49 protein-coding genes, 1 tRNA gene and 2 pseudogenes (2 of these 52 only partly in view) are annotated in these 57,671 nt (G+C 43.3%); 24 read left to right on the forward strand and 28 right to left on the reverse strand.

Annotated elements, in window-relative coordinates; translation table 11 throughout:
- A protein-coding gene (locus SHEWMR4_RS16705; RefSeq protein ID WP_011623933.1) for a GGDEF domain-containing protein crosses the window boundary here: on the forward strand, positions 1–273 show its final stretch. It extends 1,668 nt beyond the left edge of the window; only the last 273 of its 1,941 coding nucleotides appear in the window; its start codon lies off the left edge, out of view; the stop codon is at positions 271–273.
- A 1-nt stretch (position 274) separates the two neighbouring features.
- On the opposite strand, the gene SHEWMR4_RS16710 is transcribed toward SHEWMR4_RS16705, so the two are convergent.
- Positions 275–1,072, reverse strand: coding sequence for a substrate-binding periplasmic protein (locus SHEWMR4_RS16710; protein ID WP_011623934.1), 798 nt, complete (start codon positions 1,070–1,072; stop codon positions 275–277).
- A 164-nt stretch (positions 1,073–1,236) separates the two neighbouring features.
- On the opposite strand from SHEWMR4_RS16710, the gene queG reads away from it, so the two are divergent.
- Positions 1,237–2,418, forward strand: a complete 1,182-nt coding sequence (queG, locus tag SHEWMR4_RS16715; protein ID WP_011623935.1) for a tRNA epoxyqueuosine(34) reductase QueG — start codon at positions 1,237–1,239, stop codon at positions 2,416–2,418.
- Positions 2,419–2,435: 17 nt separating this feature from the next.
- On the opposite strand, the gene SHEWMR4_RS16720 is transcribed toward queG, so the two are convergent.
- Positions 2,436–3,215 carry a TOBE domain-containing protein gene (locus SHEWMR4_RS16720; protein ID WP_011623936.1) on the reverse strand — a complete coding sequence of 260 codons (780 nt, stop codon included), beginning with the start codon at positions 3,213–3,215 and terminating at the stop codon, positions 2,436–2,438.
- Positions 3,216–3,417: 202 nt separating this feature from the next.
- Here SHEWMR4_RS16720 and modA point away from each other — a divergent pair, with 202 nt between their 5' ends.
- The 6 genes from modA (at position 3,418) to SHEWMR4_RS16750 (ending at position 8,251) form a co-directional block, all read left to right on the forward strand.
- On the forward strand, positions 3,418–4,203 hold the full coding sequence (gene modA, locus SHEWMR4_RS16725; protein ID WP_011623937.1) for a molybdate ABC transporter substrate-binding protein: 786 nt from the start codon (positions 3,418–3,420) through the stop codon (positions 4,201–4,203).
- Positions 4,203–4,940: a molybdate ABC transporter permease subunit gene (modB, locus tag SHEWMR4_RS16730; protein WP_011623938.1), complete on the forward strand. Its 738-nt coding sequence runs from the start codon at positions 4,203–4,205 to the stop codon at positions 4,938–4,940. Before modA ends, modB begins: the two co-directional genes overlap by 1 nt.
- Positions 4,934–6,019 carry a molybdenum ABC transporter ATP-binding protein ModC gene (modC, locus tag SHEWMR4_RS16735; RefSeq protein ID WP_011623939.1) on the forward strand — a complete coding sequence of 362 codons (1,086 nt, stop codon included), beginning with the start codon at positions 4,934–4,936 and terminating at the stop codon, positions 6,017–6,019. The genes modB and modC overlap by 7 nt, the downstream gene beginning before the upstream one ends.
- Positions 6,020–6,242: 223 nt before the next feature.
- Complete coding sequence (locus SHEWMR4_RS16740) at positions 6,243–7,517, forward strand: tyrosine-type recombinase/integrase (protein ID WP_041409147.1); 1,275 nt, start codon at positions 6,243–6,245, stop codon at positions 7,515–7,517.
- A 64-nt stretch (positions 7,518–7,581) separates the two neighbouring features.
- Positions 7,582–7,914 carry a hypothetical protein gene (locus SHEWMR4_RS16745; RefSeq protein ID WP_011623941.1) on the forward strand — a complete coding sequence of 111 codons (333 nt, stop codon included), beginning with the start codon at positions 7,582–7,584 and terminating at the stop codon, positions 7,912–7,914.
- Between the two features lie 76 nt (positions 7,915–7,990).
- A complete protein-coding gene (locus SHEWMR4_RS16750) occupies positions 7,991–8,251 on the forward strand; it encodes a hypothetical protein (RefSeq protein WP_011623942.1) in 261 nt (86 codons plus the stop codon).
- A gap of 69 nt (positions 8,252–8,320) precedes the next feature.
- Here SHEWMR4_RS16750 and SHEWMR4_RS16755 read toward each other — a convergent pair whose 3' ends face one another.
- A complete protein-coding gene (locus SHEWMR4_RS16755; protein WP_011623943.1) occupies positions 8,321–8,557 on the reverse strand; it encodes a helix-turn-helix domain-containing protein in 237 nt (78 codons plus the stop codon).
- 286 nt (positions 8,558–8,843) lie between these two features.
- Between SHEWMR4_RS16755 and SHEWMR4_RS16760 the strand changes: the two genes are divergently transcribed.
- Positions 8,844–10,097 carry a DNA cytosine methyltransferase gene (locus tag SHEWMR4_RS16760; RefSeq protein ID WP_011623944.1) on the forward strand — a complete coding sequence of 418 codons (1,254 nt, stop codon included), beginning with the start codon at positions 8,844–8,846 and terminating at the stop codon, positions 10,095–10,097.
- Between the two features lie 35 nt (positions 10,098–10,132).
- On the opposite strand, the gene SHEWMR4_RS20835 is transcribed toward SHEWMR4_RS16760, so the two are convergent.
- From SHEWMR4_RS20835 to SHEWMR4_RS21275, 3 genes and pseudogenes are all read right to left on the reverse strand, one after another.
- Entirely contained in the window at positions 10,133–11,020 is an 888-nt protein-coding gene (locus tag SHEWMR4_RS20835; RefSeq protein WP_011623945.1) for an HNH endonuclease, read from the reverse strand.
- A 266-nt stretch (positions 11,021–11,286) separates the two neighbouring features.
- Positions 11,287–12,192: pseudogene (locus tag SHEWMR4_RS16770) on the reverse strand (IS3 family transposase); the annotation flags it as partial.
- A gap of 120 nt (positions 12,193–12,312) precedes the next feature.
- Positions 12,313–12,447 carry a transposase gene (locus SHEWMR4_RS21275; RefSeq protein ID WP_413540369.1) on the reverse strand — a complete coding sequence of 45 codons (135 nt, stop codon included), beginning with the start codon at positions 12,445–12,447 and terminating at the stop codon, positions 12,313–12,315.
- Positions 12,448–12,732: 285 nt separating this feature from the next.
- Here SHEWMR4_RS21275 and SHEWMR4_RS16775 point away from each other — a divergent pair, with 285 nt between their 5' ends.
- From SHEWMR4_RS16775 to SHEWMR4_RS16785, 3 genes are all read left to right on the forward strand, one after another.
- Positions 12,733–14,385 (forward strand): hypothetical protein, encoded by a 1,653-nt coding sequence (locus tag SHEWMR4_RS16775; RefSeq protein WP_011623947.1) that lies wholly within the window; start codon positions 12,733–12,735, stop codon positions 14,383–14,385.
- On the forward strand, positions 14,385–15,884 hold the full coding sequence (locus tag SHEWMR4_RS16780) for a hypothetical protein (protein ID WP_011623948.1): 1,500 nt from the start codon (positions 14,385–14,387) through the stop codon (positions 15,882–15,884). Before SHEWMR4_RS16775 ends, SHEWMR4_RS16780 begins: the two co-directional genes overlap by 1 nt.
- A gap of 248 nt (positions 15,885–16,132) precedes the next feature.
- Positions 16,133–17,767: an SEC-C metal-binding domain-containing protein gene (locus SHEWMR4_RS16785; RefSeq protein WP_011623949.1), complete on the forward strand. Its 1,635-nt coding sequence runs from the start codon at positions 16,133–16,135 to the stop codon at positions 17,765–17,767.
- 753 nt (positions 17,768–18,520) lie between these two features.
- Here the strand turns inward: SHEWMR4_RS16785 and SHEWMR4_RS16790 are convergent.
- The 8 genes and pseudogenes from SHEWMR4_RS16790 to SHEWMR4_RS16830 form a co-directional block, all read right to left on the reverse strand.
- Positions 18,521–23,584 carry a sacsin N-terminal ATP-binding-like domain-containing protein gene (locus SHEWMR4_RS16790; RefSeq protein WP_011623950.1) on the reverse strand — a complete coding sequence of 1,688 codons (5,064 nt, stop codon included), beginning with the start codon at positions 23,582–23,584 and terminating at the stop codon, positions 18,521–18,523.
- Positions 23,585–24,024: 440 nt separating this feature from the next.
- Complete coding sequence (locus SHEWMR4_RS16795; protein ID WP_011623951.1) at positions 24,025–25,281, reverse strand: Y-family DNA polymerase; 1,257 nt, start codon at positions 25,279–25,281, stop codon at positions 24,025–24,027.
- 7 nt (positions 25,282–25,288) lie between these two features.
- Positions 25,289–25,702: pseudogene (locus tag SHEWMR4_RS16800) on the reverse strand (LexA family protein).
- A gap of 443 nt (positions 25,703–26,145) precedes the next feature.
- A complete protein-coding gene (locus tag SHEWMR4_RS16810) occupies positions 26,146–26,622 on the reverse strand; it encodes a hypothetical protein (RefSeq protein WP_011623952.1) in 477 nt (158 codons plus the stop codon).
- A 17-nt stretch (positions 26,623–26,639) separates the two neighbouring features.
- A complete protein-coding gene (locus SHEWMR4_RS16815; protein WP_011623953.1) occupies positions 26,640–26,951 on the reverse strand; it encodes a hypothetical protein in 312 nt (103 codons plus the stop codon).
- 3 nt (positions 26,952–26,954) lie between these two features.
- Positions 26,955–27,269 carry a hypothetical protein gene (locus SHEWMR4_RS16820; RefSeq protein WP_041408869.1) on the reverse strand — a complete coding sequence of 105 codons (315 nt, stop codon included), beginning with the start codon at positions 27,267–27,269 and terminating at the stop codon, positions 26,955–26,957.
- A 99-nt stretch (positions 27,270–27,368) separates the two neighbouring features.
- Positions 27,369–28,574, reverse strand: a complete 1,206-nt coding sequence (locus SHEWMR4_RS16825) for a hypothetical protein (RefSeq protein ID WP_041408870.1) — start codon at positions 28,572–28,574, stop codon at positions 27,369–27,371.
- Positions 28,575–28,786: 212 nt separating this feature from the next.
- Positions 28,787–30,835, reverse strand: coding sequence for a DUF3987 domain-containing protein (locus tag SHEWMR4_RS16830; protein WP_041408872.1), 2,049 nt, complete (start codon positions 30,833–30,835; stop codon positions 28,787–28,789).
- Between the two features lie 432 nt (positions 30,836–31,267).
- Between SHEWMR4_RS16830 and SHEWMR4_RS16835 the strand changes: the two genes are divergently transcribed.
- From SHEWMR4_RS16835 to SHEWMR4_RS16860, 6 genes are all read left to right on the forward strand, one after another.
- On the forward strand, positions 31,268–31,972 hold the full coding sequence (locus SHEWMR4_RS16835) for a hypothetical protein (protein WP_011623957.1): 705 nt from the start codon (positions 31,268–31,270) through the stop codon (positions 31,970–31,972).
- 152 nt (positions 31,973–32,124) lie between these two features.
- A complete protein-coding gene (locus SHEWMR4_RS16840; protein WP_011623958.1) occupies positions 32,125–33,057 on the forward strand; it encodes a tyrosine-type recombinase/integrase in 933 nt (310 codons plus the stop codon).
- Positions 33,051–35,093, forward strand: coding sequence for an AAA family ATPase (locus SHEWMR4_RS16845; protein WP_011623959.1), 2,043 nt, complete (start codon positions 33,051–33,053; stop codon positions 35,091–35,093). Before SHEWMR4_RS16840 ends, SHEWMR4_RS16845 begins: the two co-directional genes overlap by 7 nt.
- 22 nt (positions 35,094–35,115) lie before the next feature.
- Entirely contained in the window at positions 35,116–35,604 is a 489-nt protein-coding gene (locus tag SHEWMR4_RS16850) for a hypothetical protein (RefSeq protein ID WP_011623960.1), read from the forward strand.
- Positions 35,605–35,685: 81 nt separating this feature from the next.
- Positions 35,686–36,090, forward strand: coding sequence for a DUF2787 family protein (locus SHEWMR4_RS16855; protein ID WP_011623961.1), 405 nt, complete (start codon positions 35,686–35,688; stop codon positions 36,088–36,090).
- Positions 36,091–36,219: 129 nt separating this feature from the next.
- Positions 36,220–36,552 (forward strand): YegP family protein, encoded by a 333-nt coding sequence (locus tag SHEWMR4_RS16860; RefSeq protein ID WP_011073636.1) that lies wholly within the window; start codon positions 36,220–36,222, stop codon positions 36,550–36,552.
- 131 nt (positions 36,553–36,683) lie between these two features.
- Here SHEWMR4_RS16860 and SHEWMR4_RS16865 read toward each other — a convergent pair.
- A tRNA-Leu gene (locus SHEWMR4_RS16865) sits at positions 36,684–36,770 on the reverse strand.
- 306 nt (positions 36,771–37,076) lie between these two features.
- Positions 37,077–38,666 carry a bacteriohemerythrin gene (locus tag SHEWMR4_RS16870; RefSeq protein WP_011623962.1) on the reverse strand — a complete coding sequence of 530 codons (1,590 nt, stop codon included), beginning with the start codon at positions 38,664–38,666 and terminating at the stop codon, positions 37,077–37,079.
- A gap of 316 nt (positions 38,667–38,982) precedes the next feature.
- On the opposite strand from SHEWMR4_RS16870, the gene SHEWMR4_RS16875 reads away from it, so the two are divergent.
- Positions 38,983–39,114 carry a DUF3149 domain-containing protein gene (locus SHEWMR4_RS16875; RefSeq protein WP_011715898.1) on the forward strand — a complete coding sequence of 44 codons (132 nt, stop codon included), beginning with the start codon at positions 38,983–38,985 and terminating at the stop codon, positions 39,112–39,114.
- Between the two features lie 113 nt (positions 39,115–39,227).
- On the opposite strand, the gene SHEWMR4_RS16880 is transcribed toward SHEWMR4_RS16875, so the two are convergent.
- Positions 39,228–39,839, reverse strand: coding sequence for a superinfection exclusion B family protein (locus SHEWMR4_RS16880; RefSeq protein ID WP_011623963.1), 612 nt, complete (start codon positions 39,837–39,839; stop codon positions 39,228–39,230).
- Between the two features lie 167 nt (positions 39,840–40,006).
- Here SHEWMR4_RS16880 and SHEWMR4_RS16885 point away from each other — a divergent pair, with 167 nt between their 5' ends.
- Positions 40,007–41,638: an ATP-binding protein gene (locus SHEWMR4_RS16885; RefSeq protein ID WP_011623964.1), complete on the forward strand. Its 1,632-nt coding sequence runs from the start codon at positions 40,007–40,009 to the stop codon at positions 41,636–41,638.
- Positions 41,639–41,780: 142 nt separating this feature from the next.
- Here SHEWMR4_RS16885 and tcdA read toward each other — a convergent pair whose 3' ends face one another.
- Positions 41,781–42,599, reverse strand: coding sequence for a tRNA cyclic N6-threonylcarbamoyladenosine(37) synthase TcdA (tcdA, locus tag SHEWMR4_RS16890; protein ID WP_011623965.1), 819 nt, complete (start codon positions 42,597–42,599; stop codon positions 41,781–41,783).
- Between the two features lie 417 nt (positions 42,600–43,016).
- On the opposite strand from tcdA, the gene SHEWMR4_RS16895 reads away from it, so the two are divergent.
- On the forward strand, positions 43,017–44,081 hold the full coding sequence (locus tag SHEWMR4_RS16895) for a porin (RefSeq protein WP_011623966.1): 1,065 nt from the start codon (positions 43,017–43,019) through the stop codon (positions 44,079–44,081).
- Positions 44,082–44,511: 430 nt separating this feature from the next.
- Positions 44,512–45,582: a porin gene (locus tag SHEWMR4_RS16900; protein WP_011623967.1), complete on the forward strand. Its 1,071-nt coding sequence runs from the start codon at positions 44,512–44,514 to the stop codon at positions 45,580–45,582.
- Positions 45,583–45,743: 161 nt separating this feature from the next.
- Here the strand turns inward: SHEWMR4_RS16900 and parC are convergent, their stop codons facing one another.
- From parC to nudF, 7 genes are read right to left on the reverse strand one after another with little or no spacing between them, the layout of a single operon-like run.
- A complete protein-coding gene (gene parC / locus SHEWMR4_RS16905) occupies positions 45,744–48,020 on the reverse strand; it encodes a DNA topoisomerase IV subunit A (protein WP_011623968.1) in 2,277 nt (758 codons plus the stop codon).
- The gene (locus tag SHEWMR4_RS16910; protein ID WP_011623969.1) at positions 48,013–49,188 is read right to left on the reverse strand and encodes a PQQ-dependent sugar dehydrogenase; all 1,176 of its coding nucleotides are present in this window, start codon (positions 49,186–49,188) and stop codon (positions 48,013–48,015) included. Before SHEWMR4_RS16910 ends, parC begins: the two co-directional genes overlap by 8 nt.
- Before the next feature lie 52 nt (positions 49,189–49,240).
- Positions 49,241–51,127: a DNA topoisomerase IV subunit B gene (gene parE / locus SHEWMR4_RS16915; protein ID WP_011623970.1), complete on the reverse strand. Its 1,887-nt coding sequence runs from the start codon at positions 51,125–51,127 to the stop codon at positions 49,241–49,243.
- Positions 51,128–51,183: 56 nt separating this feature from the next.
- Positions 51,184–51,759 carry a YqiA/YcfP family alpha/beta fold hydrolase gene (locus SHEWMR4_RS16920; protein WP_011623971.1) on the reverse strand — a complete coding sequence of 192 codons (576 nt, stop codon included), beginning with the start codon at positions 51,757–51,759 and terminating at the stop codon, positions 51,184–51,186.
- 26 nt (positions 51,760–51,785) lie between these two features.
- Positions 51,786–52,625, reverse strand: coding sequence for a 3',5'-cyclic-AMP phosphodiesterase (gene cpdA, locus SHEWMR4_RS16925; protein ID WP_011623972.1), 840 nt, complete (start codon positions 52,623–52,625; stop codon positions 51,786–51,788).
- Between the two features lie 15 nt (positions 52,626–52,640).
- Positions 52,641–53,081 carry a DUF1249 domain-containing protein gene (locus SHEWMR4_RS16930; protein ID WP_041408874.1) on the reverse strand — a complete coding sequence of 147 codons (441 nt, stop codon included), beginning with the start codon at positions 53,079–53,081 and terminating at the stop codon, positions 52,641–52,643.
- A 4-nt stretch (positions 53,082–53,085) separates the two neighbouring features.
- Positions 53,086–53,697 carry an ADP-ribose diphosphatase gene (gene nudF / locus SHEWMR4_RS16935; RefSeq protein WP_011623974.1) on the reverse strand — a complete coding sequence of 204 codons (612 nt, stop codon included), beginning with the start codon at positions 53,695–53,697 and terminating at the stop codon, positions 53,086–53,088.
- A gap of 243 nt (positions 53,698–53,940) precedes the next feature.
- Here nudF and tolC point away from each other — a divergent pair, with 243 nt between their 5' ends.
- A complete protein-coding gene (tolC, locus tag SHEWMR4_RS16940) occupies positions 53,941–55,248 on the forward strand; it encodes an outer membrane channel protein TolC (protein WP_011623975.1) in 1,308 nt (435 codons plus the stop codon).
- Positions 55,249–55,320: 72 nt separating this feature from the next.
- On the opposite strand, the gene SHEWMR4_RS16945 is transcribed toward tolC, so the two are convergent.
- From SHEWMR4_RS16945 to SHEWMR4_RS16955, 3 genes are read right to left on the reverse strand one after another with little or no spacing between them, the layout of a single operon-like run.
- On the reverse strand, positions 55,321–56,058 hold the full coding sequence (locus tag SHEWMR4_RS16945) for a TIGR04219 family outer membrane beta-barrel protein (RefSeq protein WP_041408875.1): 738 nt from the start codon (positions 56,056–56,058) through the stop codon (positions 55,321–55,323).
- Positions 56,059–56,060: 2 nt separating this feature from the next.
- Complete coding sequence (locus SHEWMR4_RS16950) at positions 56,061–57,029, reverse strand: DUF2333 family protein (protein WP_011623977.1); 969 nt, start codon at positions 57,027–57,029, stop codon at positions 56,061–56,063.
- An 11-nt stretch (positions 57,030–57,040) separates the two neighbouring features.
- Positions 57,041–57,523 (reverse strand): copper chaperone PCu(A)C, encoded by a 483-nt coding sequence (locus SHEWMR4_RS16955; RefSeq protein WP_011623978.1) that lies wholly within the window; start codon positions 57,521–57,523, stop codon positions 57,041–57,043.
- Positions 57,524–57,557: 34 nt separating this feature from the next.
- Between SHEWMR4_RS16955 and SHEWMR4_RS16960 the strand changes: the two genes are divergently transcribed.
- A protein-coding gene (locus SHEWMR4_RS16960) for an enoyl-CoA hydratase (protein WP_011623979.1) crosses the window boundary here: on the forward strand, positions 57,558–57,671 show its 5' portion. The gene runs 624 nt beyond the window's last position; only the first 114 of its 738 coding nucleotides appear in the window; its start codon is at positions 57,558–57,560; its stop codon lies beyond the right edge, outside the window.

A 57,671-nucleotide genomic window follows, 5' to 3' on the forward strand; every position in this document is an offset into this window, starting at 1 on the left:
GGTGAGGAATTTTTGATTTTATTACCCAATACTACCGCTGAACGCGTTTGGGAACTGGCCCATGAATTACAAAGCTTAATCAGCCGTTATGGCGCCATTAATTTACCGGAAGAGTTAAAACTGACTGTCAGTGCAGGGGTTGCCACCTTAAGTCCTGAGGCAAAGCCTCAAGATGATAGCTTTGCCCGTTTACTAAAACGAGCCGACAATGCCCTCTACGAAGCAAAAAACGCCGGAAGAAACTGCGTAAAAGCTGCAAAGGCTACCGACTAACTTAAGTATTTCGATGCCAAAAGATTTGATGCTCGAGGGGTGGCGGTAAGGCGCCAAACCATTTTTGATAGAGCCGAGCAAAGTCCCCCGACTCCTTGAATTTTTCCAACTCGGCTTGCCAACGCTGGACTGTGTCCGCAGACGTTCCTTTTGAGAAAGCCAGATAAAGATGGATTTCAGAGATAACATAAACGGGTTTGATATCCGATTCCTTCGCGCCGATATCTTGCAGTATATGCTTGACCGCCAAATCGGCCTGACACCAGAACCGCACCCGTGAAAACAACAACTGTTTTGCCGATTGCTGCGGAAAACTCGCCACTAATAACGCATCGATACCCTGCTGTTGCAGCAGCTGCGCGCCGATAGACTCCCGATAAACACCGACGATCCCCGCCGCACTCACTTCAGATAATTGATTGATGCTAATAGGATCGTCAGCTCTGGCGTAGAGGGTAATTTTACTGGTGGCAATGGGGCCAATAAAATCGAAATGGCTCTCCCGCTCATCGCTGATGGAAGTGGCGAACAGCAACACATTCGGTGCAGAATTAGCAATCGAGTAGGCCCGCGCCCAAGGTAAGACTTCGATTTTTTCCCTCAGCCCAAGGCGAGTTTGCAATTGATTGACCAACTCAACACCAAAACCAGTAGGCACACCCTCTTGCTCAAAACTCATTGGAGGCCAAGCCTCTGTCACTAAGCGCATGCGCTCCATTGCCGCCAAGCTAAGCCCAGAATAACCTAAGCTTATAAACAACAGCAGGCAGTAACAGTGTTTACTGAGGGTCGACCACATAGACAAGACCGAAGGGGAAAGTTACCACCAATCATAGATCTAATTTATATTTAGAAGAAAGCGAGAATTGCTGTTTGGCTTAAATCTGATGAGTACTAAACTCGTCCACCACAGCTTAAAACTGCTATCATAGAGCCATTCTTCTCAAGTCCAATGCCTTTTCCATGTCGACCACCGCAACCTCTCCCACCAATATTCCCGATGCCGCCACCCTATCCCGTCTCGCTTTACAAATTAAGCATTGGGGAAAGGCGCTCGGATTTGCCCAAATAGGGATTTGCGACACCGACTTAACTGCAGAAGAAGCTAAATTGCAGACTTGGTTAGATAAGGGGTATCACGGGGAAATGGGTTACATGGCCACACACGGTATGATGCGTGCCCGCCCCCACGAGTTGCACCCTGGCACAGTTCGAGTGATTTCGGCTCGGATGGATTATTTGCCGCCAGAGGCGGGGTTTGCCACTAACTTAGCCTCGCCGAATATGGGCTATATCTCGCGTTACGCAGGCGGCAGGGATTACCACAAACTCATCCGTGCCCGGTTAAAAAAGCTGGGCGATCAAATCAGTAGCGAGCTTGTCGCCTTGGGGTTCGATGCCGCCGACTTCAGGCCCTTTGTCGATTCGGCCCCAGTGCTGGAACGTCCACTCGCCGAAAAAGCTGGCATAGGTTGGACAGGTAAGCACTCACTTATCCTTAATCACGATGCGGGCAGTTGGTTCTTCCTTGGGGAATTGCTGATCAACCTGCCCTTACCCGTAGACATTCCAATCCAAGAAGACTGCAACACCTGCGTCGCCTGCATCACTTCCTGCCCGACAGACGCCATAGTCGAGCCTTATACCGTGGATGCACGGCGCTGTATTTCTTATCTGACAATCGAATTGCAGGGTGCCATTCCCGAGGAGTTTCGCCCCTTAATGGGAAATCGCATTTACGGTTGTGACGATTGTCAGTTGGTGTGCCCGGTCAATCGCGAGGCGCCGCTGACTCAGGAGAGTGATTTTCACATTCGGCCTAAACTCAAGCAGCCTGAACTGCTCACCTTATTTGCGTGGAGCGAAACCGAGTTTCTTAAACAGACCGAAGGCAGCGCCATTCGCCGTATTGGTCATCAGCGCTGGTTACGCAATATCGCCGTCGCCCTTGGCAATGCGCCGAGTTCGCCGCAAATCATCGCCGCCCTTGAGCAACGTAAAGCCCAAGCAGATATCGATGAAATGGTGAAAGAACATATCAATTGGGCCCTAGCGCGGCAACATGCGGGCGGCTCACAAGCCAATAACCGTAAAACGGAGCGACTGGTTCGGGTCATTCAAAAAGGCTTACCACGGGATGCCTAGCATTCTCGCTGCATGCCTTAATTCATACTGGCAACAATCACTTGTGTGGCATCAAAACAGGCAAAACAAGGCTCACCAACTTTGAGCGTTTGAATATCGGCCAGTGGCATCACCGAATAGATAATCTCTTTAGCGCCAATCTCTATCGCTAACTCAGCCTTATCGGCAAGTTCGGTCACACTCAGTAAGTGCCCACTGACGCAGTTTTGCCCAATGCTCTGGCTGGCATCACGACTGGCCGTCACCGCGGGTGCCTTAAACAACAATAGAATCGATTGGTCCAAGGCTAACTGCAGACGCTCAAAACTGGCATGGGTCACTGAGATTTGGATCTGCTGCCCACCCGCCAATGTCACCTTCAGACTGTCATTCAAGCCGAGCGGCTCAATGCCGTGGATACGCCCCGTTAATTGGTTGCGAGCACTAGTTTTAAGGGAGAAATGCGCCATCACATCCAACAAACTGTGCATATCGACCGAATCATCCAGCAACGCCGACAGCGCCATTTCCTGCACCTGCGAGGTGATGGAATACACCTTAAGTAAACGCTCACCAAACTCGGTAAGTTTGGCACCACCACCGCCCTTACCACCCTTTTCGCTGCTGACGACAGGCTCGGGCATAGTCGTGTTCATCTCATTTATCGCATCCCAGGCGGCCTTATAGCTGATCCCAGCCAACTTAGCGCCCTGGCTGATAGACCCAGTATTAGCCACTTGGCGTAGCAAAGCTATCCGCCGAGGATTGGCGAAGGGTTTGTCCCCCAATGACAATGTCAGTAGTGCGTGTAAGTCCATGTTCCTGCGCGCCTTAGCTTAAGTGAATGCTATTGTCCCCGATCAATCTTGAGATACCAATACGTACGGTCGGAATTCTCCGCCGAGGTATTAGCGTTTTCGCCAATAAACCGAGCCGAGATCACTAATTTACGCATCGGGACTTGAATGATCGATATATAGATTGGTATATAACGATCACTTTTTATCACGGAGGAACACCATGAGCTCGCTCAAAGACTTTATTCGTTTTACCACAGCCTCAGTCGTTGGCTTAGCCCTCAGTTGCAGCATCAGCTTTGCCGCAGACCAAGAAAAAGTGACGGTTTTTGCCGCCGCATCCCTCACGAATGCGCTTAATGAGATTGGCCAGCAGTACGAAAAGGAACATCAAACGAAAGTGATTTTCTCCTTTGCCTCCTCCTCAACACTCGCCAAACAAATCGCTAATGGTGCGCCCGCCGATCTGTTTATCTCCGCCAACCAAAAATGGATGGATTACCTCGTCGAGGCCAAGGCGGTCAATGCCGATAGCCGTATTACCCTGTTAAAAAATACCTTAGTGCTGATTGCCGAAAAGAACAGCCCGGTAAACCAAGTCACACTGAACAGCGATTGGGATATTAAGGCAGCGGTCAATGGCAGCCGTTTAGCGGTGGGCGACCCTGACCATGTCCCAGCCGGACAATATGCCAAGCAAGCGCTTGAAAACCTGAATCTTTGGAAAACCGCAGAACCACTGCTTGCAAGAGCAAACAATGTCCGCGCCGCTTTAGCATTAGTGGAACAGGGCGAAGCCCCGCTCGGTATCGTTTACTCGACCGATGCCAAAGTCGCGCAAAAAATTAAAATTGTGGCGACCTTCCCCGCGACCAGCTATAGCCCGATTGAATATCCCAGCGCCTTAACGAAGCTGGAATCCACTGCCAGCGCTAAAGACTTTAATCAATACCTTCAAGGCCCAAGCGCCACAGCAGTATTTGAAAAATACGGCTTTGGAGTGAACTAGTGCTGAGTGATGTTTTAGTCAGTGGCTCGCTGTTTGACGGGCCACTCCTCAGCGAATACGAAACCGCCGCGCTGCTGCTGAGCCTCAAAGTCTCAGCGGTTGCCGTGCTGGCCAGCTTACCCTTAGGCATTTTTTGCGCTTGGTTGCTGGCACGCGTGGAGTTTCCCGGTAAGGCTATCTTCGACAGTCTCCTACATCTCCCACTGGTGTTACCGCCGGTGGTGGTGGGTTACCTGCTACTCATCAGTATGGGGCGTCAGGGCGTCATCGGGCAGTGGCTATATAACTGGTTTGGGTTAAGTTTTAGCTTTAGCTGGCGCGGCGCGGCACTCGCCGCCGCAGTGGTCTCCTTTCCTTTAATGGTCAGAGCCATACGTCAATCCTTCGAAACCGTTGATATTCGCCTCGAACAGGCGGCGCGCACCTTGGGAAGCAGCCGCTGGCGGGTATTTTTGACCATCACCCTGCCACTCACCTCGCCCGGCATAGTCTCAGGGATGATCATCGCCTTTGCCCGCAGCCTTGGGGAATTTGGCTCGACCATTACCTTCGTCTCCAATATTCCCGGCGAAACTCGCACCATTCCGCTGGCCATGTATTCCTTTATCGAAACACCGGGAGCGGAATATCAGGCAATGCGCCTGTGTATCATCTCGATAGTGATAGCGCTGGCCTCCCTACTCGCCTCCCAATGGCTCACAAAAAAAGCCCTCAAAAGAACAGCAAGTGTATGTTAAACATCAATATTGAAAAACAATTCAGCCAACTACAACTCAAGGTGAACACCCAATTGCCGTTACAGGGCGTCACCGCCGTATTCGGCCGCTCAGGAGCAGGAAAAACCTCCTTAGTGAATTTACTCGGCGGATTAACCACCCCGGACAAAGGCGAAATTAGCCTTGGCGATACGCTGTTGTTTAAACATAAAACCGTTAATCTGCCCCCTGAAAAACGCCGAATTGGCTATGTCTTTCAAGAAGCGAGGTTATTTCCCCATTACAGTGTGAAGGGCAATCTCACCTATGGGATGCGTCATAAAACGCCTGAATTGTTCGACAAAGTGGTCTCGCTACTGGGCATAGAAAAACTTTTAAGCCGCTATCCCAGCACACTGTCTGGCGGCGAAAAACAACGGGTTGCCATTGGCCGTGCCCTGCTCACATCGCCACAAATGTTATTGATGGACGAGCCATTAGCTTCCCTCGATTTACCACGAAAACGCGAATTGCTGCCTTACCTACAAACCCTAGCGCAGGAATTAAAGCTACCGATCGTCTATGTGAGCCACAGCTTGGATGAAATCCTACAACTCGCCGATCATATGTTGGTGTTGCATCAAGGAAAAATGATCTCCCAAGGACCGCTAACACAGGTATGGAATAGTGAACAAATGCGCCCCTGGGTGCCATTACAGGAACTGAGTTCTCTGCTGAGCGCCAGAATCGCCGACAGACATCCTGATTATCCAATGACAAGGCTGTTGATGGATGATGGCAATCAGCTCTGGGTCAGTGGCCAACTGCCCCCCACCCATAAGCAGTTAAAGGTGCGCATTCAAGCGAACCATGTATCGGTTTGCACAGAGGAACCTAAAGGCTCGAGTATTCGTAACTTACTCAGAGGAAAAATAAAAGAGCTCTACCCCAGCGATAATGGCGAGCAAATTCAACTTAAAATTGCCCTAGGTAAAGACGAGCTATGGGCCAACATCACCCCATGGGCACGAGATGAGTTACAACTCATTCCAGGAAAGGCTATCTATGCCCAAATCAAAGGCGTGACTATGACGCAAATGGATATTGCCGAATCCCACTGAATTGAATATTTGGAGCAAAATTCAGACACAAAAAAACCGACTCTAGGTCGGTTTGATTCCCTTTGGAAGGGATGGTACCAGAGGACGGACTCGAACCGTCACGCTTTTAAGGGCGGCGGATTTTGAAAAGATAGTGCTTAAAACCACTTTTATTTTTCAGCACGTTACGACATCATTATCGCACTTTGCAAATTCTTTGCAAAACCCATATCAGACTCTGACCATGAGCAAACAACTCGAACGGCATGATATTTCAGACGAATTATACGTCTATAAGCAGGACAATAGCGAGCGTTGGTACGCTCGGATTAAAGTTGCTGGCAAGTGGATTGCTAAAGCCACAAAGCAAAAGGAAAAAGAAAAAGCCATAGCCATGGCTCACCGCCTACAAATGGAATTAGAGTTCATGGCTGAACGTAACCTTCTCGTTAACTCGAAACGTTTTCGTGATGTGGCAGATAAGGCCATTAAGACTATGCAACAGTCTATCGACAATGGTAAGGATATCGAGAAGTACACGACTTATATGCAGGTACTTCGCAAGTATCACATCCCCTTTTTCGACCGCACTTACATCACCTCTATCGACACTGAGAAACTGCGAGCATTTGACTTATGGCGAATAGAGCAATTCGGCCGTGAGCCAGCAAAGTCGACGCTACTGAACCACAATGCTGCCATGCAGTTAGTGTTCAAAGAAGCGGTAGACCAGAAGTGGATGCTAGCCGCTCAAGTGCCATCCCTATCGACTAAAGGTGTAGAATCACAGCGCCGTGCGCACTTCACACCAGAAGAGTATGAAAAAGCCTTTGATGCCGTGGTTGCCTTGGAGGAAAACAGCCGTAAAGAAAAGACCAGACAAATCCGTGAATTGCTCATCGATTACATGGAATTTGCAGTCTACACCGGCATCAGAGCGGGTACTGAAATGGATAATCTAACGTGGGGTGATATACGCTTCCAGACCAATGGCATTGCCGTTCAGTTCTTTATTACTGTCACCAAGGGCAAAACCATAAAGCATACTGGCACTCGTGAGATTGTGTGTCGTGAAGAAGTCCTGTCAAGCTTACAATCATTACGCGAACGATTCCCAAACAGGAAGCCCACAGACAAACTCTTCCGATTAGCCGATGGCAGTACAACTAATGAGCTGACGAAAACCTTTGAAAAGGCGCTAATCAGTGCAGGTTTAAAGAACTCCCCACATGGTGATAGGTCGCTTTACTCCTTACGCCACAGCTATATCACTTGGCAACTCTTAGCGGGGGTGAATATGGAAGTCTTGGCTAAACAATGTGGTACTAGTGTTGCAATGATTGAAAAGCACTATAGCCATGTAATCCCTAAGATGTTCAGTAAAGAGTTATCTGGTGTTGACCTCGGTGAAGTAACAGTCAAAAAATCGATTAGAAAACGCAGTGATAAGCACCTTAATATATTGAAGGAAAAGTATAAAAAGTGGGAAGCACACTACAAAAAAGTGGGTTGTATCTAAACCACATCAGCATTTTAACCAGACCTCCAATCACATACGTAGCTTACAAATTCAGGAGCTTAAAATGACACTATATAAACGCGAGTTTGGTGAAAGCTTTAATTTAGGCTTTGACCATTCCGAATTCCCATGGTTGGTTGATAAGAGTTGGCACAATGATGTCTGCCCTAGTTTTACTTTTAAAGCAGGTTCCCAGTACCTAGTCCTTTGGGTCGACTATGAAGAACCTGATAGCCGCGAACTTGGGCAAGAGCGCTATGTCGTAATGACAGCCACCAATGAAGGAACAGATACTGAGCCAGAAATATACGCAGATGAAGGGAGCGAAGTGGTACTGGCAACTGAAAGCCCATCAGAATTAACGACATATCTGAGACAATTAGCTACGGCACATTAATCATTGGCACACAATCCAGATGAATTTCGCGCTGGCTATTGCAAGCATTTGAATCCAAATGAAGTATAGGAATAATATGATGAATAAGTTTGAGTTAGGCGCTGAAGGTGTTGGTGATGTTCCAGACTATCTGGCGCAGGAGGGATTGGAATTAGCGGTTCTTTACTTTGAGGAAAACAATTTAGACCCCGCAGAATGTTATTTCGCCTACAAGCAGGCTCCGGATTCTGAGCTGGGTCAGGCTTGGTACGCTGCCGAGACCGAAGCCAATAGAGTTATTCAAGGAAACAAAAAATATGATAACTCTATGATTGTGTTAGTTAATGAGTTGGCTTAACCCCGTCACTTTGGTACTACGTATTATCTGTGATGCTAGCAGCCTATGAAAGTGACTCAAACTGAGCAGCTATGGCCTATGTTTTATCAGTTCATCATGTAACCTACGGATAAACTCTTCAGAAGTCACGCCTAGTGCGCCAATAAGCCCTTCAAGCGAATCAAGGGTGATGTTACGAATGGAGCGTTCAACTCCCGAAATGTAGGTGCGATCAATACCAGATTGCCTTGCCAATTGTTCTTGGCTTAACCCAGCCTCATTGCGCAATTGCCTTAACGTTACCGCTGTTGCCAGTTTAATACTCATAGTCAGTCCTACACATAACAATAGACAGGATGTTCCCAAAACTTTGCCTTAGGCACAACCGACTATGAGTCACATACGTCCACATTTTTACATTTAATGGATATGTCTATTTCATCATTCACCTAAAGAATACTTTAATCTTTATGGGATCAAATCAATCTAACTAAATAGTATCCCGCAAGATGGGTTACCAGCAGAGCTTTCACTTTACAAACCTCGATTTGCTGTATAATGCCTCGCAAAATGAGCTGAGGCGCAAAATAAGTCGATCATTAAGGAAAAACTAATGTATCAGCAGCTAGTTGAACACATACAAAACGAACTTGCAGTACTGCGCAGTCCTGTAAAAGATGAGGAGCTTCAAGCAAAGGTAACTCATTATCTTCTAAATCCAAATCACGCATATGGGCTATCTGATAACGACAAATCAGCTATAAACCAATTTGTTAATGAGTTTTGCTCACAGCAAAAAATAACATTTGACCAAATTAAGAACGAATTTATCAGATATGCTCAAGAGAGAGAGCACTTTAAATTTATTGATTTATTTGCTGGAATTGGTGGCTTTAACTTGGCATTAACCAGCCAAGGTGGCAAAGCAGTATTTTCGTCGGAATGGGATAAATCAGCAAAGATTACGTATTTTAATAACTACGGTAAAACACCTTTTGGGGATATAAACCAATTCACAGCTCAAGGTGTTAGCAACGAATTTATTGAGACAATGATACCAGATCATGACGTCTTAGCGGGTGGATTTCCATGCCAACCTTTTAGTCACGCAGGGGTATCGGCTAGATCTGCATTAGGTTTAGCACATGGGTTCGATTGTGAAACTCAAGGCACACTCTTTCATTCCATCGCTCGTATTGCGTTTGTAAAACAACCCAAAATTGTCTTCATGGAAAACGTTAAGAATATAGTTTCACATAACAATGGCGAAACATTTTCGGTCATAAAAGAGACAATGGAAAATTTAGGACAAGAGGCTGAGGGTAAACAATCTTATAGGTTCTACTATAAGTTGGTGAATTCCGAGACGTTGGTAGCACAGAGAAGAGTAAGATGCTTTATGGTCTGCGTTAGGGAGGATGTTTTTCAAGAATTTGGGGCATTCAAGTTTCCTGAGTTTGAAGGAGAGCCAATACCACTTCGGGATGCGCTAGAAGAACTTACGGCAGAATTAATGGAAGAATACACAATATCTGACCGTTTATGGGAAGGCCATATCAATCGGACTCAAAGGAATTTGGACAGAGGAACGGGTTTTACTGCACATGTAGCGGATTTGAATAGACCATCAAATACTATCGTAGCCAGATACGGTAAAGATGGAAAAGAATGCTTAATCCCCCAAGATGGACGTAACCCTAGGAAACTCACAATCAAAGAGTGTGCGAATCTATTTGGTTACCCTGAAAACTTTTGGGTTCCAAGCTCTAAGACACCAGCTTACAAACAATTTGGTAACTCAGTAGTCGTACCTGTTGTATCACGAATTTCATCAGAGATTGTTCAACAATACGGGCTTAATCAGTGATTGAGTTCTCTCTAAACTCAATCACTGTTCTTAAGCTAAACTCCGTAATAGTTGAAAAGCTGCTCAAGGCTCAAATCAATACCACACTGTCTTAACTCATTGATTCGCTGATTATAAAATCGTGTAAGCAGTTCTATTTTATACTGGCTCTCAGCGTAATGAATCGCTCGATGGCAATTAGGACATAGAACCACAATATTTGGTTCTACATCGAGCGAGACATCGAAATCAGGTGATTTTGCCACAGGCACTAAGTGATGGGCTTCAACAAATGCTTTACCAGATGATGCAGAAATGAAGGTTGAATGATTGACATCAACTTGGCATTTGTAATTTGCCCCACAAACTACTTTTGCCGCTTTCGCTGCATTTCTATTATGAACAATAACCTGCCGCCCTACTGCATCTTTCTGTGCTTCGGGCGATAAAACTGCACGCACGAACTCTTCATCTACATCATCTATAGAGGCGTTAACTTCATATGCTTTTTGTTGGATGTCAGCCGATGTAAAGTTTAAGTACGAATTTGCAGGAGCACTTCCGATAAATGGAATAGCTTCACCTTCCCTAGTAAAAATAAACCAAGTCTCATTTTCATCAGGATAAAATTCACTAGCCCTATTAAAGTATAAACGTAATTCAGAGCCTGATTTTTTAGGATATTTGATTGCAAGCTCTTCAGGTTTGTACGTTTGAGTTTTCAGATCGTATACATAAAATGTGAACTTACTTGGTTTTCCATCAGGAGCGACTCCACCAGCTCTGGTAAAGCTATCCAGCGGGTATACTGTCGATAACACCTGCTTTTCAAACTGATCAACCGTAACAGACTTGTCTCCTGTAGCTTCTCTTTCAGTAACAGTAGACTGAGCACCATTGATTGCATTAAAGCTCTGTAGCTCTTGTAGAGTCATTGCTGGCATATAGAAATACCTCAGATTTTTATGAACTAGGATTCACCCTGTAAACTCACCGGTTTTATATTGGCATACTTTTGCCAACTTGCCAACCGGTAAGTTTACAGGGATGAAAAGAATCAATAATTCACAACAAAATCAGGTAACTAAAAAATCTGAGAGCAGACTAAACAGGTAAACTACAGTTCAACAACACCACTCATTAGTGTTTAATAGTCAGATTATTTGTATAAAGCTGAGAGCTACCTTATGTTTAAGACACTGAATAGCCACTACTTCACTAGACGACTTTTAGCCTCATTAAAATACTGACGTTCATACTCTAACGGTGATAGCCCATCATTGGAACTATGCTGTCGTTTCGGGTTGTAAAACATCTCAATATAATTAAACACATCCATCTTTGCGTCGTCCCTGATCGCATAGATTTTTCGCTTAATTCGTTCACGTTTCAGCAGTTGAAAGAAACTCTCTGCTACTGCGTTATCATGGCTGTTGCCTAGACGGCTCATGCTACCTTCCAAACCATGAGCGCTTAGAAACTCACCCCAATCATGGCTCGTGTATTGGCTTCCTTGATCTGAATGAACCAACACTTTGCCAGCAGGTTTACGACGCCATACCGCCATTAATAAAGCATATAACGCAAGCTCTTTGGTGATACGACGGCCCATTGACCAACCAATAATTCGACGTGAGAACAAGTCCATTACAGCGCCAAGATAGAGCCAACCTTCATGCGTTTTGATGTACGTAATATCCGTCACCCACACTTTGTTCGGCGCTAAGGGGTTGAATTGCCGTTCTAAGCGATTTGGCGTTACAACATGCTGCTCACCACTACGAGTTCTAGGCTTGCGATAGCCAACTTGCGCTCGCAGTCCTGCTCGCTGCATCAGGCGATGTACACGATTAATACCGCATTGCTCGCCAAGATCACGCAGATCTCGATGGAGTTTACGGTATCCATAGACACCACAAGACTCAAGCCAACATTGTTTGAGTTGGCCTATAAGTCGTTCATTGTTACATTGTCGCTTCGACTTTGCGCAGCCCCTCCACGCGTAATACCCGCTCGGATGAACATCAAACAGCTGACACAACTGTCGCACAGAGTGGCTGTGATGATGCTCTTGGATAAAGGCGTATCTTACTCGGGGTGGCTTGCGAAGTACGACGCGGCTTTTTTTAACAGGTCACGTTCTTCAGTAACACACTTAAGCTCTTTTTGTAATCGTCGAATTTCGGCGGACTCCGCAGACTTCTGAAGGTGTTCCTCTGAGTCAGGACCAGAGCGCTTAATCCAGGCGTAAAGACTGTGTGGTGGTACCTAAACGCTGAGCAACGTCAGCAACAGAATGACCGGCAACAGTGACTTGCTTTACTGCTTCGATTTTGAATTGTTCGGGGTAACGTTTATGGCTAATGGACACCTCTTTTTTAGCTAGTTTATCGAACTAAAAGGTGTCTAGGAAATCAGTGGCTATTCAGATCACAGTTTTGAAAAACGCTATTTTGTAGTCAATAAAATTATTATGTAAAGGCTTTTCAAATCAGTGATTAGCAGCTAGATTAGCTCAATTAGCTAATTCAGGGACGTAATGTTAGCAAGCCTTTAACTATCATGAATACGTTTTCCTTGCCTTTAGTAAAATAGAAAAGACTTTTTCAGTCTCTTTTTAATCCTTTCCCTCCATAATGGATCTTAGAGGTGGTGTATGAGCAATGTTAACGTATATCTAAAAGAAAAAATTTCTGCAGTAAGTTCTAATGTCTTTGTTGCACCAGAAATTCCCACAAAAAAATTAAACAATGCTGCTGAGTCTATGAAGTTGGTAGATTCTATCAATGCGATAATTGCAATTTATGACAATACGTTATTTGGTAGCGCAAAAGATGGCTTTGCTGTAACCGGTGAAAAAATTGTAGTCAAAAATGCTTTCGATGCTCCATTCTCAATGAGTTTTACAGAGATTGAAACGGTAAAGTATGTAAGAAACGTATCCGTTTCAGATAAAGGCAAAGAGAAAGTTGAAGAGTGTATTGATTTTATTAAGAAAGATGGAAACACAGTCAAGCTGAGTGGCTTATTGGATTGTAATTATGAGAAGCTGGCGGAAGTTTTAAATTCGGCTGTTCAAGATTTTGATTCATTTGAAGAGGAAGACCAGCTTATAACTTTATCTGAAATGTCTGAGCGATTAAAAGTTGCGTATGTGCAGATTGTTATAAACATGGCATTTTCTGATGACGGTGTGATTGATCACAAAGAGTATGCTGAAATTCTTCAGCTTATGACTAGGCTGGAACTTTCGAAAGACTCTAGATTCGAGCTTAGAGGTTATCTAGCCTCAATTGAAAACTTATTTTCCATAGAGAATTTACTGGGCATTATAGATGCAGAATCGAAAGCTAGTCATAACAAATCAATCAAAATCTCTCTGGTAAAGGACATTATTAACGTCCATATGAGCGTAAATAATGGCGAATATTTAGACTGCCCATTTTTGAAAGAAAATCAAAAACTTTTTGGTGTAACTGATGAAGAAATTGAGCTTGCTATACAAGCTATTAAGCTTGATTTTTCAATGCTGAAAGACGATTTCACCGATGATGCGTTAAAAAGAGGTATTAAAGAGTTAGGTGCCAAAGCTGGTGCAGTTGGTGTGCCATTGGCTGCAGTATATCTTTCAGGATCAGTAGTTGGTTTGTCTGCTGCTGGCTTAACATCAGGATTGGCAACGCTTGGTCTAGGCGGTGCTTTGGGATTCTCAAGCATGGCAACTGGAATTGGAGTTGCTGTTCTAATAGGTGTTGGAGCATATAAGGGCATTCGCCACCTTACCGGAGCAAATGAGCTTGATAAGGCTAAGCGTAGAGAGTTGATGCTAAATGAGATTATAAAGCAAACTCAAAGAACTATCTCATACTTGATTGAAGATTTAAATATAATTACAGCTAAGCTCAACGAAGCATTGCAGAACTTCTCCGTGCAGGATGCAAAAGTTGTAAAGTTAATGCAAATGATTAGTGCATTGAATGGAGCAGCAGGCGTCTTAAATGCTAAATCAAATGCTACCAATAATAGTTACATAAAACTCAGCTGCCCAAAAGAATTAGACCTATCTAAATTAAAATCACTAACCTCAGAGCCGACGAAACAACAACTTTATAACTTGGTGATGTCATTTTACGAAGTAAAAAATATTACCAAGCTTGTAGATGGTTCTGAAAAAAGTATAGATGTGTATGTTTTAAAACAAGATATTACCACAGAGCAGCTTGATAGGTTGGCTAAAATCTTTGATGCTATAGGTTACTTTAAAGTGGCTGATGTACTTAAAAGTAAGGTTGCAGGGTTGTTTTCCTAATGGAAAAAAAAGATAGTCAAATATCAGTCATGTTGGTGCAAAAGCACCAACTTGATAGTGCAGATTATAAAATCTCTGAACTAGATGCAGCACTAAATGCTTTACTTGGCGTTCAAGAAGGTAATGAGCAGACTCTGGACAGTATGCTGGCAGATATGGAGGCACTCTTAGCGGAAAGTGGTGTCTGTTTTGATGCACAAACAACTGAGATATCATCTGACGTGCTAGATTATGTGAATGATGGCCCGCCTTCAAATAGGTTCAAAGTATCGCAAATTACTCTTTTAGACGCCCCCGCATTTGATGAGGATATCTCTTGGGATTCTTATGTAAACAACATCGAAATGTATGCAAGTAAACACAATATTGATTTACAGCATGATCCTTTCAATCGGTTGCTTACACCAACCCAACGTATTTCTCTCGAAAAGCGTATAAAAGACGAATTCACCTACAAAAATGCTAATTGTGACAAGTATGATTATTTGATCGCAGGCACTTGCGGCGTTATTGGAGGGCTAATTGATGTCTTTTTTGTTGGTTTGCCTGGCCAAGGTAAGCTGACAACCTTTACAGATAAAGCTGTAGACCAATCTGTCCAAATGTTCGCCAAAGCGTTTGGATGGAAAGGCGCTGCTGGAGAGGGGAATGCAACTAAGAGTGCAATTGGCTTCCTTGAAAGAAAATTCAAGGTGAATTACGACCAAGCGACAACCTATGGAAAAAATGGTACTGACGGTTTAGTCGATAATCTATCACCAAAAAATCATCATCTTAAAAGTCTTGGTCATTCACCAGATTTAGTTGGTTTGTTCTTCTCAATACTTAACCAATTTACTAATACCTCTACTTTTGTCTCGAACGGTAAAATTATTACAATAGAAACAGAGAGCTTTGAGCTGCAGGGAAGCAATATTATCGCTAAAGTGTTCTGTGGCTTTGTCAATTGGCTCGGCCATCTCTTCTCGGATATGGCAGGTTCATCGGGTTCATCGTCAAGAGGTACTGGAATTCCAATTCCTTTCTACAACTGGTTGTTATTAATTGACGTAGGCGAATTTGGTAAGCATAAGCAAACATTTGCAACTATTGCGACTAAGGTTTTTGAGCAAGGATACGATTTCAGACATGGTTTAGCGATGGCAATACCAGTTCTAATAACTGAACTGCTCACTAGGATCATGTGGGTATGTAAAAAACGCTTATATCATAAAGCAGAGTGGGCTGACTGTATTCCGACCGCTAACAACCCAGAGCTTAGGCGAATGTTACTAGTGGCACATGGCTCTTTATGTCTTGTCGATGCTGGGGATGCAGCGCTTCGTTCTGGTGGTGATATGGTTCAATTTTTACTTCGAACCAATTTGATCGGGTGGGTAAGATTCGGGCATTTGGCATATAAGGAAGTTAATGCATGGTATAAAGCTGGTCACATTGATGCGGATGCTGTCGATGAATATCTTGAGCAAGAATATTCAAAAGTGTTAAATAACCACTGAATCGCCACAGTAAATAGTCGATAGATTATGGAAAATCTATTTCAGCTACAAGAAAAGAGTCTAGCAATTACAAGCCTCACAATTACTAGACACAATAAATTTAAATTTGCATTTCAAAGAAAAAGAGAGAAAGAACTGCAAATTCCTAAACTTTATCTAGATGTTAATTTGAGTTCACTATATGCGTACTGTTAGAACTATGTAGTGACAGAACATAATCTAGGTTAACAAAGCAGGATGGTTTTTAATTGAATTCAATAAGCGACTCAGAATTGGTTCGTGTGTTCGACCAAGAAATTAGTGAAATATACAATCGAGCTAAACGTCTTTATAAATCTGCACCGATTCAGACTCTTATTCTACTGAGAGCAATCGCAACGAATATCGCTTATAACCTTCTAGAAGAGTTCCAAAATGCTACTGATGAAGTGGATTTGTATGGATTGCTAATTGAACTCGAAAAAAAAAGACATGTTAATCACGAAATTGTTCACTACTTACACACAATCAGAAAGTCTGGCAATAGAGCGGCGCATCCAGAGCAATTTGCAGATAATGAACAGGATTTAGTTAATCAGGCCAGAACAGTATTGTTAACTTTATGCGATACAATCAACCTAATCAGGTTTTCTGTACATGGTGCTGTAACTTCACAATATCACTTTGAAGAACCAACTGAGATGGCTCTACAAGAAGCAAGTTATCAAGCCATTTTCAACAATGATCCCCAAGCAAAATTTGAGGTAGCGATATCCCTTATAGAAGGAAATCAACTTAGAATAAACCATGAACTCGATACTTTGAGACGATCAAACACCGACAAACATGACCATTTAAAGAATGCACTTTATCTCTTAGAGTCATCATCTAACTTCAACCATTTAGATAGTCGCTTTGTTCTTGGTCTAGTTTATGGTCAGGGGCTAGGTTGTAAGCCGGATATGGTCAAAGCAATAGATCATATGTATTTTTGTGCTAGCCACGGAAATGTTATGGCAAAGGCCTATTTTGGCGATTTCGTAATAAACAAGAAAGATGCTGACATAAGTGATAAACAGTGCGCATTGGAGTTTTTGGAAGAAGCGGCGAACATGCGTAACCCTTTGGCCCAAAATGTGCTCAGCGATGTGTACAGTGCCGGCGAATTGGTTGAAAAAAATCAGGCTCGCTCAATTGAACTGCTAATCGAGGCTGCCAACTGTGGATACCCAGAGTCACAATACAAGCTTTCAGAGATATATCGACAATCCGGAGAGTTAGAAAAATACTGGGAATTTATAGAGAAGGCTATAAACAATAACCATGCACTCGCCCTCCTTAGTGCAGGCAGGGCCTCTGCTTTGAGTAAGAGTCATCACCGAGCTTTGGAATACTACACTCGTTATCTAGAAATCAACGATGACGCTATCGCTACATTGGAATTTGGACAGATCCAACTCAAGACTGCAGGTGAAGATACAGCGAAAATCAAAAAAGGAATTTGGGAGTTAGTCAAGAGTTACCGCGACCCCAAATGCCCACAAATCTTGCGAAGGCAGATTGAGGTAATCGTCAGTAAATATCTAAAAGAAATCGATAGACTAATCAGTTTTCCCAGTTTGAATGTAAAAGAACAGAATGATCTGATAGCATTTTATATGCAGTTTAAAGCTAACGGTTCACCTTACGAATCAATGGAAGCTATGGCCAAAGCTATACATCAATTTTCAGAATTGGATTATCCAGAGAAGGAAATGGCACTTAAAGCTTTCTTCTATATGCCCAATAATCACAAATTTAAGGTATCTCAAAGACATCTTCAACTGGGCAAACCCAAAATTGGCAGGAACCAAACATGCAATTGTGGTTCTGGACGGAAATACAAACAATGTTGCGGAAAGTAAACATTAATCTCCACAAAACTGAAGACGACTCATAAGCTCATAGTTGAATCGCCACTAACTATACTAGACCGTAGTTGGTCTCATCTCATGCAGTACCGACGTACAATGTCACAGAAGTAACCAACAACACCATTATATGACTCACACTATGCGTCCTGCATTTTAATATATCTTAACATGCAGAAACCGTGTGTTTTCGAGCAGATTTAAGCTGTTTTCGAAGCGAATTGCTCGATTTTATCGATAGACTTCGATTATGCAAACAGAACTGCATAAATAGTCAGATTTTGACTCATATCTGACTTCTAACTAGCTTAGGCGTTCAGAATCGTGTCAGCACACAACGAACACGAGACCTCTGGGCTTTATGCGTGAATCTGTCTGTGAGAGACTAACTCACAAGCTCACTTTGGGACAAAAACATGTTAAATTTTTAACCTTATTCGAAAATCTCGGATTAAATTTTCTATGGTTAACGCCTTGTTCAGGTGCACATTTTAATTGGCATTATTTTCAATAAGTGGATCCTACGACAAATACACAAAACAAAGTCCAAAAACGGTGTAATAAAATGTGTAGCTTACAACTGCTTGTTAGGTTTTAACCCTGCAAAGCTAGTACTTTATTTATTCAAGATCTCGGCATAGACATTTTATCGGGTTATAAATAAATCGAACCACTGAAGTTGAACGTCACTACATTCCTTTTGTTTATGACCATTTTTCAAGTGAAAATTTATAGTTAGGTCTGATCTTATGAAATTTTAACTAATACATTCTCGCTATCAGCATCTAAGATCGACTTTGGATTTTGAACATAACCAAGCTCATCTTTAACATAGGAAGTTACTGATCTGGCCAAATAGTCACTCAAAGATCTATCTGTTACGTATTTTTCTGACAAAATTGCTTCAGGCTGTTTACATGTCATGGCTTGAGATAAGTGATAGGTCCAAATCCCTTGCTTCAAGTTGTCACATGAGTACGAGCTTTGCCCTGGTTGGCAAGAAAAATATGATGCTAGATAGTTACTATCACTCAATATGAGCTTTATCTCATCACCGTCGATATTCGCTAGTATGTTCCTACTATTTTCATCCGAAAATGACTGTGCACAGGCATCAATGAAAATCATTGCTGAATTACATTTTGATTTTGCCAGAGGATCCAATAAAACATCTCTTAGTGATATCGCAGTTTTATCTACATGCATCGGATGCATGTCGTAAGTAGACAAGTAATTAGTTATCCCATTATGAAATCCATGTCCCACATAATAAAAAATAAGACGATCTCTTGAGGACAAGCCATGGAACAAGCTTTGTAAGTCATACAGCAAATTGTTGTGTAAAGCTTCATCATTGAGAATCAAATGAATGTTTTCTTCATCTACGTCTAAAGACTCAATTAGTGCTTTCTTAAATAATAGGGCATCATTCTCAGCATATTTTACCGATGGGACCTTGTTATTATCTCTTGGGGCGTAATTTTCGATACCAATAATAATTGCTATGGTTTTTTCAAAATCTGGAATTGAAAGTGTTTTTCCCATGCTAGGTCCTTGGGAGGTAATATTATATTTAATTTTACTTTCTTTTCCTTCCCTTATGTATATTTGATTGCCTAGGGATACTTCATCAATAGTTTTTTCCGTCTTAATAACAAAAAGACGTCTAGAGTCTATATTAACCCAATCAAAAGTAACCTCAGGTTTCGGTGATATAAATGAAATTGCTTCAGTCATGATTTCACCTATTCGGTAATCAGAGCTTAAACCAACTATTTCATTCAGATTTGAAGTAATCTCATTGATTCCAAATACTAAAGTACCGCCTTCTGTATTTGCGAACGAAGCTATGATTTTAGCAACCTGAAATGGGGCTAACGGAACTGCATTAAATTCGTGCTTCAAAGATTTTGGTTTGTTACATAACTCGGTTACTTCAGTGCTTGAAATAGCTAATCGTGTTACTGGAATTTTGTTTATTTCTGTTAACTTGAGAAATTGTCCTAAAGTGATCTTTTGTGGCGTATTTTCACCATCTTCACACCATAACTCTGCGTCTACATACTCCAGCACATCAAACTCTGCGGTATAATAAAGCAGAACCTCATCATTATCTGAAGGTCTAGCAACTATTGTGACATCCTTGCCATTCTTAGTAATACCTCCGATAATACTTTTGGCTATCTCATAGTGATTTGAGCAATCATACTCAGGCAAAGAATTTAAGTAGTGAGTAATATTCTTTACTGCCCTTGATATTAAGCCTTGTACATACTTTAGCCGCTTATAATCTGATGAAGGGATGTGAAAAAAATCAGGCGAAATACCTTTTTTCTCTACTTCGTCTTCAAGATCCTCAAATGAGCGAATAGTTATACTAGCCAAAGACTTCTGAATAGTTTCATCTAATATCGACCTATGCTCATTAGTGAATAATTCATGGTCAGGAATTTCAATATACAACTCTTTGAAATGCTCATTTATTTCTATATTTTCTGACCTTAAGAGAAAATCTAGTTTCTTATCGTGACCTAGTAACTCGAAGTAATTGCATAACTTATCTGAAAGGTCTATTAATACTCGATTCGAATTCCACGGCTTTGTTACATAAAATTTATTCTTATCAAAATGTAAATTAACATTTCTAACGAAGTCGATATCACTATATTTAATCTGTAACGCATCAGCTTCAATAGCATCTAACTGCGACAATTTATCATCTAATTTTGTAATATTTTCTTTAGTTTTATCATCGCTACATTCATTAATTACCCAAACTTTAAAATACGGGATTATATTTTTTATTTTTGTTATGAGACCGTTAGATTTTTCAGGAGCTGTTTTAATTAACTCAAAATCACTTTGTTCCAAAATCTTAATATTGAAAGCCTTTAAAAATGATTTTAAATTAGGATTGTTTTTGTTTTGCGCATTCAATTCTAAAAAATCAAATTCATCATGGAATACGTTACTATTTCCATCTAAGAAATATTTTAAAGAATTGCAACTTACAGGAATACCTCTGGTATTTTGCAATTTTGAGTCTTTGGCCCACTCTTCAACTTGTTTTAACTCTTGTTCATTCCAATTAACACATTGAGTTAATAACTCTTTATAGACTAACTGTATTGTTTCGATATTTTTCTTTTTAACATCACCTTTTTCAGTTGTGTCTTTTGATATTTCGCTAAGCAGTTTTAGATAGTCAGAAACCTCTAAAAAAGTTTTAAAATCAAAGAATGAGAGCCAATTAGGTGTTAATTGAGGACCATCAAATACGGGTAGGTAATTACCTGCAATTTTCTTCATTTCTTCTGTATTAAGAAGCACTTTATCTGATGATTCACATTCTTTAGTAACAACAGGAATGCACTTGAGATTTTTAATAAACCATGAGGTATAGTCACCAACTTTGTCACCACTTGTTCTACCTGGCCTACCAGAGTTCCCCCAGAATGCTATTGGAAATGAAATTAAATCTGTAGTAGAACAATTTTCAACAATATCTCTCCAAAACTGTAGAGAGAATTGATAATTATTAATTGAGTAGTTTATATACTTAAGAGTAGATATTTTACTATAAGTATCGGCTGTAAACGTTGTTTGCCATGGCCTGAATTTTTTATCACTCCTATCAAAATAACCATTTAAATAGCCTTGCGCCACCAGTTCTGTTCGGCTTGTTTTATCTTCAATTTTAATACAAGTTATTCCATCTTGAACACCAAGAAATTTAAAAAATCTCTTCCATTCATCTGTATCTGCTTTTTTAGTTAAATAAACCTCACTAACAAATATATCTTGATTAAGTACCCCTTCTATTTCTATACGAGGTAAGTATATTTTCGATAAAAAGCATTCACTTGCCTTTAGCAGGCATCCTTGAGTAGTCATTAGTTTTAAGTTGGATAAACTTGAAAGCACATCTGCAACTAAGTCACCTTTTTTATAAAGGGAAAATAGGTCATGCATGGTTTTAACTGCATTTTCTTCTGTAATATAACTTTCTGCATTAGGGATTATTGTTTTCGTAATAAAACTGATATCTGTTTTTTCAACCACCCCAAGATTCCCGAGCCACGACCTGATATCAATTTCAGTTGATAACCAATCTTGCAACCTTGGGTGAATAAAAGATAATTCACTATCTTTTACATTCCAGTTTGTATCTTTACTTGTTGGAAAATAAATGTTGCATGGTGCGTTTAAAACCCCTTTATGATCCCAAATAAAAGCTAATTCACTAAGTTGTGCTTTAGTAAGGCTTTCAAAAGTTTCTTTTTCAGAAAGATATTTTAAGTGCTTTATTAACTCTATGTTATTTTCTATTGAATGTTCATCAATAAAGTCTTTTGATTTAACAAGTCCATGTAAAAAACTCCATTCAAAAGTACTTGCTCCTAATGCTTTAAACTCCTTACCAAATCCAGTGTTTTCGACAAAGACTTTAGTACTTTCTTTACCTGTTGATTCAGAACCATCAATGAATGATTTTATCGCTTTCTCACCAATAAATGACTTTCTAGATAAAAAAGTAAAATCGATTATTGAGTCTTTAATTTTAACTAATGATTCCGGCTTTTCTCGCACAAAAGCAACAGTTTCGATAGCTTCTTGCCTACCTATATTGAATTGTGTTCCCAATTCATCATTGTGTATTCTATCTGGAATTAACTTGTACGCTTGATACTGATATTCTGTCTCAACTAAGCGTGCAATCCATTTGAATACTTCAACCGAAATACACTTAAACAGCCATTGGTTCCACTTTGAGTCTGCATGAAGGTTCTCTCGGTTTGCGTTGGTAAGAAAACTAGTATTTACTAAAACAGGTAGTGAGTATTTAGTTTCTTCTGTAGGTAAATAAGAATATATTCGTCTTTCATTCTGAGACAGCTTTATTATTCCATCAGCGCCTGTTTTTGCAGCAAGTGTTAACTCAATAGTCTCGGCATTTAATAGTTTGTCAGGTATATTCCTTTCATCTTGAAGAGCGACTTTTAGATCACTAGGTACATTCAGTGTTATAGAGCTAGTCAACCATTTTTTTTGTTCACTTTGGCCATCTTTTAAAACTATACGATTACTTTCAGAACGATCTATTTCAATATGCTTTCTATTATCTATATCAAAATTAATTGATGAAATACTTTTCAAAAAAAGGTACATATTGACATCTTCTGACAATTCTTTAAGAGCCAAAAGAACATCGCCTTTATCATTTAATTCAATAATTGTTGCTACATTGGCATTTATTGTTTTTAGATAAAGTTCTATAGGTTTTAAAATCCCTTCTCTTACATCGGTGTATATGGGAATTATCTGCCAAGGATTAACAAACTCCCTATCACTTTTTGCTTCCCACTCTTCTTTTGTACCATCCCATATCCAATTAAATGGATAGGATGCATCAAATCTAAAATATTCATTAGCTGTAAAAATCGTAACTTTATCAGATTGTCCAAAAACAGATTTAAACCCTATACCTTTATAACCCGTTTTGCTTGAATCTTCTTTTTTAGTTCCATAATTAACGTTACAAATACCTCTCACATCACGAGGACTAAACTCTCGACCAGAATGAGCTACAACCAGAGAATTTCCGAATACCTTAATCCAAACTTTTACCGAATGTCCAGGCTCTGCTGAATCATCTGCATTCTGTAAAAGCTCATAGATAAAGCGTTTTGAATCTGTATATAAATCCGTTGATAAAGATACTAAAGAGCTTGCTTGGTTTGTCGCTTGATCTGGTGTTGCATAATTACTATTATCATGAAATAAACCATCAATTACTTCTTTCATCTTCATTCGTAACTCTCTTTTAGTGGCTCAGTAACGACATTTATCAATTATTAATAATGTCTCTAGCTCATCGCATACTTTTCAGCCTATGAACATTTTTAAAACTACATCTACGTTATGATTCAGTCAATTTTTACGCACCTAGATTCTTAATCTAACGATTATAACGCAAAGGTGCGGTTTCCCGTGTCCGTTGCTGCGGCTTGTTTTGTAAATGACAGATTACGTAGGAGATGCGCATGATGATGGTCGATTTGACGTCTTCTCCCTATCCAGCCAACATTGAGAATGTTTGGTCCTCACTTGAAATTGGCTGGGAGTGGCTGTGTACAAGCTTGCTTCTACTGCTTATTTAGTAAATTTGTTGCATTACTAAAATTTGGTCAATCTTTGTATATAAGATTTAGCCTAAATCACATGCTGAATCACAATGGGGCATATCCTCGTTAGCACTTAATACACGGCACACTTCGCCACTTAGTCGTATATTGTGGCGTCAGTAATTCCCTCCGCATTGCCCATTTTTGCTCTATGCCTTGAGCTGCAACAAACAGAGTATCACTACCGTAGCGTTGGTTAATGTGATCGAGTGTAAGCATTAGCGTCGGCTTTGTGGTCGGTGGATTGAACAAGTCTAATTGGCTGTGTTTCTCGCTCGCTAAATCAATCAAACCTACGCCTATCTTGTAATAGCGTACTCCTTCACGAAACAGCTTGGGTGCGGCTTCACATACTGCTTTAGTCAGCTCTATCGTACAGTTCGTCGGACAAGGGAAGTGCACCACAGTTTTATAGCTAACAGGGCGCTCATCATGGGGTGAGTTACTCGCAAATAGCAGCATCGTCTTGCAAACAGAGCCTTGCTTACGTGCTTTAGCAGCCGCAATTCCCACATGCTTGCTCAGTGCTTGGAGTAACGATTCAAAATCAGTGATACGCTCACCCATGCTTCTTGTCGAGAATATCTGCTTCTTATCAGCTCTCGCTTCATCCCACACCTTGCATGCTTGGCCGTTAAGCTCTCGTACTGTCCGCTCGACTTCAATGCTGAACTGTTTACGGGCTAGCCCTGCTGGCATGTTCGCTAGGTCAAATGCAGTACGGATATTCATCAGTTCAAGCTTTGCACTAATCCTGCGCCCAATTCCCCAAACATCACCTACTGCTAGCTGCTTTAGAATAGCGGTTCGGTCTTGGTCATTGTCAATAACACAAACCCCTTTATAACCCTCAATCTTCTTAGCTGCATGGTTAGCCAGTTTTGCCAACGTCAGGGTTTCCGCAATTCCCACACAAACTGGCAAGCGAGCTTCTTTCCATACAGCGCGTCTTATTAATTGACCTTGGGTGTGGAGGCATTTTATTGCTGGATAGCAGTTCTTAAACGAGAGGAACGTTTCATCGATGCTATAGACATGCTGCTCAGGCGCAAAGCGGCCAATGATATCCATCATCTTGCTAGACAAGTCAGCATACAGTTCATAATTAGATGAACACGCAATCACACCACGCTCAGCACATTGTGCTTTGACTTGAAAGTAAGGCACAAACTTCTGAATACCCGCCTCTTTAGCCTGCCTATTGGCGGCAACAATCATCCCATCATTATTACTTAGCACAACAACAGGCTTACCACGCCAATCAGGCCGGAATACTTGTTCCGCACTACAGTAAAAGCTGTTGGCATCGACTAGCGCAAACATCTACTTTTTACCCAATTTTTTTACTCAATACAGGACTTTTACGGTGGCAACGAATAGAACGAGTGATTACGCCTTCAATACTAAACTCGTCGTATTCATGAATAATGACAGGCAGGTGTTGCTGATTAGAGGAAAGCAGTAAACGGCGGGGGATATCAATGATTTTACAGACAAACTCCCTATTTAAATTGGCTACAATGACATCGCCATTTCGCACCGTCTCGTGGCGGTCAACAATGAGAATATTACCATCAAAGATACCGACATCTTGCATCTAGTCCCCTAGGGCATAAGCCATAAAAGTTGAGCTTGGGTGGTCTACCAATAGCTCATCCAAGCTTAGACCTAGCTGAGTGTATTCAGCCGCAGGTGACTCAAAACCTGTAATGCCAGCACGAGCAGGAATAGGGATAACACACACAGCAATGAACCACTGTTAATATATACAGTAATTATAATCGCAGAATAGCAGCTAGCAAGATCTATTGAACGACCTCGACATAGCACCATTGGTTCTTTTCTTTATCGAATGCAACACTGATGTGCATTGGTGAAGTATCGCCCTGCTTAGCTCTGTTCAACGCAGCATCGGAGACCTCCGACAAGTCATCAATACATAGAGGCTGAGTTACGGAGTATAAAAACATGGCTGCATAACCGAAAATGGTTAATGCAACTGTCGAGACGAGAACACGTATAGGTCTGAAAACCATAGGTTAGCCATCCTTAGCGCAGAATCAAAAGACCTTTTATCAATATGACGATAGTATAGATTTGCCTTAGCGCAAGTAGGGCTTGTGCATCGTTATTAATTTTATCAGTATAGAAGTTACAAATATACCAAGCTTTCTTTGGAGTAAAAATTCACGTCAAAATTTTAGACACATATTCAGGGACGCTGAATTTATCAAATCCATTAACAAAATGCTCATCAGCACTGTACGCCATCCTCTCCAATGGAGCATCGTCGTACCCATAAGTCTGAATTTCAGCAATATAGCGCGCCATAAATGCCTCTGCCCCTAAATTTGACCATTGGGCAACATGAACCAACTCGTGGAAATGTAAACGAAGATTTTGTGCGACATGAGGTAAAATAAAGTATGTATTTTTGTATGTGATACCATCAACAGGCATATCAATAAAGTCACCTAATCCTATCGCTCGTAACTCAGGAAAATCAGGCTTCGGAATAGCATCCACAACGACATAGAATGCTTCTTGGAGAAAAGACAACGGATAAAATCCATTGAATTCATCATGAAAACAATCACAGCAGATTCGGTGTTGGCGATACTCAAAATTCGTTTGGTCAATCCATTCTTCAATTTGTGTAAGCATATACCGTTGCTCGAAAGTTAGATTAAAGCTTTAAGATATCGGAAAGACTCTAACTGGTTGAGTTTGGCAAATTCCCGAGCTTCATGTTTAGTCTTAAAAGGATGAATATTAAGTTCACGCAACTGCTCAATTGCTTTTCTGGGGCAAGCCACCATCCAATCCCCATCACCACTCATAAAACTGGTTGTTGAGATTACAGAAGTACGAACTTCGCCATTCACAATGAAAGATTTGGTTAATGAATCGATGTAAGTCAAATCAGGTAATATCTGCTGGCATGTCAGATCATAGAACTTTGGAACTGAGTGCATAGTGATTAAAAAATACATACTTCACTTCTCTTCTACGATATCTCTATCCAATGCAGCCACTGCAATTTGTTTACCCAAATCGAATCCAACCACGATCTCACAGATATTAGGGTCTAACTCAAGTTGCTGGCATACCCTATTGGCCTCAAGGACTTTTTTAAATGGCTTTGCTTGATCAGGATAGCTATGCCATCCCTTGAGTATCCGTTCAGAAGAAATATCAAAGCTGGATAAAAACTCATCAGTATCAATGCGATAAATCAAATAACCAAAAAATGGAATATGCTCTTCCACACCCAAATTATGTCTTATTGTCCCAATATTTGGTTCGTCCATAAACGTATAATTCCATAGCAAAAATACTGATAAAGATACTGCCACATTAGTGTGTTCTTAGTAATGTGGCAAGCATTGAAAAATGTCTAAAGATCACTTTTACGCATCTAAAATAAGCCTTTTAAGGCGGATTAGTGCCGCTGTTTGTGCCGATTGTAACTGCTCATCATTCACTTCTAACATCCAGTGTTTACGTAGAAACTGCCTCAATGTCCCGCGTTTTTCGCTGTTCATGTGATACCAAAAGCTAAAACCATATTTAATCACCTTATTGAGTTGTTTTTCATTTAAAAACATCAATATCATCGGGTGGTAAAAAACGGTGCCTTTAAGAAAATAAGGCGAATTTTGAAGCTGTCCAAGAGAAATTGGCACGGTATCCGCTGGCCTAAATACACGCTCAGTACGGCTGATAGGTAAGTAACGCTTTTTAGCTGTATCATAAACTAGCAAATCGACAAAAAAGGGCCCTACATCTAGATATTTTCTTACCTTGTCATAAGCATGGAAGCATGTAGATTTTGGACAGCCAAACTTCTGCGTACCTACACGCTGTGCCTTGTCTTTCTTATTCGGACAAAAGTCTCTTATCGTGATATTTGGGCGATCAATTAGCAGGTACGGCAAGGGTACGCCTATCAGATCCATAGCTATATCAAGACGCGTAACATTAGCCACTTCCATAATTTGCTGTGAATCATCACCTAATAACGACTTAAACCATGCAAAAAAGGCGGTAATCTCGGCAGGACTGTGCCTTGCTGGATTTAATGAGATCTTAACTAAACGCTGTGTCGGGCGAACTTCTCTTACCTTTGGATGTAAGCCCCAATAGATAGTAATGAGCGAAGATTGATGATTCTCGAACATAGCAAAGCGCTGATACGCATCTTTGTAGTTCTTCAGAACTTTTGTACTGCCCGTTTTATATAGCTTAAAATGCTCTATAGGTATGGATTTAACAGCCCTAGATAGCGTAGAAACTACTGCTTCAGGCGCATCTATAGTTAAGTACAACATATCAACAAAGGGAATCGCGCCGTATTTAAGCGGATTCATCAAAATTGCGCTTAGATAACGTTCCAGTTTTAATAGCTGAAAATGATTCAGTCGCTTATTACTCGGCTTATCTTTAAACCAAGCTCTAAGCTGTTTTTTAACTTCTTTGGAAGGATTATCAGATAAGTAATCAGGTTCACATAATTGGTTAGTTGCTTGCGTATAAATTTTTACACCTGCTGTGAAAGTACTGCTAGAATAAACACTAATCACACTAGGCACTGTCGAGCTGTTGAATCTAGGCATAGTAATATCTCTATCATTAAGTCTATACTCTATACACATCAATATATAAAGAATACTGTTGTATTATAGATAGTTACAACTTAACTAGTGTTGTTAGTGTGCATTTACAGATATCTAGCACTAGAGCATTTAGTACACATGATGTATCGTAATTGAACACTAATCACGCTAATTTGTGGAGAGGGATCCAGTTCCCTCGCTCACACTCTCTACTACCACCAAATCGCCGTAGGATTTAGATGCCATACCCGTTTACCGTTTTTATCGATAGGCTTCACAACACCATATTTCTCTAGATAATATAAAGCATCAGAAATAGCCTCTTTAGCTTCACCTCCACGACCTGAGAAGTTCTTCCAATTACATTGCGCCATTTCTGAGATGGTCATAAATTTATTGTTTATTGCTTTTTTCTTGAGCCTATCTAGTAGAGATTTCGCCTGTTCTTGCAGAGCAAGCCCTTCTCCATGACCACCAAAAATCGTCTTCGCATGAGACATCAAGTAATCGATGCTGTTTTTAGCAAATTCAAATGCTTTAACCGAGATTTCATTAACAGGTAAAAAACTCTGTTTATTTGGGTCATAATTTAATGCAACTTGATAGATGAGACCTAACTTACAGGCCAATACTTCGTATTTGCCAATCTGACTGTGCATCAAATGTTTCGGGCTATACTTGCTACGCTCCGACTTCAAGTACACCAACCACTTGTAATATTCTTCTTCAGCTTTACTAGAGAAATACACAACCAAATGATCGCCTTTGTAATTAGCTTCACGTTTAGGATCCCACATAGCTAGCGCATCAAAGAATTTCTTAGATGTAATGGGTTTCAACCTTGAAAAACCGCCTGAAGTATTTTTACATTTGCAATACGAAGACAGCGGTGATCCCATAAATGCGGTTACAGGCAACACCATGAATTGAAACCGATTCAGTAACCCATCGTTACCAATACCTGCATGCGCATTGTTGATGAATGGAGCTAATACATCAGGCTGAATACCCAGAGTCACTGACACAACTGCATTTTTAATTAATTTATCGTTTTTTGTTGCACGACTGACGTTAAGATGTCCAGTGCCTGACTCACTGTTAAGAAATACAGCACGCATTGCTGATGAAACTGAGTTTTTACCTTCTAAGCCTTTCAAGAATGCGCCTCCTTCATCTCCCATATAAGCAATCGGACATCCAAGCGTCATAACCTGATACAACGCAGGTAACGTGGTATCTGTCGTCATGTAAACACCACGATTCTTTGTAGACTTTGGAACTATACTCAAGAGCTTTTGTTCACATTCCTTTTCGATCACATCAATTGGAAGGTACATATCAACCTCATCATCGCTCAGCGTTTTGTTCAAATGATTTTTCAATCGACGTTCTATCGCTTTTGCCACCATTTCTTCTTTGCGCTCTTGATTTTCATCACGTCGATACATACAGCTAGCTGCACTCTCAAATGACATTTGCATCGCTGGAGTTTTACCTGTTGCAGGATGACCAACATTCATAGACCAAATATTGGGGGCATACGCAGTTGGAGCGTTTTTATTTAAGCTGACCCTAAAATCTTGTGTAAGAATAGTACTGATAAGCCCTATATTTGTACTTACTAAATAATCTAGATTGTTGTTACCTGCTACCCCAATAGACTTTGCCATTTTGAGCAATACTGAAGGGATTGTTTTTTCATTTATTTCCTTTGCATAAAAACTAACGTTCTCAAAAGATTTTGGTTCCAACCAACCTTCATACTCAACTTGATTTGCCACCTCAAAAATAGTCAACACCTTCGCATCGCTCGATAGAGCGATACCTGAACGTCTTAGACGTATTTTTGAGGACACTATTAACTCGCAACTGGGTAATGAATCCTTTATAGACTTTAATTGGTTGCGGTCATCTTTCGAACCTTCGCAACAGAAAACCGCAACTAAACTACCATTTCTTTTGTAGCAGTAAGTTGCCCGTTTCATCTTGTATGCAAATTCTTCTAGTCCCAAATCAACATCACCTTTAGACCAGATTGCTTTTACAAAGAATTGATCAGTATTGCAGGGACGTATGAAGACTACTTTAGCCTGTTTTATCTCTTTAAAGGCAATCTTGGCCCCATTAGCATCAACAAGTCTGACTTGGTTGAAGCTTTGACTTTCTCCCATTAAGAGCATCATAACCTCATGAACGATCGTTCTTTTGTTCTGTGGACATGCTTTTACTACTGACAGTGTTTTCATATTGTTAGTAACCATCTGGATTTCCTCTAGTTGTAATCTCAGTTTTATTTCAAAGTACAAAGTCGACGATGAAAATCATAACCAATTGATTTGAATGAGTATTCCATTCTTTTCAAAATAGTTATCCCACATGGAATAGAGTTTGATAGCTGAACATAAGGTGGGAGAACTTTTAAAAATGTGCTAAATATGCAAACATAATCAACGAGTTATTAAATAATAAATTTTAGTTTTTTTGTGATTTAAATATTTATGGAAAAATTTTATTAAACTGTCTTAGCAAATAAGGTGGGAACCCGCAGAATAGCTAGTGGGAATGATAGACATACTAGGCAAAGAATTGATGGGAAAAAAAATAGTTCAAGAAGATAAAGCACAAAACATCATAAACAACAAAATTTAAATAAAAAAATCAGGCAATTAGAAAAAATCAAGGAGTGAAGAGATATGGAAAACTCAAAATCTAAGGTTGAATTTAAGGGAAAACAAGGTAATCCACTTATTTTATCAAAAAAGATGATTGATCGAACTCTGCTAAAAATACACATGCCAACGTGCTTGAATGCCGATTTTTCAAAATTTTCTAAAAATTCAGGGGAAGATAATTATGCTAACCATGTATTAAATATCATTTCCGCAAGAGAGCTCAGCCTTGACGAAATGAAATTAGCTCTGTTCTTATTCGAGAGATATTTTCAAGAAAAAAATGCCACTGAACTCGAACTATTCTATCTCCCCAACCCTGAAAGCCTACAACAAACTACACCCATACTAAAATACATATATGCAAAGTCTCCATCAAAAAGTAAAGTTCATAAATATCCAGCACCGACTAAATCTCTTGCGGACATACTAAAAAAATATAACATTTTATTAGAAAACGATAAAAATTTATTGGAATATCTAAGAAAACTCCATAACTTGGGCTTGGTCACGATCACCGAAGTAAAATATCCTCCTGAAAATGAAAAGGGAATGAAAAAAAATCACAACAATTCAGATGAATACGTTTTTGTAGAACTAAATTTAGGAGTCTACTCTGCAAAAATTCATACCCGCTGGGGTAAACCCAAAAAAGAAAAAACAGTTGCTAAGCATAAATTAAGCATCGCTGAAGTGAGCTTGTCCTATATCGCTGCAAATAAAAAGTAGTGGCAGCAATTTAAATATCTCCTTACCGTGTCAAATATAGCGGCTGAAAAATAACCGCACTTGTGATACCATACTCTTACAGTGTGGTATCACTATTCCCTTCTTTTTCAATCCCCTAGCAACATATCAATCTATTCTTACTGGAGTTATCTATGACTACAGCGACTGCTTATGCGCTCTATTTGAGCCGTCTTGCGCCCAATAGTCAGCGCTCGATTGCTTCGCAGATGCGCAGCATTGCACAGCTGATGGACTGGCCTGACGCGACAATAGGCAAGCAACTCAGCAGCATTAACTATCAACAAGCGATGCAGATACGCGCATTGCTGATACACGAGCAGTGGTCGGCGCGCTCGATTAACCGTGCGATGACTGCAATTAAGAGTATTGTCAAAGTCGCGGCCTTGATGGGTGAAGCCGATATGCAGCAAGTCGCGCATATCAATAGCATCGCTAACATGAAACACGGTGCCCATCAGGGCAATCCCCTGAGTGCAGAGCAAGTCACTAAGCTACTCGCCTTGCTTTCCAAGCGCCAAGACACGTATGGACTTCGCACGTTAGCTATCTTTGCACTGTTCCTCGGAACGGGGTTGCGCCGTAGTGAGCTTGCGGCACTGATGCTCGCTGATTATGACAGTGCAACATCAACGATTAAGGTGGTTGCGGGTAAAGGTAATAAGAGCCGTATTCTGTTCTTACCCAATTGGGTTGAGCAGCATGTCATCGCTTGGCTCAACGTGCGCAAGATGCAATTGGGGCCACTCATTTGCCACTGTCGCACGACTGGCATTATCGTCCATTACCGCCCCGTGAGTCAGGATGCGCTCTATCGGTTAGTCAAAGACAAGCTAGGGGATATCGGCGTAATGGGTGCATCACCCCATGACTTACGCCGCACCTTTATTACTCGGCTACTGGAGCAAAACGTTGATATCAACACCGTGCGCCAAATGGCAGGTCATGCGGATATCAGCACCACCACTATTTACGACAAACGCGGTGATGCGTTTATGCGTGAAGCCGCTGCCACCCTGAACTATGTGTCAGCACCGAACGAACGGGGCGGGAAAACAAGATGCTAAAGCGTGCAAAATCACCCCGTAAATGGCGCGCCAATCATTGCCACTACCTCGCATCGCAGTTTAGTGAAGCATTGATTTTTGCCGTCATAACCGTCGATAAAGCGGTGCCATCCTCAATACTGGGCGCAATCACAGGCGAGCAGATTGAGCCGTTTCTTCGCCTGAGCCTAGAGGATGCATCACTCAAGCTACCAAGCAAAGACCGGGCACCGCTCAACACGGCAACGGTTAAGCATAACGCGCAGTTTCTTGGTCAGTTGTTTGGCTTAATGCCGCAGATGCAACCTGTAGTTGAGTTCTTGATTGTCATCAATGCCAATGCCGGACTCAGGGAGTTAACCGAGTTCCTGATTGATGATGACTTTGATGTACTTGAACGCATGCTACTGGCTAAGACAACCCTTGATTTAGAGGTCATTCTGTCGCAGTTGGCGGTGTTCGAGCGTTACCAACTGATTGCAGAAGCGACCTTGGGTGCACCTTATCGATTGCTGTTCCCAAGCGTACTGGTATCCATTTTAGTGTCGCAGAAGTTAACCAGCGCGGTCGACTTCTTAGCCCCCATGCTCAGCAAAAGCCCCGAGGCACAATTTAGTCTGTCGCAATTTGGGCATGTGAACACTGACTTACTGGCTAACTACCTTGCGGCCATTACTCAAAAGCCCTCGGTAGGCGTCAATATCCTGCTCTATGGTAAAGCGGGTACAGGTAAAACTGAGCTGGCTCGGACATTGGCAAAGACGATTAAGCGCAATCTACTGGAAGTCCAAAGTCAGCAGTTAATCGAGAGCCAATACCGAAATGACAACATTGCAAAGGCAACCAGCATACGCCTTGCTCACCTGAACTTGTTACAAGGTCTACTGGCTCACAGCAATGACAGCTTGTTATTGGTCGATGAGTGTGAAGCATTATTTGTGCAAGTCGATGAACAGTATTCCAAAGAACAATTGATGCAAGCGCTAGAGCAAAACCCTGTCCCTGCCATTTGGATTACCAACCATGTTGGCTTGTTAGAACCTAGCTTTATTCGCCGTTTTAAGTTGGTGATGGAAGTCCCTGTACCCGATGAACCCTTTGCCTATGCCATTAATGAGCACTTACTGACACCGCTTAAGGTATCACAGGACTATCACCTGCTACTGGCAGAAAAGCCCAATGTCACCCCCGCCATGGTTGGTAATGCTGCCCATGTGGCGATGACACTCAAACTCAAAGGTGCAAAGGCGGAAGTCCTTATCGATGAAGTGATTGATGCCGCCCTAGAAGCCTGTGGTGAAGAAGCGCCGCCGCCAAAGTATCAAGGGGAGCTGGCGTTCGATAGCAACATGGTCAACTTCAAGGGCAGTGATGATGTGACAAGTATGACTACCGATGAAACACTGGCCTCGATTAACCATGCCGTTAAGCAGGCCATGCCAATTAGGGTGATGCTGAGTGGTCCCCCTGGTACGGGCAAGACTGCATGGGTACATCACTTAGCTGAAACCCACGGGTTTGAGCTGATGCACATCAAATGCTCTGATGTACTCAGTAAGTATGTCGGGGACAGCGAGCAGAACATCGCTAGGCTCTTCAGAGAAGCACACAGACAGCAAAAGCTGATGCTCATCGATGAAGTCGATAGCTTGCTCAGCAAACGCGATAGCGCTCAAGCGCTGCATGAAGTGCAGCTCGTTAACGAACTGCTATCACAGCTTGAATGCAACACTCTACCCGTGTTCGCTGCAACCAATGCGCTTTCCAGTATTGATAGTGCGGTCATGCGCCGATTTGATTTCAAGTTGGTGTGTGACTATTTAACGAGTGACCAACGGCAAGCAATGTATAGGCAAGTCCTTGGCATTAAGCGCCTAACTCATGAAGAAGTCTCAACCCTAAACACCCTAAACCAATTAACGCCCGGCGACTTTGCCATCTTAACAAGACGCCAACGTTTTGAACCCAAGCGCGACCACCGCGCAACCGCCCTTGCGCTCCTCACCACCGAGAACAGCCGCAAACAAGGGCAACCTCGTATCGGATTTATCCGCTAACACCCACTAAAGGAAACACACCATGACCACAGTATTGAGTTCTCTCAAGGTAATCGCTCGCCCTGAAATTGCCCCTAAGCCACCTGTGCTCGGCAAACGGATGAAGTTACTCGACAAGCTAGACCAGCAATTGTCTCTAGCCGAATGCATGATTGAAGGCCGTGAATTTGAAGCCTACAAAGAGCGCTCGGTTAAAGACCCAGAGACTGGTGAGCGTAAGAAAATTCGCCGCCGTTACATCGTCCGACCTTGGTTCTATGACAGCAACGAGCACTACTACTTTGAAGTGCGAATTAGTAACAAACCCATCGAACTGGAAAAAGGTTGCCCTGCTATTGATGTGGGTGAAAAGGCCAACTTGCCAGCGGTAATTAAGGTGCTGATTGATGCCGTGGAGAAAGGCGAGTTAGACGAGCAGTTACTCGCCCCCGCACCCAAGATAGGCAAGAAGGCTAAAACCGATAAGACGTCAGCTAACACCGAGAAACAGACCACCAAACCAAGTAAGTGACAACTCACATCACCCACATTTCATACCAACAACAGGGGGACATGATGCCCCCTTTGTTTTGCCACTTTTGAGGGTTACATAATGAAAACCATTAATACCGACCTACCATTACCCGTGTCTCCTGTCTTTGCCAAAGCTCTGGCAGAACTCGTGAAAAATATTGATAGCAACGCTGTCACCATTAACTTTCGCGACCCCGATTACAGTCCACAAATAGGTGGCTTTCATCCTGTGGAAATCAGGCTAGAGAAAGGTGCTGACCAATGGCAGTTATGCTACATCACCGACTTTTGCTATGTCGGCTACGCGGGACAATGGGAATTAGTGAAAGAGTTGGACTTTGACTTTAGCTGCGGCGTGTTTCAATCCATTAGTGGCTTGTTAGTCATTGAAGCGGCGGCAGAGCTTTACCCCATTTGGGAGCAAAACTTCTTGTGTTACTGGCAGGAAATGGACGTTTTTAATGTCAGTATTTCGACAGACTAACCCTCAAAACACTCAAAATGTGGCATCGGCACATATCAAACCAGATAAAGTCGACTAGACTGAGGCTCGAGCAGGAAATGGTTTCCTCGCTTGCGCTATGCAATGCCTTAAAGAAGAAGGAGCAACCTCATGTCAGGATGGTATGAATTAAGCAAAAGCAGTAACGATCAATTTAAGTTTGTGCTTAAGGCTGGTAACGGAGAAGTCATCCTCACCAGCGAACTCTACACGGGTAAGAGTGGTGCCATGAATGGTATCGAATCCGTTCAAACCAACTCCCCTATCGAAGCCCGATATGCCAAAGAAGTGGCGAAAAACGATAAGCCGTACTTCAACCTAAAAGCCGCGAACCATCAGATCATTGGCACCAGCCAAATGTATTCGAGTACCGCAGCAAGGGACAACGGGATCAAGTCGGTAATGGAGAATGGGAAAACCACGACGATTAAAGATCTAACCTAGTTCGGTATGTGCAGAGTGGTGGATCTTGAAGGGCATGTGTGTATCAACAAAAAGCAGGACTTAAAGCGGTAAGTATCTAACAATGCTGGATTTTAGATACAAAAAAACCGACTTAATGTCGGCGGTATGTATGGTACCAGAGGACGGACTCGAACCGTCACGCTTTTAAGGGCGGTGGATTTTGAATCCACTGTGTCTACCGATTTCACCACTCTGGCACAACTTTGGAGCTTCAAAAACTTTGCAAATCTTTGCAAGGCTTTTGCGTGTTAATTATTTCAAATTAACTCTTAATAACAACAGCTTAGTGAAGTTTAATATCGTAACGCAGTGACTTTTGAATCCGCTGTGTCTACCGATTTCACCACTCTGGCATCAATATTTAGAGCTAACAAAAACAAGCAGCTGGCTCTAAGTGCTGGGAATTATACCTTTGCCTTTGACAATGGCAAGCCCTTTTCAAAGGCAGGGTAGCAAATTAGTTTTAACCGCTCAAAAATCCAACTCTGATAAACCAAGGCCGGTTATTCGGCGCCATGGGCGAGTAAAAATTGGGTGTATTCTTTATCGCTCTTTTGAATATGATTGACTAGCCAGGCTTTTAAAAATGCCATGAGTTCATCGGCTACATCTTCACCTCTACCTACCCGCTTTTGAAAGTCAAGTACTTGATCAACGAGTTGAGCATGTTTTTCTTTGTGGGCCACGGTTTGAGGATAGCCAAAACGTGCAAACAGTTCTTCTTCATAGGAGAAATGGTTCGCGGTGTAATCCACCAGCCCTTGGACGATACGCTTAATCGCCTCAAGCCCATATGCCTCACTTAAGGTCCGGTGTAATTCATTGATTAATGAGACTAAGCGTTGGTGCTGACGGTTAATCTCTGGCATGCCGATATCAAGCTCTGGCCCCCATTTTACGAATAACTTGCTCTGGGCTTCGTTAGAGTTAAACATCTTGGCATCAACTTGGAATCGATGCAGCAGGGAGCCAATTTCCTGCGACATGTTATACACCTTAAGACTGGATAAGTTAGTGTGGTTGGTATGGCGTGCATTTTTTAGGGCGAGATCGGCCATTACGCTGATATTTTTGTTAATCTCCTCAGCAACCGCATGCTGTTCTTCCGAGGCCGTTGCGATTTGGTGAGACATATCGGTAATGCTCTCAACCTGAGTCACTATATCCCCCAGAGCTTGATGAGCTTGATCAACCATCAGGGCAGTTTCGTCGGCGATGGTGACATTCTTGAGCATCACTTCCACACTCTGCTGCGCGCCCTTTTGCAGCGTTGTAATCTGCTGCTGAATTTCGGCGGTGGCCTCTGAGGTACGTTTAGCTAAGTTACGCACTTCATCGGCGACGACCGCAAAGCCACGGCCATGTTCACCGGCGCGCGCACTCTCAATCGCCGCATTGAGTGCCAATAGGTTTGTTTGTTCAGCCACTTGGGAGATGGTTTCGATAATACTACTAATGCTATTGGTATCGGCGGCGAGGTGCTCGATAACGCCTTTAGTTTGATGAATTTGCGATTTCATATCGCTGATTTTATTTACGATAGTACCAATTAACTCATCACCGTGTTTCGCCGAGCCTTGGGCAATATCGGCCGCTTGAGCCGTAGTAGCAGCATTGTGTGACACTTCTTGTACGGTGGAGACCATCTGCGTCATTGCCGTTGCGGCCAACTCGGTTTGACGTTCCTGCTCGAGCACGCCCTGTTTTGCCTGTTCGCTGATCGTTTTAATATCGGTCGCGACTTTCTTCATCCACTCACTCGTATCGACGAGGGAGAGAATAGTGCGGCTGACATCCTCCCCCATGCGGTTGATGCTATGGACCACCGAAATAAACACACCCGCATCTTTTTCATCGAGCTGATAACTTAAATCCCCCTCACCTAAGTGATGAGCCGCACGCTCTAAGTGTCTTAAATTACGGATGAGTTTGTTAAGATTCAAAAAGAGAATTACGGCAAGAGCAATTAAACTGAATGTTGCCACCCAGTACGCGCTCGTCACTAAACAGTAGAGTGGATATAAGAATAGGATCATGGGCGCAAAGATAATGCCATATCCCATGCTGCCTTTGTTGACACTGATGTCAGCCATTTTTGTCTCCTTCAAAAATGCTATTTCACTTGCTTGCGAGAACTAACTCGTTTGTAACCCGCGGATCTTTGTATCATTTAATGATTTTTTCGTACTCGATACTCTTAAGACTAGTCCCGAATGAAACAAGAAACAAAGCCCGAAGGAATGACTTTAGCAATATTTTACCAAGCGCTAAATTTGAGCTAGATCACAGGGTTAATCTGTAGTTACAACATTGTTTTAAGATGTCGATTTTTTATTGATCAAGATCAGTATTTCTTACCGCTAGGGGCGCTAGTGTAGAGGGGACTTCACAGGAAAGAGGATTTCAATCATGGCATTTTGGTTAGATTTAATGTTCGGTAACCCAATTGGTTTACTTTCAATGATCGTTATCTTTAGCACTATAGGGATAATTTCTTATATCACTTGGATGTTCATTGTGAAGTCCGCGCAACAATCGTAGTTTTTGCTTCCAAATTGTTATTCTGTTCATTGTAAAAATTGCACGTTGTTATGGGGGTTAAGCTAACCCCCATTTTTTGTGCCTGCGGTGTGCGCTTTAGAACCCAATCCAAATCAAGCGGCGTGTTTACGGTTTTGTACTAAACCATTTAAAAACTGCGGGCGCGCTTTAATCAAATGCTGCATTTCTTCCTGGCTCGGTTCACCTGCTGGCAAACGTAATACGCCACGATTGAGATACATGCGTGCCTTCATCGAGATTTTATAATCCGCCGTAGGCCCTTGGATCGCATAATGGCGCTCGTTGCCTAAACATTCGAGGATACAAGCATTGAGTAAGCTTTTAACCGCGGGTTCATTTTGCGGCAATGTCAAAATGGTGGCGCCCTGTAAAAAGAACTCACGCAATAAGGCACGCTCGGCACGGTCCATCAGGTTGACCTTAGCCTCAATCGTTTCCGTCACGCGTTTATCACTTAAATGACGAATCGACTCATCTAAGCCAAGGTTTAATAACTGAGTTAAGAAATAAGCAATTGAAATGATTAGTCCTAGGCCAACGAAATGGGCATGCTCTGGGACAAACTTATCCAGCGCCAGCATGGCGAGCATATTGGATGGGATCGCCAGCAACACAGCACAGCTTACCATTAGCCATAACATGACACGAAACATCATCTTTTTAGGGCTGAACAATTTCACTGAATCCAATTTGAGTTTAATCATAGTGTTATCCCGGCGACAAAAAATTGAACTTTAATGGCATAAAGCAAGTTTGATGCCACTCTATCTGTCAAAATTGCGGGATATTTCATGGGGATAAAATGCACAATCTGGATGCTTGAGTCTATGCTTATAGTCATTCAACTCGCTATCAAATAAAGACTATTTAGATGCTGACATTCTTTAGTCAATTTATTAAAAGTCCGATAGGCAGGCATCTCACCTTGTCTATCGTGCTCTTTAGCTCCTTGATTACCTTAATGACCACTGCCTACCAATTGGTTAACGACTACCGCGGTGATGTCACTCGAATCGACCGTGTTTTCTCCAATATTGAAAAAGCCAATCTCGATGTCCTCGCCGCCAGTATCTGGGTCATAGATGAGAGACTAATTAATACTCAGTTGAATGGTCTTATCCAACTGCCTGATATCAACTATATTTCAATCAAAGACGACAGTGGCCAGGCGTGGAATTCTGGTGCCCAAAAACAAACCCATACACTCAGTAAAACCTTTCCTCTGGTGTATAAGTCACCTACGGATAATATCAATGTCGGCAGTTTAGAAGTGCAAGTGGATATGGATGCTATCTATCAACGCCTCTACGATAAAGCCATCCTTATTCTGCTATCCAATGGTATTAAAACCTTCCTAGTGGCTGGATTTATTCTATTTTTGGTCTGGTACAACATCACTAAACACTTAGACAAACTCAGTAATTACTGTAAGCGCATCGATCTCGATAGCGATGTGGAACCATTAGACTTCGATCGCAAACAAAAACTCGATGAATTTACCCAAGTAGCCGATGCCATCAATAGCATGCAGGCACAATTACGCGGCTCATTTGAAGCTCTCAAACGTTCCAAAGCCGAACTGCAAACCTCCTTAGAAGACAGAGAACGTTTATTGAAACTTGAGCGCAGCTATAAGGAAGAACTTGCACGACAAGTCAAAGAAAGAACTCAGGAATTAGAACAGTCATTAACAGCGCTAAAACGAGCGCAGCAAGTATTAGTCGAGCAGGAAAAAATGGCGGCATTGGGCGGGCTCGTCTCAGGGGTTGCCCATGAGATCAATACGCCGATCGGCATTTGTTTGACGGCGGCTAGCGCGCAATTGAGTCATATCGAGGAGCTTATAGACCTCATTCACAGCGAACATGCCACTCTCGACGAGATTAATGCGATTTTAGATGAGTACCAAGAAAGCTGTGAGCTGATAGTCCGTAATATCACCAAGGCCAGTAGTCTTATCCAAAAATTTAAAACGATCGCCATCGATCGTAGCCATGAAGAACATCAATGCATCAATTTAAAAAGTCAGCTGCAGGAGATTTTAGAATCTACTTTAATCATGTATCCCAAGTTAAAAGCGCAAACCCAATTAGAGGTTGAGCCAGCGCTCAACATCCAAACCAATGTTAGCCTGCTCAATCAAATCGTCAGCAATATTCTCTCCAACGCCTTCACCCATGCCTTCCAAGATAGGGAAAATAATCAAATTCAGATTTCGGCCAAGTTAGAGCAAGGCTATGTGAATATCAGCATCGAAAACAATGGTATCGCCATTCCGCCTGAAGTGGCAGAACATATGTTTGAGCCCTTCTTTACCACCAACAGGAGTAAAGGGGGCACTGGATTAGGCTTATCCGCCGCCTTTAATGCCGCCACACTGCTAAAGGGCACCATGAATTACCAAGCAGACTCAACACTGGGAGGGGCCAAATTCAATATCCGTATTCCCCTTACCCAATGCGATGCTCCCAAACTGACCACACACCATGACTTTACGATTTGATGCTGTGTTTGATAACGAGTTTGATGTCTAGTGGTGCCAGTAAAAGGCAGGTGAAGCAGCACTAATGCTACCAAACAAAATCCACAGCATTGGCTGTGGATTTTGTTTTTAAAGATGAGTGCTTAACTTATTGATTCGTAGCTTATTCACTTGCGGCTGGTTCATTTGCAAGTTGGGCGAGCCTAGCAAGTACGCGACTCGCCGCCACAAATCCAAAAGTCCCAGTCACCATAGTGACGGCACCAAAACCAGAGGCACAATCCATACGCATAGAGCCATCGGCCGTCGCCTTGCTGCTGCACACGGAACCATCGGCTTGGGGATAAACTAACTGCTCGCTGGAAAACACCGCATCAACAGCAAAACGGCGCTGCACATTTTTAGAGAAGTTATATTCACGGCGCAAAATATTACGCACTTTGGCCAGTAAAGGATCTTGATAAGTTTTCGCCAGATCGGTTAATTGAATTTGGGTAGGATCCGTTTGGCCGCCCGCGCCGCCAACTGTCACTATCTTGATTTTTTGACGTTTACACCAAGCAATCAGTGCCGCCTTTTGCTTAACCGCATCAATACAATCAACCACATAATCGATATTGCCACCCGCTTTTGACCCGAGCAAATACTCACCAAGGTTATCGACAGTAATAAAGTCTTCCACTTCATTGACTTGGCAATCGGGATTGATCGAGCGGATCCGCTGCGCCATCACAGCCACTTTAGACTCACCGATCGTCGATGTCAGAGCATGAATTTGACGGTTAGTATTAGTCACGCAGATATCATCCAAATCAATCAGAGTGATTTGGCCAATACCACTGCGTGCCAACGCCTCCGCCGCCCATGTGCCCACGCCGCCAATGCCAATCACCACTACATGGGAGGCGGCAAATTTAGCGAGCGCCTTTTGCCCGTACAAGCGGCCAATGCCACCAAAGCGATTCTGATAGGCTTCAGTCATCAATACTTACCTTATATCTAACTAACAATGGCCGCCCTTAGAGGATGCGAAAGACAATCTACAGCAGCATAACGCAATAAAAATGCGCCGTGGATTTTATACGATTTAGGCAAAAAACCGAAATCTATCTCGGTCTAGGTATGCCAAGTTGCACTCAGATACAAAAGTGCAGCCAATGTAGTAATTAACAATTTCCTGAACCATAGGCTCACACATTAGGTAAAATCAGATTAAAAGTTCGTTTTAACCTTGTAAAACATGATGTTAAAAACATAGCCATTTCAACATCCAATGATCCAGATCACATTTTAAATTCATTTGCCTGTCACACTGCGAGCATCAAAGCTCCACCCTCCGCAGCGGATAGAGGTCACTCTTGCTGCATAAAAATAATGATATAAGTACAGGAAAATGAAGATGAAAAAGAATCTGCTCGCTACAGCGATTGCCGCTAGTCTCGCATTTTGCTCATTTAGCTCTCAGGCCGATGGCCCAGAGTTTTACGGCCATGTCGATCTGAGTATCACCGACTCAGAGAAAGGCTATGCCGCTCAAAATCAGAAAGATGGCACAGTACTCGAAAACAACTTTACTTGGGTTGGTGTTAAAGGTTCAGAAAGCGTTAGTCCATACTTCGATATCATTTATCAAATGGAGTTTGGCGTAGAAAACTTTGATAACTCAAACAAAACCTTTAATGCGCGTAATACCTTCCTCGGAGTACGAAGCGTTGCGGGTACCGTTTTAGTCGGCCGTAACGATACGGTATTTAAAGCGTCCGAAGGCGGTTTTGATTTGTTTGGTAACACCAACGCCGATATCGACCTGTTACTGGCAGGCCAAACTCGCTCTGCTGATGGTATTTCCTATTATTCGCCTAAGATCGCCGATCTTATCACCCTCAACGCCACTTATTTGATGAGTGATAACTATGATCAACGCGATAGCCAAGGTAACGAGGTCTACAGCCAAGATCAAATGTATGCCTTAAGCGCTACATTAGGGGATAAGACCTTAAAAACCCATAATTACTACGTTGCTGCGGCCTATAACGATGGTATCGATAATATTGAAGCCTACCGCGGTGTCGCCCAAGCAAAATTTGGCGATTTCCTCTTTGGCGCCATTTATCAGCACAGCGAGCATATTGACGACAGATTCTCAAACCTCTCAGGTGATACCTATTTTGTCAATGCCGCCTATCTGATGGATGATTTGAAACTGAAGTTAGTTTACGGTAAGGATGACTCAGGTTTAGGTAAATATGTCAGCCGCATGGTCGGCAGCCAAGACAGCGCCAATCTTGAACAAGTGAGTGATGTGGACCTACAGCAGCTCACTTTAGGCGCAGACTACCGACTTAGCACTAAGACTATGGTCTATGGTCACTACACTCGCTTCGACGGCGACCTTATGCTAGCCGGTACAAAACAAGACCTAGACGACAACCTATTTACAGTAGGTTTACGTATTGATTTTTAATAGTATTATCCTAATTCAAAAGAGATAATATTTGATAAAAAAGCGGCTTTGGCCGCTTTTTTATTGTATCTCGTACTAAATAACATTCTACTCCCCCATTTATGACAAACTTGCGACAACATTAGTATATGCTACAGTTAGCCTCGCCGACTCACTTAAGCCTCTGCGCTTTACCTACCTCTTTAGTAGTAAGTGAAAAATACTGTTTTACCACTTTCACTCCAATTTGCGGTTGAGATATAGGGAAATATCCTAAAAAACCCCGAATATGGACAAGGAGAGCCAAAAACATGATCTGCAACACAGCCTGCAAGTCGTAAAACTGTAAAAATCGGCGGCAACTTTGTTACCGATTCAAGTAACAAATGTGTAAAACCACACAAAAACCATGAAAAATGGATAAGAACTTAGGTTCGAGGGAGCACAAAACATGAAAAAGACATTCATCTCTGCATCAGTTGCATCAGTACTGGCACTGGCTTCATTCGGTGCGCTAGCCGAAGGCCCAAGCTTCTACGGTCGTTTAGAACTTGCATTAACCAATACTGAGACAGGTGCAACTCTACAATCTGGTACTAACGGCTTAGAGGCAAATTATGCCGATGAGAACAACGCTGGTACCTATTTAGAAAACAACTTCTCTCTATTAGGTGTTAAAGGTTCTGAAAAGATTGCAGATGGCTATGACGTTGTTTATCAAATGGAATTCCAAGTTGAAAACACTTCTGGTACTGGTGATGTGTTCAAAGCTCGTAACACTTACTTAGGTTTAAAAACTAATGCAGGTACTGTATTAGTGGGTCGTAATGACACAGTATTTAAACAAGCTGAAGGCGCGGTTGACGTATTTGGCAACACCAACGCGGATATCGACCGTTTAATTTCAGGACAAACACGTAGCGCAGATGGTATTTGGTACTACTCACCAAAAATTGCTGGCTTAGTTACTTTAAACGCAACTTATTTAATTGATGACAATGAAAAAGTAACTTCTGCCGAAGGTAAAGATAGCTCAAACGATTATGCATTAAGTGCGACCTTAGGTGATAGCAAGTTTAAAGAGCAAAACTACTATTTAGCAGTAGCCTATAATAAAGGTATCTCAGGAATTGATGCATACCGTGGTGTTGCTCAAGTAAAATTAGGTCAGTTCAAACTCGGTGGTTTATTCCAAAACTCTGAAAGCGTAGCTGACAGCTCTATTGACGGTAACACTTACTTCGTTAACGTAGTTTATGACCTGAACGGTGTGAACCTGAAAGCTGAATACGGTTACGATGAAGCTGGTTTCGGTAAATATTACAGCACGTTAGGTCAAGCAGGTGCTGACGATATTAGTGTAAACAACTTCAACGTTGGTGCTGACTACCGTTTCTCTAAATCAACTATGGTGTATGGCCAGTACTCAATGTACAAAGGCGACTACAAAGACACTACTGGTGCTAAAATCGACTTACAAGACGACAACGTATTCTCTGTAGGTGTACGTTACGACTTCTAATATCCTTAAAAGATATTAGCGAAAAAAACCTACCGCCTGCGGTAGGTTTTTTTATACCTCAAATTTAGTACAAAGTGCTGAGTGATTGTCATAAAAAAGCCACTCAAGTGACACTTAAGTGGTTTTAATTCTTGTGCAGACTACCCAGTCGAATTTACAAGCTAAATGCTAGGCAAAACCTCAGCACCTTCGCCTAATTCCACGCTATCAACACGCTGTAATCCACGCGGAAGTTTGGCGCCGCGACGGCCACGCTCACCACGGTAATGCTCTAAATCGCTCGGTTTTAGCGTGAGCTTACGTTTGCCCGCCCATAGGGTGACTGGCGTATCGGCTGGCACTAACTGCAAATGGGTCATCAGTTCTTCACGATTCTTAGCGCGCTCGCTCGGGATGCCGATAATCTTGTTCCCTTTACCCTTAGACAACTGCGGTAATGCTTCTAATGAAAACAGCAACATACGCCCTTCATTGGTGATCGCTAAGATAGACATCTCGCGGCTGCGGTCAATTAGTCTCGGCGGTAAGGACTTGGCATTCGGCGGTAGGCTTAACAGGGCTTTCCCCGCCTTGTTACGTGACACCATATCATTGTAAGTACAGATAAAACCGTAACCTGCATCGGTGGCGAGCAGGAAACATTGTTCGTCTTCACCCAAAATCACGTGCTGCATGGTTTCACCCGGCGCCATATTAAAGCGCGTGGTGATTGGCTCGCCTTGGCTCCTCGCCGATGGCAGGCTGTGACTGTCGGTCGCAAAGGCGCGGCCCGATGAATCAATAAATACCGCCGCCTGATTACTGCGCCCCATCGCACTACACAGATATTGATCGCCCGCCTTATAGGATAAGGACTCGGCATCGATATCATGGCCCTTAGCACAACGCACCCAGCCTTTTTCAGATAACACCACAGTCACTGGCTCACTCGGTGTCAGCTCCTGCTCGGTTAAGGCGCGGGACTCGTGACGCTCAACAATCGGTGAGCGGCGATCGTCACCATAGGTTTCACCATCTTGAATTAATTCTTTTTTGATCAAAGTTTTTAAGCGGCGATCTGAGCCTAATAACAGCTCTAATTTCTCACGTTCGGCTTCAAGCTCATCCTGCTCGGCCTTGATTTTAAACTCTTCTAACTTGGCTAAATGGCGTAATTTTAACTCGAGGATAGCTTCGGCTTGCTTATCCGTCAGGTTAAAGCGCGCCATTAGCTCGGCCTTTGGCTCATCGTGGAAACGAATGATTTCAATTACTTCATCGATATTGAGGAAGGCAATCATCAAGGCTTCGAGGATATGTAAACGCGCTAGCACTTTATCGAGACGATATTCGAGGCGACGTCTTACAGTATCGACACGGAACTCTAACCATTCGGTTAACAGGTCTTTAAGTCCCTTCACCCGTGGACGACCATCAAGCCCCAATACGTTAAGGTTTACCCTAAAGCTTTTCTCAAGATCTGTGGTCGCAAACAAGTGTGCCATGAGTTGATCGCAATCGACGCGATTGGAACGCGGCACCACCACCAATCGTACAGGGTTTTCATGGTCAGATTCATCACGTAAGTCCGCCACCATAGGCAATTTTTTCGCCTGCATCTGCGCGGCGATCTGCTCTAAAATCTTACCGCTGCTGGCTTGATGTGGTAGTGCAGTGATCACTATCTCACCGGCTTCGACGCTATACACGGCGCGGGCTTTTAAGGAACCGCGACCCGTTTCATAGATTTTGGCAATGTCGGCAGACGGGGTGATGATCTCGGCTTCAGTCGGATAATCAGGCCCTGGCACGTAGCCCATCAACTGCTCCAGCTCCAGTTTAGGATCATCAAGCAAGGCCACGCAGGCATTGACTAGCTCTCTGGCGTTATGGGGTGGAATATCCGTCGCCATACCCACCGCAATCCCGGTGATGCCATTGAGTAAAATATGCGGCAAACGTGCGGGCAGCACTTTAGGTTCTTTCAAGGTGCCATCGAAGTTAGCACCCCACTCGACCGTACCTTGCCCCAGCTCAGACAATAATACTTCAGAGAACTTAGACAGGCGCGCCTCGGTATAACGCATCGCGGCGAAGGACTTAGGATCGTCTGGCGCCCCCCAGTTACCTTGGCCATCGACCAAGGGATAACGGTATGAAAATGGCTGCGCCATCAGTACCATAGCCTCATAACAGGCACTGTCGCCATGGGGATGGTACTTACCGAGTACGTCACCGACGGTACGAGCTGATTTTTTATGTTTTGACTGAGCCGATAACCCTAGCTCACTCATGGCATAAATAATCCGCCGCTGCACCGGCTTAAGCCCGTCACCGATATGGGGCAAGGCTCGGTCCATGATGACGTACATGGAATAATTCAGATAAGCTTCTTCGGTAAAGCGCCGCAGGGGCATCTGCTCTACGCCATCTAAGCTTAACTTGATCGCGTCACTCATTTTCTTCTAGTTCCTGTGGTTCTTCAGTATTATCGCCATCCCTATAGAACAGCCGATACAGGTTACCTTTCAAATCATCCGAGATGTACATTGCCCCATCTTCCCCCGATAACAAAGCATAGGGACGGGCAACGGGAAACTCGCCATCAAGAAAACTCACTACGGTTTCACGGCTGACAACTTGCTCATTCTCGAGTTTCAACATGACGATCTGATAACCCACTTTGCTTGAACGGTTCCAAGAACCATTTTCAGCAACAAACAATTGGTTATGGTAGATCTCAGGGAATTGCTTACCGCGGTAAAACGCGAGGCCCGTAGGTGCAACATGGGCTGGCAGTTCATACACTGGGACGGTAATTTTTAAATTTTTAGGCTTTTCGTAGGCAGGCTCTACCACGGACGAGGCATGCAAATACGGGAAGCCATAATGACTGCCAATCACATCGACCCGGTTGATTTCATCGGGTGGTAAGTTATCCCCCATCCAATCACGGCCCTGATCGGCAAACCATAACTTGCCATCTTGGGGAGACCAGTCAAATCCAGTCGCATCACGTACGCCCAGTGCAATCTGCTCACTTGCTCCAGTGTCGACATTAATCGCAATAATGCTGCTATAGGGCGCCCCCGCCTCACACACGTTGCACGGTGCGCCGATAGAGACATACAAGCGACCATCGGGGCCAAAATTCATCGCACGGGCACTTTTTTTATCAGATTCAGGTAGATCGCTGTAGATCTCTTTAGGGCGAGTCGGACGGCGTAGGCGCTGCTCAATATCAATAAAACGTACGATACGGTTTTCGGTTGCAACAAAAAGATCGCCATTATGGAAGGCTACCGCGTCGGGAGATTCGAGCCCTTTAGCAATCACATAACGCTTATCGACACGGCCATCTTGGTTGCTGTCAACGAGCGCATGCACTGTACCACTCTTATTGGACCCCACGAATAGTGTGCCGTTAGCCCCCATGGCAATCTGTTTAGCATCCCCCAGATCGGAGGCATAAAGGGATAAACCAAATCCCTTGGACACGGTAATCATGATCGACTGAGACCCAGCTATCGCAGCCTGACTCGATAATAACGCCAGACTCGCCAGTAGGGTCCAATAGGCAGAGAACACCCTTAAATATTTATAATTATTAGATTTTATATACAACATGGTATTTTTCTTTATGCCTAAGTTTTATTGTTATCGGCAATAGTGCACAACATTAAAGTACCGCCATGTCACCCTTATCTTCGAGCCAGTTTTTACGATCGGGCGAACGCTTCTTAGCGAGCAACATATCCATCAGAGAATTGGTTTCTTCTGCATCATCAATGGTTAACTGCACTAAACGGCGAGTGTTTGGATCCATGGTCGTTTCACGCAATTGCAGTGGGTTCATTTCACCCAGACCTTTAAAGCGTGTCACTTGAACCTTACCCTTTTTATTCTCGGCGCTAATACGGTCGAGAATACCTTCTTTTTCAGCCTCATCTAAGGCGTAGTAAACGTCCTTACCTATATCGATACGGAACAACGGTGGCATAGCGATATAGACATGGCCCTGTTCGACCAGCACACGGTAATGTTTCAGAAACAGGGCACAGAGTAAAGTTGCAATATGTAGCCCGTCGGAGTCCGCGTCGGCGAGAATACAAATCTTGCCATATCTTAACTCGGAGATATCGTTGCTGTCGGGATCGCAACCAATCGCCACCGAGATATCATGCACTTCCTGCGAGGCCAACACCTGCGAGGCATCCACCTCCCAAGTGTTTAGGATTTTACCGCGCAGCGGCATAATGGCTTGAAACTCACGGTCACGCGCCTGCTTGGCACTGCCGCCCGCAGAATCCCCTTCCACTAAGAAGAGCTCACCGCGCATAGGATCTTGGCCGCTACAGTCGGTCAATTTACCCGGTAATGCTGGGCCAGAAGTCACTTTTTTACGGGCCACTTTTTTAGCGGCTTTTAAGCGCTTTTGAGCATTGTTGATACACATCTCAGCCAATGATTCGGCCAATTCGGTATTCGAGTTGAGCCACAGTGAGAATGCATCGCGCACAATGCCAGAGACAAAGGCCGAGCTTTGACGGCTCGAAAGTTTCTCTTTAGTTTGCCCTGCAAACTGCGGATCTTGCATCTTCACCGAGAGAATGAAGGCGGCACGATCCCAAATATCCTCAGGCGACAGCTTGATGCCGCGGGGGATCAGATTGCGAAACTCGCAAAACTCGCGCATCGACTCCAGCAAACCTTGGCGGAAACCATTCACGTGGGTTCCACCCAATGGCGTTGGGATCAAGTTAACATAGCTTTCGTTAATCGCATCGCCACCTTCGGGCAACCAAGTAATGGCCCAATCCGCGGCTTCAATTTGTCCTTTAAAGCTGCCGATAAAAGGCTCTTCTGGCAGCATGAGGTTATCGCCAACCGCCGCCTTGAGATAATCCGTTAAACCACTCTCGTAGTACCATTCATGGACTTCGTTGGTGTGTTTATTGGTAAATTTGATCCTCAGGCCCGGGCACAAAACAGCCTTGGCGCGCAGCAAATAGATGAGTTTGGAGTTGGAGAAATTCGCCGAATCAAAATAACTGGCGTCGGGCCAGAAATGTACTCGAGTACCAGTATTACGACGACCACAAGTACCAGTGACTTTTAACTCTTCAACCTTAAAGCCATTTTCAAAAGCGATATCATACACTTGGCCATCACGGCGTACCGTCACTTCGACGCGACGAGACAGGGCGTTAACGACCGAAATCCCCACACCGTGCAGACCGCCAGAGAATTGATAATTCTTATTCGAAAATTTACCGCCCGCATGCAGTTTAGTGAGGATCAGCTCGACCCCAGGAATGCCTTCTTCAGGGTGAATATCTACCGGCATCCCCCGACCATCATCGGTGACTTCCAGAGAGTTATCGGTATGGAGCACAACTTCGATTTTAGTGGCGTGGCCCGCTAAAGCCTCATCCACACTGTTATCTATGACCTCTTGGCCTAAGTGGTTAGGTCGGGTGGTATCGGTATACATACCTGGACGGCGTTTAACTGGGTCGAGTCCGTTAAGAACTTCAATGGCGTCAGAGGTGTATTGATTCGTCATAGTGTACGCTATAAGTTGTTATATCCGGCCATGTTGCGGCTCTGGATGACTATTTGTCAAGGTAAGTGTAAAAATTGGCTTACAGTTTGCAGATATCGCTCATAACCCACAAAACTGTGATCGCCACCGGCTTCGATCCGTAATTGGCAATGGTGATACTTATGCAGTGCTTCACGATAATCCAGCACTTCATCGCCCGTTTGCAATAGTACCAAAAAACGATCGGGATTGCGGATAACAGCCGTATTAAATTCAGCCACTTCCTGCTTATGCTCCGGCAATACCTGATAATGCTCTTCGGTATAAGGGTTAAATTGCGGCCCCATAAACTCATCAAACAGCTCAAAGGGCTTGACGGCCGGATTAACCAACACGGCGCGGCCACCATAGTGCTCTGCCAAGTAACTGGCAAAATATCCCCCCAAGGATGAGCCGATATAGCTCAGTGGCTCGCCCGCTTGCTTCGCAGCCTCAACATATTGCAGCAGCAAAGCCATGGCGGCCTTGGGAGTATTGGGTAATTGAGGTTGATGGAATGCTAAGGAAGGGTGATGCTCGGCGATATATTGCGCCGTCATCACCGCTTTATCGGAGAAAGGTGAACTGTTGAATCCGTGAATATAGAGCAGCATAGTTCCTCAAGCTGCGGTCACTCGCGTTAATAACCGCTGGAATCTTTATCAGGGGAAAACAGATTTCCCGGCACGCGATACACATTAGTGCAGATGCTACCATCGGCCTTCAGCTCCAGCAAACGATAACCGGGTTGCAGTCCATCGAGGGCAAAATAAGGCGATTGCGGTTTAAACTGAATACAAGTGGAAGGCGTTGCCATTAATTGCAGCGCGCCATGGGGGCCATCGTAATCGGTATCCAACTGTTGATGCACATGTCCCCAGAGTAACCCTTTAACCTGCGGGTATTGGGCGACACGTCTGAGAAACTCAGTGCCGTTATCCATGCAATGTTGGTCTAACCACGCGCAATTCACCAAAATAGGGTTGTGGTGCATCACCAGTAAGGTATGGCGGTCTGGATGTGCGGCTATGGCCTGTTCAATGAGTTCGAATTGACTCTCGGCCATATTGCCGCCGGGCTTTCCCCGAACGGTGGAGTCCAGCATTAGGATTTGCCATTTTCCGACCAAGATACGCTGCTGACCGAAAATCCGCTCACCCTGCATATGCAAAAACATAATCCGCGGATCATCATGATTACCCGGAAGATAATGGCAAGGTAAATTGAGTGGCGCCACAGCGGCCACGAATTGACGATAGGATTCGGGGGAATAATCTTGGCTTAAATCGCCCGTGGCTAACATCAGATGCGCTGGATAGTCGACAGCACGAATCGTATTAAGCACAGCAGCAAAACTTTTACTGGTGTTGACCCCTAATAACTGAGCCTCAGGATCGGCAAAAAGGTGCGGATCAGTGACTTGCACTATGCGCACACTTTCTTCTTCAGCTATGGAGTAAGAGACTGCCTCTTTCAGCACATTGAATACCCAATTCTAAGACTGACACACCAAACGTTGTTGGCAGCCAATCTTCAATAACTCCCCCAGGAATGCATTAACCTGGTACTTTTCATCGCTATGATACATGCGTAAATTGGGATAATCATACACTGGGCGCAATTGGTAAATCTGTTGACCAGTTAACACTTCTGCTAATTTAGCATCATGATAAATTCTAACTAACACCTTGGGAGTATTAATAAACTCCATGATTTTAACTGGTCGTGAGATCTCAACTAATTGAGTATATTTGGTATTTTCTAAAATACTGATTACTAATACACCCGCTTCACCTTCAAGTTGCCAAGACTGCCCCACCTCAATATCGAGCGGTAACCACTTCTGCATATAGCCGTAGTTACGCCCGCATAGCGCTAAAAAGTCGCTCACGTTAGGTTGGTAGCGCGGTTTTCGGTGCGATATTGAAGTAGCCAAACCTTTATCCAACTTTAACCAGTTGCTGATAGTTTAATTGCAACCACTGCAATCCAATTACGGTCGAAGCATTGTCTATTGCCCCGTTGACGACCTCATTATAGGCATCCTCACGGTCTAACACATGCAATCGAATATCTTCGTGTTCGTCAGCTAATCCGTGCAGACCTTGCGCTTGGGATGAATCCACCTCGGCCCAATAGAAATAGAAACGTTCCGTACTGCCACCTGGACTTGCCAAATAACTATTCACAAAATGCATATTGCGGGCGGTTAAGCCTGTTTCTTCGAGCAGTTCGCGGTGTGCGACATCCTGTGGCGTTTCGTCGGGCGCAATCATACCCGCGACCAACTCCATTAGCCAAGGAGATTTAGAGGTCGCTAATGCAGGAAAACGAATTTGTTCAATCAAAACAATCTTGTCACGCGCGACATCATAGGGAAGAACCACCACGGCATGGCCGCGTTCAAACACTTCACGGGTCACAGGTTGGCTCCAACCACCGGCAAAAAGCTTATGCTTGAAAGTAAACTGCTCCAAGGCAAAAAAGCCCTGATACAGCGACTTTGTCTCGAGAATTTCAACATCTGTTTTCGAAAAACCAGCAGGCTTCATATTTCAATCCTTAACCGTTAAATTTTCGCCTATTATCAAGGCAATTTGGCGCATTTTTAAAATAAAATCTGTTACACTTCGCAGTTGACTTGAACGTGTGGGAGTTTTTAGACTCTACGACATTAAGTTTTAGCTGTATCGGGAAGCGTCGGGAAGCGCAAACCGCCTTGGTAAAGGCATTACTTAGTCTAAACGAAGTTACATATTTCTCCTTTTGGAGAATTTGTCTAATAAGGACAGCAAATGAAATTTAAGATCCGTTCTCTATGCGCAGCATTAACTCTCGCGGCTTCCGCTCAAGCGGTTCAAGCAGATGATTTACTGCAAATATATCAACAAGCACTGACGAGCGACCCGCTAGTATTACAAGCACAAGCTCAACGTAATGCCTTGTTTGAAAAGATCGAACAAAACCGTGCACCACTGTTACCGACAATCAGCGCTAACGTGGGTTATGACAAAGCATGGAATGATCCTAAGAGCGATACCAGTGGATTAACCGGTAGCCTAAAGCTGAACCAAGTGATCTATGATCACAGCGCTTGGGTTGGTTTAAGTCTGGCCGAAAAAGCCGCTTCTCAAGCCGATTCAAACTACGCTTCTGCCCTGCAAAATTTAATCACTCGTGTGACTAAAGCCTACTTTGATGTGTTAACGGCGAAAGATAACTACGAGTTCCAAGGCGCAGAGAAACGTGCGATTGAACGTCAACTCGAGCAGACTAAACAACGTTTTGCCGTAGGTTTAACTGCGATTACCGACGTACATGAAGCGCAAGCTCAGTATGACTTAGCCTCGGCTACTGAAATTTTGGCTGAAAACACGTTAGCCAACAGCTACGAAGCCCTGCGTGAAATCACAGGTATCGATCACAAGACCATTAACGTGCTCGACACCAACCGTTTCTCCGCGGTAACACCAGCACCGACCTCATCGAGTGAGTGGCTAAAGATTGCTGAAACCAACAGCGTCGATCTGATGACTCAACGCATCGGTAAAGATATCGCCCAAGAGACCATCAGCCTATACAAAGCGGGCCACATGCCATCTCTTAGCTTAAACGCTGGCTATAACAAAGGGTTAGAGCAAAAAACTGGCGACGTGAATGAGCCTGATTTTGACAATGTGAACGTTGGTGTGAACTTAAGCATTCCTATTTTTGAAGGCTTTAAAGTCACCTCACAGGTCAAAGAAGCGCAATTCCAATACGTGGAAGCGAGCGAGAAGTTAGAGCAAACCTACCGCAGTGTGGTGAAAAACGTTCGTAACAACTACAACAACGTAGGCGCTTCTATTAGCTCAATCCGTGCTTATGAGCAGTCAGTGATTTCATCTGAAAGTGCGTTAAAGGCAACACAAGCGGGCTTTGAAGTCGGTACTCGTACTATTGTTGACGTACTGAACCGTACCCGTGACCTGTACGACTCAAAACGTAAATTGTCGGATGCACGCTATAGCTACATCAACTCAATTATTGCGTTGAAACAAGCTGCTGGCACCTTAAATGAAGACGATGTTATCTCTATCAACAACGGTCTAAAAGCCGAATAAGATAGCGATACATCCCATAAAAAAACCGCCTAAATGGCGGTTTTTTTATGGCTGATTCATTAGCGTTAACGCTTAGAAATCAATTTCTACACCCGCGAAATAACCGTCAAACTTAGTATCGGCGCTGATGCCAGAGAAATTATTCACATCAAAGGCAAACTCACGGTAACCAACGCGCACACGGGTATCCACAGCCACACCGTCAAACTCCCAGCCTAAGCCGATGGCATAGTCATGTACGTTAGACTCGTTTACCCCAAGCATTAAATCCGCAAAACCGAATAAACCTAGGCCAGGCATGCTCACGTGTGTGCTGGCATAACCCATCACAATGCCGCTATCGACATCTTTCTCTTCAGGATGGCCAGCGTCTTGAACGCGCAGAGAGCCGTTCATCAGCTTGTAGGCGGCACCGAGATCCAAAGACAGAATGTCGTTATCCAGCAACTCGTAATACAGCACAAAATCGGTATTGCTCAGATCGGTATAGCTGGTCACATTGCCAGTAAAATCATGACCATTGAAGGTAAAGTCTGCATTCGTCAGACTCCCCTTCTGATCTAAGCTATTTTCACGAATTTTAAGATTGGGGATAAATGGCAGCGGATGCTCAACCGCAACCCAATAGCTGCCTTGTGCCGATGAGCTGTAGTCAAAACCTTGTTGTGGTTGACCTTTGTCGGCAAAAGTACCGCTGGTATCGGCGCGCCAGTAATCACCACCAATTTTGAATCCAACCACAGTAGCCGCTTGGGCAGAAGTGGCCATTAAGCATCCTAATACCGCACTGGCGAGGAGTGTTTTTTTCATAATTAACCTTGAGATAGCAAGTTCGTTAAATCAATCACCGCGGCATTCGCACGGGACACATAGTTAGCCATAACCAATGAATGATTAGCGACTAGACCGAAACCACTGCCATTAAGTACCACAGGGCTCCAAACCGTCTGTTGAGTTGCCTCCAGCTCACGAATGATCTGTTTCAGGCTGACCTCAGCATTTTTCTTTTTCAATACGTCAGCAAAGTCGACTTCGACTGCACGCATAAAATTCAGCAGTGCCCACGAGGCACCACGGCTCTCATAGAACACATCATCAATTTTCCACCAGCTGGTTTTCACCTGATGGCTGGCTAAATTCGGGGTCGATTGGCGCGCAGCATTGTCGCCGGCTAAATCGGTATTTAATCGCTCCTGCCCGACACTCGCCGATAAACGTTGAGACATACTGCCTAAGCGTTTTTGAACTTCTTTGAGCCACTCATTGAGGTTGTCGGCACGGGCGTAAAACTGAGCATCCTGATTGTTTGGATCCATCATACGCGCGCGATATAGCTTGAGCAGCTTAACGCCATCGCGGTATTCGCTCTCGGCGCTAGGCACTAACCAACTGGTATGGTCGATGTTTAGCTTAGCCTGCGCTTCACTTAGATCCTTATCCGCAGCGGATTGGGACTGGGAGCGGCTAAATTCTTTACGCATAATCAGTGCTAAATCACGAACTTGCTCTAAAGCGCCGTACTCAAACGCGGGCATGTTATCCATAAAAATTGAAGGCGGCATCACATCGTTTGATAACCAACCACCCTGCTTATCCAGCAATGTTTCAACGGTCAGGATCAACGACGTGGTGGTGGCATAACCCACGACATTCTTCTCTGTGGCCGTCAGCTGTTGTGGAGTCAGGGTATCAGGTTCGATACTCCACCACACACTAACTAGATAACCAATTAAAACAACAAATAAACCAACTCCGGTGACCTTCTTCCATGTTATTTGCATCAAGTGACTCCTTAATGATGGTGATGATGCTCATGTTCAGCAGCATTCTCGGCCTGCTTAGCAACAGGTAATGTAATCGTTAGATTCTCGCCATCGTCAAACGCTAACTGCAGTTTAACTTGCTGATCTAGGGCTAATGGGGCTTTGAGTCCGATGAGCATCACATGCTCTCCAGACGGCGAGAGGGTTAATTTTCCGTGGGAGGGAATATCGAAACCTTCAACATGGCGCATCTTTACCATGCCTTGTTCTTCGATGATGGTATGTAATTGTGCTTCCTTCGCGACCTCAGTCGTCACTCCGGTGAGGCGAACCGTTTTATCGCTATGGTTCTCCAGCGTAAAGTAAGCGGCGGTATTTGGTACTGTATCAGGCATTGCACGGACATGACCTTCGGTCATCACTACGTTCGCGAAAACAGAAAATGAAGCACAGGATAATGCGACAAAATTAAACATCTGTTTGAATATCGGTTTCAATGTCTTAAACTCCATGTCTACCCAATGTCGTCGTAAAGGAAAACAACCCATGAGTCATATACAGGTTCGGGATGATCAGGGCGTTCGTATTATCAGCTTTAATCGCCCAGATAAACGCAATGCACTTGATCTTAATATGTATAAACAACTGACAGAATACCTG

Source organism: Shewanella sp. MR-4 (assembly GCF_000014685.1).
GTDB lineage: Bacteria > Pseudomonadota > Gammaproteobacteria > Enterobacterales > Shewanellaceae > Shewanella.

Bases quoted from the DNA above. Each gene is read 5' to 3' on its own strand.
- SHEWMR4_RS16710 (WP_011623934.1), bottom strand. From the start codon at position 1,072: ATGTGGTCGACCCTCAGTAAACACTGTTACTGCCTGCTGTTGTTTATA.
- queG (WP_011623935.1), top strand. From the start codon at position 1,237: ATGTCGACCACCGCAACCTCTCCCACCAATATTCCCGATGCCGCCACC.
- SHEWMR4_RS16720 (WP_011623936.1), bottom strand. From the start codon at position 3,215: ATGGACTTACACGCACTACTGACATTGTCATTGGGGGACAAACCCTTC.
- modA (WP_011623937.1), top strand. From the start codon at position 3,418: ATGAGCTCGCTCAAAGACTTTATTCGTTTTACCACAGCCTCAGTCGTT.
- modC (WP_011623939.1), top strand. From the start codon at position 4,934: ATGTTAAACATCAATATTGAAAAACAATTCAGCCAACTACAACTCAAG.
- SHEWMR4_RS16740 (WP_041409147.1), top strand. From the start codon at position 6,243: ATGAGCAAACAACTCGAACGGCATGATATTTCAGACGAATTATACGTC.
- SHEWMR4_RS16745 (WP_011623941.1), top strand. From the start codon at position 7,582: ATGACACTATATAAACGCGAGTTTGGTGAAAGCTTTAATTTAGGCTTT.
- SHEWMR4_RS16750 (WP_011623942.1), top strand. From the start codon at position 7,991: ATGATGAATAAGTTTGAGTTAGGCGCTGAAGGTGTTGGTGATGTTCCA.
- SHEWMR4_RS16755 (WP_011623943.1), bottom strand. From the start codon at position 8,557: ATGAGTATTAAACTGGCAACAGCGGTAACGTTAAGGCAATTGCGCAAT.
- SHEWMR4_RS16760 (WP_011623944.1), top strand. From the start codon at position 8,844: ATGTATCAGCAGCTAGTTGAACACATACAAAACGAACTTGCAGTACTG.
- SHEWMR4_RS20835 (WP_011623945.1), bottom strand. From the start codon at position 11,020: ATGCCAGCAATGACTCTACAAGAGCTACAGAGCTTTAATGCAATCAAT.
- SHEWMR4_RS16775 (WP_011623947.1), top strand. From the start codon at position 12,733: ATGAGCAATGTTAACGTATATCTAAAAGAAAAAATTTCTGCAGTAAGT.
- SHEWMR4_RS16780 (WP_011623948.1), top strand. From the start codon at position 14,385: ATGGAAAAAAAAGATAGTCAAATATCAGTCATGTTGGTGCAAAAGCAC.
- SHEWMR4_RS16790 (WP_011623950.1), bottom strand. From the start codon at position 23,584: ATGAAGATGAAAGAAGTAATTGATGGTTTATTTCATGATAATAGTAAT.
- SHEWMR4_RS16795 (WP_011623951.1), bottom strand. From the start codon at position 25,281: ATGTTTGCGCTAGTCGATGCCAACAGCTTTTACTGTAGTGCGGAACAA.
- SHEWMR4_RS16810 (WP_011623952.1), bottom strand. From the start codon at position 26,622: ATGCTTACACAAATTGAAGAATGGATTGACCAAACGAATTTTGAGTAT.
- SHEWMR4_RS16815 (WP_011623953.1), bottom strand. From the start codon at position 26,951: ATGTATTTTTTAATCACTATGCACTCAGTTCCAAAGTTCTATGATCTG.
- SHEWMR4_RS16820 (WP_041408869.1), bottom strand. From the start codon at position 27,269: ATGGACGAACCAAATATTGGGACAATAAGACATAATTTGGGTGTGGAA.
- SHEWMR4_RS16825 (WP_041408870.1), bottom strand. From the start codon at position 28,574: ATGCCTAGATTCAACAGCTCGACAGTGCCTAGTGTGATTAGTGTTTAT.
- SHEWMR4_RS16830 (WP_041408872.1), bottom strand. From the start codon at position 30,835: ATGGTTACTAACAATATGAAAACACTGTCAGTAGTAAAAGCATGTCCA.
- SHEWMR4_RS16835 (WP_011623957.1), top strand. From the start codon at position 31,268: ATGGAAAACTCAAAATCTAAGGTTGAATTTAAGGGAAAACAAGGTAAT.
- SHEWMR4_RS16840 (WP_011623958.1), top strand. From the start codon at position 32,125: ATGACTACAGCGACTGCTTATGCGCTCTATTTGAGCCGTCTTGCGCCC.
- SHEWMR4_RS16845 (WP_011623959.1), top strand. From the start codon at position 33,051: ATGCTAAAGCGTGCAAAATCACCCCGTAAATGGCGCGCCAATCATTGC.
- SHEWMR4_RS16850 (WP_011623960.1), top strand. From the start codon at position 35,116: ATGACCACAGTATTGAGTTCTCTCAAGGTAATCGCTCGCCCTGAAATT.
- SHEWMR4_RS16855 (WP_011623961.1), top strand. From the start codon at position 35,686: ATGAAAACCATTAATACCGACCTACCATTACCCGTGTCTCCTGTCTTT.
- SHEWMR4_RS16860 (WP_011073636.1), top strand. From the start codon at position 36,220: ATGTCAGGATGGTATGAATTAAGCAAAAGCAGTAACGATCAATTTAAG.
- SHEWMR4_RS16870 (WP_011623962.1), bottom strand. From the start codon at position 38,666: ATGGCTGACATCAGTGTCAACAAAGGCAGCATGGGATATGGCATTATC.
- SHEWMR4_RS16875 (WP_011715898.1), top strand. From the start codon at position 38,983: ATGGCATTTTGGTTAGATTTAATGTTCGGTAACCCAATTGGTTTACTT.
- SHEWMR4_RS16880 (WP_011623963.1), bottom strand. From the start codon at position 39,839: ATGATTAAACTCAAATTGGATTCAGTGAAATTGTTCAGCCCTAAAAAG.
- SHEWMR4_RS16885 (WP_011623964.1), top strand. From the start codon at position 40,007: ATGCTGACATTCTTTAGTCAATTTATTAAAAGTCCGATAGGCAGGCAT.
- tcdA (WP_011623965.1), bottom strand. From the start codon at position 42,599: ATGACTGAAGCCTATCAGAATCGCTTTGGTGGCATTGGCCGCTTGTAC.
- SHEWMR4_RS16895 (WP_011623966.1), top strand. From the start codon at position 43,017: ATGAAAAAGAATCTGCTCGCTACAGCGATTGCCGCTAGTCTCGCATTT.
- SHEWMR4_RS16900 (WP_011623967.1), top strand. From the start codon at position 44,512: ATGAAAAAGACATTCATCTCTGCATCAGTTGCATCAGTACTGGCACTG.
- parC (WP_011623968.1), bottom strand. From the start codon at position 48,020: ATGAGTGACGCGATCAAGTTAAGCTTAGATGGCGTAGAGCAGATGCCC.
- SHEWMR4_RS16910 (WP_011623969.1), bottom strand. From the start codon at position 49,188: ATGTTGTATATAAAATCTAATAATTATAAATATTTAAGGGTGTTCTCT.
- parE (WP_011623970.1), bottom strand. From the start codon at position 51,127: ATGACGAATCAATACACCTCTGACGCCATTGAAGTTCTTAACGGACTC.
- SHEWMR4_RS16920 (WP_011623971.1), bottom strand. From the start codon at position 51,759: ATGCTGCTCTATATTCACGGATTCAACAGTTCACCTTTCTCCGATAAA.
- nudF (WP_011623974.1), bottom strand. From the start codon at position 53,697: ATGAAGCCTGCTGGTTTTTCGAAAACAGATGTTGAAATTCTCGAGACA.
- tolC (WP_011623975.1), top strand. From the start codon at position 53,941: ATGAAATTTAAGATCCGTTCTCTATGCGCAGCATTAACTCTCGCGGCT.
- SHEWMR4_RS16945 (WP_041408875.1), bottom strand. From the start codon at position 56,058: ATGAAAAAAACACTCCTCGCCAGTGCGGTATTAGGATGCTTAATGGCC.
- SHEWMR4_RS16950 (WP_011623977.1), bottom strand. From the start codon at position 57,029: ATGCAAATAACATGGAAGAAGGTCACCGGAGTTGGTTTATTTGTTGTT.
- SHEWMR4_RS16955 (WP_011623978.1), bottom strand. From the start codon at position 57,523: ATGGAGTTTAAGACATTGAAACCGATATTCAAACAGATGTTTAATTTT.